This is a genomic window from Prevotella sp. RM4 (assembly GCF_000701965.1).
GTDB lineage: Bacteria > Bacteroidota > Bacteroidia > Bacteroidales > Bacteroidaceae > Prevotella > Prevotella ruminicola.
The window spans coordinates 692,057-749,727 of sequence record NZ_JNKG01000007.1 but is presented as its reverse complement, the minus strand read 5'-3'; the positions used below and the strand labels follow the sequence as shown (position 1 = coordinate 749,727).

Annotated in this window: 27 protein-coding genes (2 of these 27 running past the window's edge); 11 read left to right on the top strand and 16 right to left on the bottom strand. The window is 51.0% G+C overall.

Translation table 11 applies throughout. From position 1 onward, the window contains the following. A protein-coding gene (locus T499_RS0104235; RefSeq protein WP_232221046.1) for a SusC/RagA family TonB-linked outer membrane protein crosses the window boundary here: on the bottom strand, window positions 1-2,892 show its 5' portion. It extends 216 nt beyond the left edge of the window; only the first 2,892 of its 3,108 coding nucleotides appear in the window; its start codon is at window positions 2,890-2,892; its stop codon lies off the left edge, out of view. Window positions 2,893-3,108: 216 nt separating this feature from the next. Here T499_RS0104235 and T499_RS0104230 point away from each other — a divergent pair, with 216 nt between their 5' ends. After that, window positions 3,109-5,979 carry a helix-turn-helix domain-containing protein gene (locus T499_RS0104230; RefSeq protein ID WP_084162884.1) on the top strand — a complete coding sequence of 957 codons (2,871 nt, stop codon included), beginning with the start codon at window positions 3,109-3,111 and terminating at the stop codon, window positions 5,977-5,979. On the opposite strand, the gene T499_RS0104225 is transcribed toward T499_RS0104230, so the two are convergent. Next, window positions 5,976-7,934 carry a glycoside hydrolase family 2 protein gene (locus tag T499_RS0104225; RefSeq protein WP_033149847.1) on the bottom strand — a complete coding sequence of 653 codons (1,959 nt, stop codon included), beginning with the start codon at window positions 7,932-7,934 and terminating at the stop codon, window positions 5,976-5,978. The two genes, T499_RS0104230 and T499_RS0104225, sit on opposite strands and share 4 nt — an antisense overlap. A gap of 139 nt (window positions 7,935-8,073) precedes the next feature. Here T499_RS0104225 and T499_RS0104220 point away from each other — a divergent pair, with 139 nt between their 5' ends. Continuing rightward, window positions 8,074-8,943, top strand: a complete 870-nt coding sequence (locus T499_RS0104220) for an AraC family transcriptional regulator (protein WP_033149846.1) — start codon at window positions 8,074-8,076, stop codon at window positions 8,941-8,943. On the opposite strand, the gene T499_RS0104215 is transcribed toward T499_RS0104220, so the two are convergent. From T499_RS0104215 to T499_RS0104190, 6 genes are all read right to left on the bottom strand, one after another. Beyond that, window positions 8,934-11,582: a glycoside hydrolase family 2 protein gene (locus T499_RS0104215; protein WP_033149845.1), complete on the bottom strand. Its 2,649-nt coding sequence runs from the start codon at window positions 11,580-11,582 to the stop codon at window positions 8,934-8,936. The genes T499_RS0104220 and T499_RS0104215 overlap by 10 nt on opposite strands. After that, window positions 11,582-14,878: a DUF5107 domain-containing protein gene (locus T499_RS0104210; protein WP_033149844.1), complete on the bottom strand. Its 3,297-nt coding sequence runs from the start codon at window positions 14,876-14,878 to the stop codon at window positions 11,582-11,584. The genes T499_RS0104215 and T499_RS0104210 overlap by 1 nt, the downstream gene beginning before the upstream one ends. A 38-nt stretch (window positions 14,879-14,916) precedes the next feature. Beyond that, on the bottom strand, window positions 14,917-16,212 hold the full coding sequence (locus T499_RS0104205) for a sugar porter family MFS transporter (RefSeq protein ID WP_033149843.1): 1,296 nt from the start codon (window positions 16,210-16,212) through the stop codon (window positions 14,917-14,919). 167 nt (window positions 16,213-16,379) lie between these two features. Next, window positions 16,380-18,380, bottom strand: a complete 2,001-nt coding sequence (locus T499_RS0104200; protein ID WP_033149842.1) for a RagB/SusD family nutrient uptake outer membrane protein — start codon at window positions 18,378-18,380, stop codon at window positions 16,380-16,382. A 35-nt stretch (window positions 18,381-18,415) separates the two neighbouring features. After that, on the bottom strand, window positions 18,416-21,712 hold the full coding sequence (locus T499_RS0104195) for a SusC/RagA family TonB-linked outer membrane protein (RefSeq protein WP_033149841.1): 3,297 nt from the start codon (window positions 21,710-21,712) through the stop codon (window positions 18,416-18,418). Between the two features lie 150 nt (window positions 21,713-21,862). Next, window positions 21,863-23,821: a rhamnogalacturonan lyase gene (locus tag T499_RS0104190; protein ID WP_033149840.1), complete on the bottom strand. Its 1,959-nt coding sequence runs from the start codon at window positions 23,819-23,821 to the stop codon at window positions 21,863-21,865. 146 nt (window positions 23,822-23,967) lie between these two features. Between T499_RS0104190 and T499_RS0104185 the strand changes: the two genes are divergently transcribed. Further along, entirely contained in the window at window positions 23,968-28,182 is a 4,215-nt protein-coding gene (locus tag T499_RS0104185; protein WP_033149839.1) for a hybrid sensor histidine kinase/response regulator transcription factor, read from the top strand. A 117-nt stretch (window positions 28,183-28,299) separates the two neighbouring features. Here T499_RS0104185 and T499_RS0104180 read toward each other — a convergent pair whose 3' ends face one another. From T499_RS0104180 to T499_RS0104170, 3 genes are all read right to left on the bottom strand, one after another. Beyond that, entirely contained in the window at window positions 28,300-30,435 is a 2,136-nt protein-coding gene (locus tag T499_RS0104180) for a RagB/SusD family nutrient uptake outer membrane protein (protein ID WP_033149838.1), read from the bottom strand. Window positions 30,436-30,474: 39 nt separating this feature from the next. After that, window positions 30,475-33,612: a SusC/RagA family TonB-linked outer membrane protein gene (locus T499_RS0104175; protein WP_033149837.1), complete on the bottom strand. Its 3,138-nt coding sequence runs from the start codon at window positions 33,610-33,612 to the stop codon at window positions 30,475-30,477. A 130-nt stretch (window positions 33,613-33,742) separates the two neighbouring features. Continuing rightward, a complete protein-coding gene (locus T499_RS0104170; protein WP_033149836.1) occupies window positions 33,743-34,921 on the bottom strand; it encodes a rhamnogalacturonan acetylesterase in 1,179 nt (392 codons plus the stop codon). A gap of 175 nt (window positions 34,922-35,096) precedes the next feature. Between T499_RS0104170 and T499_RS0104165 the strand changes: the two genes are divergently transcribed. The 6 genes from T499_RS0104165 to T499_RS0104140 all read left to right on the top strand — a co-directional run bounded on the left by T499_RS0104165 (window position 35,097) and on the right by T499_RS0104140 (window position 47,908). Beyond that, window positions 35,097-37,478, top strand: coding sequence for a glycoside hydrolase family 2 TIM barrel-domain containing protein (locus T499_RS0104165; protein WP_033149835.1), 2,382 nt, complete (start codon window positions 35,097-35,099; stop codon window positions 37,476-37,478). 7 nt (window positions 37,479-37,485) lie between these two features. Further along, entirely contained in the window at window positions 37,486-38,649 is a 1,164-nt protein-coding gene (locus tag T499_RS0104160) for a glycoside hydrolase family 88/105 protein (RefSeq protein WP_033149834.1), read from the top strand. Next, window positions 38,649-41,063, top strand: a complete 2,415-nt coding sequence (locus T499_RS0104155) for a glycosyl hydrolase (protein WP_052173370.1) — start codon at window positions 38,649-38,651, stop codon at window positions 41,061-41,063. The genes T499_RS0104160 and T499_RS0104155 overlap by 1 nt, the downstream gene beginning before the upstream one ends. Window positions 41,064-41,268: 205 nt before the next feature. Next, window positions 41,269-44,484 (top strand): SusC/RagA family TonB-linked outer membrane protein, encoded by a 3,216-nt coding sequence (locus T499_RS0104150; RefSeq protein ID WP_198021236.1) that lies wholly within the window; start codon window positions 41,269-41,271, stop codon window positions 44,482-44,484. Window positions 44,485-44,503: 19 nt separating this feature from the next. After that, the gene (locus T499_RS0104145; RefSeq protein ID WP_033150191.1) at window positions 44,504-46,315 is read left to right on the top strand and encodes a RagB/SusD family nutrient uptake outer membrane protein; all 1,812 of its coding nucleotides are present in this window, start codon (window positions 44,504-44,506) and stop codon (window positions 46,313-46,315) included. A 30-nt stretch (window positions 46,316-46,345) separates the two neighbouring features. After that, on the top strand, window positions 46,346-47,908 hold the full coding sequence (locus T499_RS0104140) for a DUF4957 domain-containing protein (protein ID WP_052173366.1): 1,563 nt from the start codon (window positions 46,346-46,348) through the stop codon (window positions 47,906-47,908). 59 nt (window positions 47,909-47,967) lie between these two features. On the opposite strand, the gene T499_RS0104135 is transcribed toward T499_RS0104140, so the two are convergent. Genes T499_RS0104135 through T499_RS0104125 form a run of 3 tightly spaced genes read right to left on the bottom strand, consistent with a single transcriptional unit; the run spans window position 47,968 to window position 53,609 of the window. After that, a complete protein-coding gene (locus tag T499_RS0104135; RefSeq protein ID WP_232221044.1) occupies window positions 47,968-48,888 on the bottom strand; it encodes an endonuclease/exonuclease/phosphatase family protein in 921 nt (306 codons plus the stop codon). A gap of 39 nt (window positions 48,889-48,927) precedes the next feature. Beyond that, complete coding sequence (locus T499_RS0104130) at window positions 48,928-50,499, bottom strand: carboxylesterase/lipase family protein (protein WP_232221043.1); 1,572 nt, start codon at window positions 50,497-50,499, stop codon at window positions 48,928-48,930. A 14-nt stretch (window positions 50,500-50,513) separates the two neighbouring features. Beyond that, entirely contained in the window at window positions 50,514-53,609 is a 3,096-nt protein-coding gene (locus T499_RS0104125) for an FAD-binding and (Fe-S)-binding domain-containing protein (RefSeq protein ID WP_033150188.1), read from the bottom strand. Window positions 53,610-53,797: 188 nt separating this feature from the next. Here T499_RS0104125 and T499_RS0104120 point away from each other — a divergent pair, with 188 nt between their 5' ends. Then, window positions 53,798-55,402: an L-lactate permease gene (locus T499_RS0104120; RefSeq protein WP_013065494.1), complete on the top strand. Its 1,605-nt coding sequence runs from the start codon at window positions 53,798-53,800 to the stop codon at window positions 55,400-55,402. Here T499_RS0104120 and T499_RS0104115 read toward each other — a convergent pair. Beyond that, window positions 55,395-56,195 carry a hypothetical protein gene (locus T499_RS0104115; RefSeq protein WP_143010881.1) on the bottom strand — a complete coding sequence of 267 codons (801 nt, stop codon included), beginning with the start codon at window positions 56,193-56,195 and terminating at the stop codon, window positions 55,395-55,397. The genes T499_RS0104120 and T499_RS0104115 overlap by 8 nt on opposite strands. 126 nt (window positions 56,196-56,321) lie before the next feature. On the opposite strand from T499_RS0104115, the gene T499_RS0104110 reads away from it, so the two are divergent. Beyond that, a complete protein-coding gene (locus T499_RS0104110; RefSeq protein WP_033149830.1) occupies window positions 56,322-57,548 on the top strand; it encodes an MFS transporter in 1,227 nt (408 codons plus the stop codon). 9 nt (window positions 57,549-57,557) lie between these two features. Here T499_RS0104110 and T499_RS0104105 read toward each other — a convergent pair whose 3' ends face one another. After that, on the bottom strand, window positions 57,558-57,671 hold the final stretch of the coding sequence (locus T499_RS0104105; protein ID WP_177168138.1) for a sensor histidine kinase. The gene runs 633 nt beyond the window's last position; the window shows 114 of its 747 coding nt (coding positions 634-747); its start codon lies beyond the right edge, outside the window; the stop codon is at window positions 57,558-57,560.

Here is a 57,671-nt window from a genome sequence, read left to right as displayed (position 1 = left end):
GTTACGTACACGCAGGAAATCAGCATTCTGATAGTACACATCGGTACCGGCGCTACCTGGCAGAGCCACGTTCGACAGACGGAATGCGATTCCTGGCAACGTGCCATTAGGATTGGTCTGCGAGTTATAGGCCTGAGCAATAATGGTACTCTGGTTTGACGACTGGTTGGCCAGTTCGCGACCATCGCTCCAATCGTACGAGTAGTTATATTTCTTCAGTCCAAGCTGCGAGTAAACAAAGATGTTCAAATCCCAGTTCTTGTAATAGAAGGTGTTGCCAAGTCCCCAGTACAGCGCAGGTACCACGTTTACCATATCCACATCGGCAGTGGTAATCTCGCCATCGCCATTCAGATCCTTGATAATCGGGCAACCAGGATACTGGAAATCCTTAGGCTGATGGGCTGGCATATTACTCTTATCGCTATTGATGATACCCTCAGTACGATAGAAGTAAAGGGCATTTACAGGCTCATCCTTCTGCTGGCGATACTCCTCGAAATAGGTATTGGGGAAGTGCTCCTTCCAGATAGAGTTATAGTGCGAGAGAGTAAGCATAGACGTCCAACGGAAATCGGGTGTAACCACATTAACGGTATTCAATGTAGCATCCCAACCATAACGACGGATATGACCACCATTGATGGGGCGTGAGGCAAACATCGAGAGTCCCTCGGTAGCGGCATAACCCAGCATATCGGTTACATCGTTCCAGAAATAGTCGAACGATCCGAACACTCGGTCCTTCAGGATTGAGAAGTCAAGACCAACGTTCTTCATCACCGTCTTCTCCCACGACACATCGGGATAATCCTTCGACGACAGGTAGTAAGCCACGTACTTGGTAGCATTGTTATCAAAGGCCACCTGATTGCCCGAAGCACTATAGGCACCATAGAGGGTTGAACCAAGGTTATCGTTACCCGTTTCGCCATACGAAGCACGCAGTTTCAGCATGTTCACCCACTTAACGTTCTCCATAAACTTCTCGTTGTAGATTTTCCAGGCTACCGAAGCAGATGGGAACCAGTTGTACTTCTTATCCTTGAAGAACTTATCGGTACCATCGCGACGCAGGGTTCCGGCAATCACATACTTATCGAGAATATCGAGACTGAAACGACCGAACTGCGAGCGTTTCTCGTTTCCCCACTTGTTCGACGATGGTTTCACCTCGCCCGAAGCAGCCGAGATATTATCGTTGCCAATCACATCGTTAATCTCATTGTACGACACACCCAAAGCGCTACCGTTTGAGAAATAGCGTCCCATACCAACTACAGCATTAAACGATACAGCATTATTAAAGAAATTGTGGTCGAACGACAGCGTAGCCTCTAAGGTACTGTTATCGCGCTCGATATCATACAAACTTCCACGAGCCTTATACATCTGGTCGAAATAAACATTCGAGGGGATATACACATCACGCTTAGCATGCTCCTTGTTATAACCATACAGGGCACGGGCTGTGAGCATTTCAGGAATAATGGTAAAGTCGAATGCGAAATTGGCATTAAAGCCATCGCTGAGCGACTTATTGGTGATATCAAGCATACCTACTGCATTAGGGATGGTAGAGAAAGCTGTGTACTTACCATCATCGCCCATAAGAGGCAGATTGCTGGGATAAGACAAAGCGGCTGTAAGCGCACCCGATGCCTGGGGACCACGACCGGCTGTGGTACCACCCACTGTGCCGTTCCAGTTATTGTTCTTATTATAGTTAATGGTGGTAGTAACCTTTAACCAGTTGAATAGCTGGGCACCGATGTTGGCACGAAGCACAAAACGCTCGTAGGCCGAATTAGCTACTGTACCCTCCTGATTGTAATAGTTACCCGAGAGATAATAGGTAAGCTTGTCGGCACCACCCTGGATAGTTACATTATGCGACGAGATACTTCCGCTCTTCAGGATATAGTCGGCCCAGTCGGTATTGGGCGAACTGGCTATCTGCTGAGCCGTATAAGCATCGTCGTTACCGCCATCATAAGCATTAGGTCCGTAAGGCGCCATCTTGTTATTATAAAGGTACTGCTCTTTCTTAAAGATGTTTACATAGTTCATAAAGTCCTGAGCATTCAGCGACTTAATGTATTTATAGTTACTTACTGAAGATATGGAGCCCTCGTACGACACCTTCATCTTACCCTTCTTGCCACTCTTGGTGGTAATCAGGATAACACCATTGGCAGCGTTGATACCATAGATAGCAGCCGAAGCATCCTTCAGCACCTCGATACTCTCGATATCCTCGGGATTCAAACCAGCCAAACCAGAACGGTTAACACTTGATGGCATAACCGTGTTGTTTCCACCCGACGAACCCTCTAACGCATCGCCAGGCATCACAACGCCGTCAACTACATATAATGGTTCGCCACCACCACGGATGTTGATGCTTACACCACCGCCAGGCTGAGCACTCGACACCGTGGCCTGCAAACCTGCAGCACGTCCCATCAGCATCTGCGACATATTAGTGGTACCGGTTTTAATCACATCATCACCTTTTACTTTATCAATTGCTGTTGTCAGGTTCTTACGCGATACGGCACCGTAACCTGTGGCAATCACCTCGTTCAGCACGTTGGCGTCTTCGATCATCACCACATCCATGGTGTTCTTGCTTACCTGCTTGTGTACAGCACGATAACCAATGTAAGAGAACTGCAGGGTTTCGCCCTTGGCGGCCTCGATGGAGAAGTTACCATCTACATCGGTTACAACACCTTTCGACTGACCTTTTACAACCACACTGGCACCAATAACGGGTTCGCCTTGTGAATCAACAATACGTCCGGATACCACATTGCTCTGTGCATACGCAAAAGATGTAAAGCACAGAAACAGCATCAGAAACGAGACTCTCTGAAAAAGACTTTTCATTAGTTTTTTTTGTTTCATAAAATTGTTTTGAATTAATAGTTATAATTTGATTGTTTTGAAAATCTGGGTGCAAAATTACGATGGCTATCCTAACCTACAGGCCATATTTTGGACTTTAGCAGCCACAAACTGGACAAACGACCATTTTTTGGCCAAAAAACATGCATATACATAAAAAAATAATTGTAAATTTGCATCCAAATAAGGAATACTACAATGAGAATATTACTAAAACCAACGCTACTGATGGCCATGCTAATTTGGGCAATTACTGCCGATGGTCACTATTATAATAATGTACGCGTAAAAGATAACGCCCCTATCTACACCATCGTACAGGATGAGAACGACCTGATATGGCTTGGAACCGAAAACGGTTTATATCTTTACGACGGCTATCGCTGTGTAGCCCAGCAAACGGCCTACCCTGAGATGCGCTGCCCCATTTACTGCATAAAAAGCAAGGGCACGCAGCTGTACATGGGTACGCCAAAAGGCTTTCTGATTTACGATACGCAGAGCCGCACCCTAACCAAGCCCCAGCAAAAAATAAGCGAAGTGCGCGGCATAGTTATCGTCAACCAGCTGATTATGATTGGAGCCAAAGAGGGGCTATACCATTACAACACCCAGACTGGCGCCTTGGGCATGTCCGATAACAGCATCCAGAACATTTTCTCGTTACTGCATACAGGCGATGCACTTTATATGGGCACACTTACCGGTGCCTACAAAAGGCAGAACGGCAAGAACACGCCCATCGTATTGCGAGAGGGCAGTCAGCCATTCGTAAACACGCTGTACGAAGACCCGCAGCAACCATACATATGGATTGGAGCTGGCGACATGCTGTACCAATACAATCAGCGCACCCAAGCGGTTACAAGCTGTCCAGCATTGGCAGGTTCGTCAATCAAATCGATAACCAGAACCGACGACGGCACGCAGTTTGTGGCCACCGATAATGGTCTGTACACCTGTAAGAACAACACATGGAGTCTTGACTTGCACGATGCCCGTAACCCATATACGCTAGCCGACAACGTGGTTTGGAACACAACCATCGACAGATGGGGCAACATGCTGCTTGGTACTGATGGTGGATTATCCGTTATCCCCCACCCCTCGTATTACCAGTATCAATCCATCGACCAACTAACCGGTATTGGCGATGGCAATAAACTTACCACCTTACTGGTCGACAGTAAGGGCCGCAAATGGTTGGGTGGTAACAACGGTGTGATACTGAAAGATGCTGGAGCCCGTTGGTTCAGACAGACGTCGGCACGCTATCCCATGCCCCATAACCGCATCCGAAGGGTGTACGAAGACCTCTCGGCCAATATCTGGATAGCCACCGATAATGGTGTGGCCCTTTTTGACGAACAAACCCAACAGATGCGACAGATAGTTGTTATCGACAAAACAGAACAACATAACGCCAGATGGGCTTACGACATTATTGATGATGGCAAAGGCCGACTTTGGATTGCAGCCTTTAGCGGCGGTATTTTTATCATCGACAAAGAGCGGATGAAAAAGGCCTCGGGCTATCTGGTGGCCGAACATCACGTCTGTTCGACACTTAGCGACCAGTGGGTACGACAATTGATAAAGGACAAAAACGGTCACATCTGGGCAAGAACCGGTAAGGGCATTGACCGCATCAACATCATTACCCTGGCCGCAAAACATATAGAGCAGGGGCACACAGGCTACATGATGTGCGACCGCCAGGGCCGTGTATGGGTGGCAGGCAACGATACGCTTGCTTGTTACGTTGGCGATAAACAAACCAAGCAGTTGCCGTTAGGTTACAACCAACCTACCGAGGCTATCGGCCTGTACGAGATAAACAACCAGAAATGGGTGATTACCAATAAAGAGTGCGTGCAGATTGATGAGAACGATGAGGGTAACCGCCTGCGCATTCCTATCATCGAGGGCTATGGCACCTGCTACTCTAACCAGGAAAAGCGTTTGTACATAGGTGGCGTTGACGGACTGATTACCCTGCACCCTAACGAGGTTAACACCAACCCGATTAACCGCAAGCTCATTTTATCAAACCTATTGGTAAACGGTGTACCTCAGTTATTTAACGGTCACGATATCAGCCTGCCACATAACGAGAACAGCATCGAGCTCTGGCTGAGCGACCTGCCATACTGCGGTCAGGTATCGGTATCGTATGCCTATCAGCTATCAGGTCTCGACGATGGGTGGCACCTGATGAACTCGGTCGAGGAGCCCTTGGTTTACAGTTCTCTGCCCACTGGCGACTACACCTTAACGATACGTACCGTTGATCAGGCTGGCCTACAGGATAGCGAGGTGTTCAGGGCCAACATCAGCATTCTGCCACCCTGGTATCTATCGCGCTGGGCAAAGGCGGCATATATTATGCTGCTATTGGGATTGCTTTTCTGGCTTAACCGTTTTTATCATGTAAGAAAACAGCTGGCACGCGAACAGCGCGAAAAACAACGCATGCTTGAGCAATCAAAAGTGCGTATGGACTTTTACACCAATCTGTCAAAGAGTCTGAACGACAAACTGAAGCACATGATCCTACCACTGAAACAACTGGAGCAAGCAGGGGATAGTGTCAATACCCATCGAGCCACCACAGCCGTTAGTACCGAGATTGCACAGATGCAGCAGTTGATTCACCAGGCCTTCGACTTTGGTTTGGATTCATCCGAAAAGTCCATCATCCCTACCCCACAGGACCCCCAGCAACTTGCAGCGCCTGTGAGCGAGAAGGACGAGAAACTGCTGCACGAGATTACAGCTATCATCGAGAAAAACCTGATTGATTCCGATTTTAACGTCACCATGTTGCAGGAGTCGGTTGGTATCGGCCAAAAGTTGCTTTACCGCAAAATCAAACAGGTAACGGGTATGACGCCTGTTGAATACATCCGCCATATCCGATTAGAAAAAGCAGCCCGCCTGCTAAAGGAGGGCCGCTTCTCGGTATCCGAAGTGATGTATATGGTAGGATTTACCAAATCAGGCTATTTCTCGAAATGCTTCCAAGAGGCTTACGGTATGACGCCATCGGCCTACATCAAACAGCGTTAGTATTTGATAACGCTGAAGCCATTGGGGCGGAACACCTCGAAGCTGTACTGGGCGTTGATGTTCTTAAGTACCAGCGGATAGCTCTCGCCAGGCTGCATATCGGGCAACGAAATGGTTTGCCCCTTTCCATCTCCATCTGTATATTTCAGCTGATAGCCGCGCAGTATATAGGTGGGGATGGATTTTTTCACCTGCAGCACTACTGCGGCATCGCGATTACTGTCGTCGGTATCGTACTGGCCCGCCAATCCCTCTTTCTTGGTGGCGTTTGCCGGACTAACCTTGGTAATCTCGATAGGCGACATCAGTTGGCGCAACACATGGTAGCTGGGCTTGGGCATCAGGTCGGTTGTGGTAACACCATGACGGCGGATGCGGTACTTGCCAAGCCCCTCCTCGCCCATCTGGGTGCGATAATCCTGTACGCAGAAGTAGATATAACCACACACAAACGGCACCTTCTGCCACTCCTTAATGTGGTACAGCATGTCATCAATACGTGTGCCATCGCCGCCAGCAAAGGCGGGCTCGCACAAACCGTTTTCAGTAATAAAGAGCGGACGACCATTCAGCACCGAGTCGATACGGGCAAAGCGCAATGGCAACTCGTAACGGTTGTTGCCATGCCAAGTACCTGTATATTCGTTCCAGGTGGGCAGGTCGAGCACCAGCGATGGGTCGTCGGCTAAGTTTTTCCATATCTTGTTACAAAGCACATCTACGATGCGGGTGTTATCCAGCTTTCGCACATGGTCGGCCAGCAGTTTTACGTCTTCGTGATTGCCAGCCACCTCGTTACTCATACCCCAGCCATACAAACAGGGATGGTTATAGTGCGCCTCAATCATCTCGCTCAGCGATTCGCGAGCCACCTGGCGCAGTTCGGGGGTGAGTTTTCCCCAAGGCTGCTGCCACCACGACAGCTCCAACTGGCCCAGGATACCCATCTCGTCCATCAAGTCAAGCATATAGCCGTCGGGCACATAATGGAAGCGGGTAATCGTGGTATTCAGGTCCTTCATCACGCGCACCGTTTTCTCGATAAACACACGAGGCTCGGCCATACCAAACTCGGGATTAGAACCAGGCATATCCTCGATACCAGGTAAGCGTACCGGCTCGCCATTCAGCACAAAGCTGCGGCCCTCAATACGGAAGTCGCGAAAGCCAAAGTGGTCCTTAACCACATCGCTCACCTGACTGCCCGCTATCGTTTCGCAAATAAAGTCATAAAGGTTCGGCTGATCAAAGTGCCACAGCATAGGCTGTTTTACGGCAGCATCGATGGTAAAGTGTGGCTCGCCCTTCTTCTTCGATAGCATCAGCTGGCCCTCCCACTCTACGGCTCGGGTCTGGCGGTTCGTTACCTTCAGGCGTGCCGTCATCTTGTTGGTACGCTCATCCCACAGACGGATGTCGAATCGCACCTTGCCATCCTTCGATGGTGTGGCATGCACGTATCTGATGGTATGCTTACCACTTACATGCATCTTTACGCTGCGATAAATGCCACCATCGTTGCTCCAGTCGAAATGGCGCTCAAAAGGCAGCGCCTTATCGGTATAGGCATTCGATGTACGCACCTCAAGCGTGTTTTCGCCATTAAAATCTATCAAGCGGGTGATATCAAACGAGAACGGCGTGTAACCCTTGTTCAGGTGCTCGCCTACTTTTTGGCCATTCAGATACACGATGGCATCGTGGTACACCGCCTCGAAGTGCAAACGCACCGTGCGGCCTTTCATATCGGGCGTTATCGGCAGCACGCGCTTGTAGGTAGCCTCGCCTGCGTAATCCTCCAGTCCGTCCATCACATTATAGGTATGCGGCACGTTTACCACATAATCCTTGCCAGCAATGTTCAGCTGCCACTCGCCGTTAAGCATTACATCCTGTTGCGCCTTAACCGTTAACACCAACGATATCAAGGCCGTAAAAAGCATTAGTTTCTTCATAACTTGTTATATTATCAATTTTTCTACTGCAAAGATACAGCATTTTTTAATAGGCTGTAATGGATTAAGCAACGATAAATTATGGACTTTTTTGCGATATTATTTGGATTATTCGTGGCTTTTACGTATTTTTGCGGCGATGATTAAGAAGAAAGACGGTTTCCAGGGCGAACAGATGGTGGTGCTGCCACCGATGTTGATCGAGATGGAAGAGCACGATGAGCTCTGCCAGAGTTTGTATATCACCGATATCGGCTACTATCCCAAGGCCGAACATCATCATCGCACACGCGAGAAAGCCATCCCCCAGTATGTGCTGATATACTGCGTGGAGGGCGATGGTTGGTACGAGGTGGACGGCAAGCGGCATCAGGTAACCAAGAACCAGTACTTTATACTGCCTGCCCATAAACCGCATGCTTACGGCACCCAACAAAGCTGGACCATCTACTGGGTACACTTTGCAGGTACGGCAGCCCATGTGTATGCTCAAGGTGCCGCTACGCCCCGGAGCATCAACGTAGCCATCAACTCGCGCATTGGCGAACGCTTGAATATCTTCGAGGAGATATTGGCCACACTCTGTGCCGGCAAGGAGCTCGAGGATATGCGCTACGCCAGCAGTCTGCTGCACCACTTCCTGGCATCTATGCGCTATTTAGGTCAGTTCCGCCGCGCCAAGGCCGAGGCACCTACCGACATTGTTGATCAGGCCATACACTACATGCGCGAGAATATCGAGAACCGCATGATGATGGACGACGTGCTGCGCTACGTGGGCTACTCACAAAGCCACTTCAACACCCTCTTTAAGAAGAAAACGGGTGTTAGTCCTATCACCTATTTCAACCGTCTGAAAATAGAACATGCCTGTAGGCTGTTACGCACTACAGACATGAAAATAAATATGATTTGCTATAAAGTAGGCATCGAAGATCCGCTCTATTTTTCGCGATTGTTCTCCAAACTCATGGGCATGAGTCCTACCGATTACCGCAATCAGTTGTAGATCGAGTTGGCATCCGTCTTGCTATCGATAGCCTTCTCCAGTATCAAGCTACGCACATCAGCCTCTGAGAGCTGCATGGCAGGCTTAAAGGCATCGCTCAGCATGTACTGCACCAAGCTGTACTGCATCTGTCGCAGCTCTGGCAGGTGGGTATCGGTCAGCAGGTCGATGCTCGAGAATATCAAGCTGCCCTTGCCCACCTTAGTCTCGAATACCTGAGCCAAACGGCGGTTGTTCACAAAGTTATCTATACTCTCAACGATAGGCTGAACGGGTGCGATACTGTCGAGCACCATCACGCGGCTGCGCTTCACCAGATTCCACCATTGCCAGTTGCTGTGCATCTCGGTGGGGAAGTTAGCCAATGCCGGGTGCTGCGGGTTGCACAGCAAGCCCATGGTGCCAGCCTGTTTGGGGAAGTGAACCGGGCTCCAGAATACAGGCAGGAACTTACCTTCCAATCCCCTGATGGCAGCAGTCTTTGGCGATAGCAGCACCTTCTTGCCCTTCTTCAAAGCCTTTAAAGCCACGTTAACATCAGCTGTAACCACCAACTTTTCACTATTCACTTTTAGTTTTTCACTTATATCGGGATATACCCAGATGTTCCAGCGATTTTTCCAAGGCGTATCTTTGATAGATACCTCCAACTCCATGCGCTCAGCCTTTTCTATCTTGTCTAAGGCTATGGCAATCTCGCTGCCAGTCCCCTCGGCATAGGTATCGCCAGCCTCGTCGTTCAGCTGCCAGCTGATGGTTTTATCGGCCATACTCTCAAAGCTGTAGTTGGCAATATCTACCTTGGCCGTAAACGTCTCGTCGGCCTTCCACACAGCCTTATCAAACTGGGCCAGAGGCACTACGGGCGCACAAGCCTCGCGGAATCGCTGTGGTTCTACCAAACCCTTGCTATCCCAGAAAGCATCCAGCAGTCCTACCAAAGCCGTTCCCTGCCCAGGAAAATCATGCAGGTCCAGCAGTTGGAAACCACTCTGCTGTGGGGTCTTTAAGGCACGTTCAATCTCCTCCTTATAAAGGATGGCAGCCAGCTTTCCCGATGCCTTCAGATAGTCGTCGGCACGGTTCAGCAAGCCCTTCTGCTGCAGGTCGTTGCGTATCGCCTTAAAGTTCAGCGGGTTCAGCACACCCGTGTACTTATCTATCTCCTTGATGTTTGGATACACGCTGTACTGCCCTATCTCGTGACTTACCAATGGCACCGTAATGTTTTTGGCGGCCTCATGATAGTCGCTCTTGAAGTCGGGCACACGCTCATCAAACACGCCCTGCCCGCGCACCCATCCGTTGTCCGTCCACTGGGTAATAAAAATATCATCCTCGGGCTCCTGCTTTACGCCGTGTCCTTTCTCAAAGGTAAAGGTCGATGTTACGTAAAGGTGTCGTGGGTCCTGCTGCTTCATGTAATGCGTCAGTTGGTTCAGGAAGTCGAAGTCAGGCTGCAGCTCGTTACCACAGCTGATGATGCACAGCGATGGATGGTTGCCGTAGTTGCGGACGATGTTGTCGAACTCCTGATACAGGAACTTGGCGGTTGCTGTATCCTTGTTCACCGTGAGCGACCAGTTGGGCAGCTCCACCTGACAGTAGAATCCCATCTTATCCGCCACGCGGAAGGCTGCCTCGGGTGGACACCATGAGTGGAAACGCAGGTGGTTCAGGCCGTACTCGCGGGCGGTGGTAAACACCTTCATCCAGCCGCGCTCGTCGGTTGGTGGTGTGCCTGTTAGTGGGAAGATGCAGCACTCTAATGTTCCTCTTAGGAAAGTGGGATACCCATTAATCAGCAGTCGGTTCCCCTCTGCTTTAAAGCTGCGCATACCAAAGCTAACGGTTTTGGTTTGTCCGCCCGCCATCACACTCAGGGTGTAGAGCTGCGGATTAAACTCGCTCCACAACTGTGCCTCGACCATCGGCAGTACATACTCGTCAGCAGCCACCTTGGTAGGTTTCACCGCCTGTCCGTCAAGCATAAACTGCGGTTCTTTCTTCGCAGCCAGCAGCGATACTTTTATGCGTGCCTGCTGCTTGTCAACCTCAGGATACACCTGCACATCGCCTATCTCAGGCGCCACGCTCAGCTCCATACGGCCCAGCACGCCGTTCCACATTATCTGCGTGTCGTTGGTGTAGGCATGCGCCAGGTTATCCACTGTTATATCGTGTAGTTTGTTGTTGTCGATGGTTATGGTTAGCGTGTGCTTGCCAGGGGTCAGCCCGTCCATTATATTAAATAGGTGCGGTGTGGTTAGGCTCTCCTGCATCTGGCCCAAGTCCACGCCATCTATCATCACCCTACTGCGCCACATCACGCGCTCCAGCAGCAGCTGCAAGGGTTTGCCAGCCATCTCCTGGGGGATGATGATTTCGCGCTCGTAAGTAGCCGTACCAATGTACTGGTGGTTACGTGTCAGTCGCGACAGCTGCGGCTTTTGTAGCGCAGGCTGCAGCGTGTTAGGCGTGCCAATGCCAGCCCCGTCAAGTGTGCCAGGCAGGGCGATAGGCTGCATCTTACCGGTGCCAAGCCTAACCTGCCACTTGCCACTTAAACTCATGGTTTGCTGTGCCGACGCCGTCAGCATCATCAAACACGACAGAAAACATGCTATACCTTTTTTCATCATAAATTCTGAGATATTGTTGTACGGAACTGGCGGGCGCCTAGGTGATTGTTGTCCATTTCCTCTACCTGACGCAGGTAGAGCTCGGCTTTTGCTTTGTCGCCCATGCCGTAATAGCCCAGGGCGAGCATGTACAGGCAGTGGATGCGGTTAAGCTCGTCGAGGTCGCCCTCCCAAACCAGCAGGTCGGGCAGCGATACGGCAAAGTAGTCCATCACCACATGGTCGAAGATGTGCTGCTTGCCGTAGTTAATGAGCTTATGGAACAGCGAGCGGGCCTTATCTTCCTGACCGAGTTTGCGGTAGCACAGGGCGGCATAGAAGATTTTATCGGGCTTGGCATCGTTGTAGTACATGGCGGCTGCGGGCTCGGTTGGGCCTGCGGTACCTTCCTGGTAGCGGCCCAGGAAGTAGAGAAAATCGTTATCCTGCGAGCCATAGAGCTTGCCCTCGCCCAAGTGGTGTGGGAACACCAGGCACTCCTCCAGCAGCTGCTTGGCGCGCGCATCGTTGGCATCCTTCTGCAGCAGCTGTTTGGCAATCTCCAGACGGCACATCTGATACTGACCGCTCACCTTGCCTTCGCCACCCTCCCATGGATGGAAGATGCGGTTATCAATCAACGCCTTAGCCTCTTCGTAGCGGCCCAGCATATTGAGCAGAGTGGCATGTTCGAGCACGAGGTCGTCGCGGCGCTCTATCAGCTCGGCATGCTGCTCGTAGAAGGCCAGGCGCTCGGCATGCGGACGGTGCAGGCGCTTGTAAAGCTGGTCGAGCTCCATGAAGATGCGCTCATCGTTCTCATCCAGATGGAAGGCGCGCTCCATATATTCGAGTGCCTGCTCATGATTGCCCTGCTTGTTGAAGCGTGCGAGAGCCAGGTTGCGCCATACGGTTGGAAAGTTAGGGTCGAGCTTGGCCGAGAGTTCCCAATTCTCGATAGCCAAATCGTACTGGCGCTTGTCGTAATACAGGCAGCCCAGATAGTAAGGTGCCTTGGGATCGTTAATTAGCTTAAAGGCCTCGAGCATACGTGCATCTTCCAATCGATTAGGGAAGCAATAATCGGGAGACGCCGTTATAGCCTTGTTGACATACTCCTTAACATCGGCCAAACTCATAACATTTGCCAGATAATAATAGGTGAGTGGCGACTCCTCTACCCCACGCTTGATGGCGGCTTGCAGCACCAGCGCAGCCTCGTTGTTCAAACCGGCCTGCATATAATCGAGGGCTGTTTCGTGGTAGTTATAGATGTTGCCGTGCATGAGTTCTACCATGCGATTGAGCGGTGCATCATCGCCTGTAAGCAGGTGCTCCTCGACCATGCACACATAGCTGAATGGATCAATGGTGTACGACTCCGTAATCCAAGCCAAAGCCTCATCTTTTCGACCTAATTTGCGCAGCACGGCAGCCTTCATGGCACGTGCCTTGTGGTTATGACTGTTGCTAATGAGGGCGCGTTCGAGTTCGTCGAGCGCATCCTCCCATTTTTCAGCAGCGATGCTGATGCAGGCGGCCTCGAAATAGCCGGCATCAGCCCAACCCTTGTTCCAGGTAGATTTCCAGAAGCAATTGTAGGCCACACCATATTGCCCCAGCAGCTTATTAACAACACCCAGATAAAACAGAGCCTCGCCATCATAGGGGTTGGGATTGCGCTTTTTCTGAACCTTTACGGCTGTTTCGAGATAGGTTATAGCCTTATCGAAACGAGCGCGGCGCAGGTACCATAAGCCCATCTGCATGTTACAGCGGTAATCCATAGGATCGCGGCGCAGAGCCTCCTCGTAATAATCGAGTGCGCTCCATGTGGCATGTCGATACTGCTCGAGGTGCAAACCTGTAAGGTAAAGCTGATCGACAGTCTTGGTATCCTGTGGCGAGAGCGCAGCCTCGGCGGCATCGGGGATAGGACGGATTTTATCATCCTCGGCATGCCACTCTAACAATGGAAGCATGCGGGGATTCTCTGGACGATCGACGGTCAAAAACATATCGCTTAACTGCGCATCCTGGGTATCCACCGTCTCTATGAGCACCTCCTCGGGAGAGAGGGTTACTACCTGATTATAATACTCATGGCTGAATTTATCCTCGAGTACAATGCGTACCTCTTTCTTCGAAGTAGCCAGAATCTTAAAGGTTGTATGGGTGGCATCAGCCTGCTCGATATTCATCACGAAATCCTTTGAGGCCTGCTTGACGATGCCCACCTCGCGATAAGGCATGAAGTACTGCACAAACTGTTTCTCCTCGTAAGGCATCAGCCAGGTAAAGTCGGGCTGGTTCTCGGTATATACGCCTGCCATCAGCTCGATATAGGGACGGAAGCCCTCGCGATCGATATGCCACTGAGCCATCTCCTCGGGTGTAGCCTCGTCGGTGAGGTTGCGGTCCCAAGCGCGACCAAAGTCGCCGTTACCCCAAGTCCATTGCTTCTTGCCTGGCGAGTAGTGGTGACTGGCCACATGCAGCATGCCACCCTTGGTATCGTTCTCGTAACCACCCTCGAAGTCAAAGCGCGAGTTTACACCCATATAGCTGGTGGGTACGAAGATATTTTTATAGTTAGAGATATCGACACCAGCCGAATAGTCCATCTTATAATAGGTGCCTGTGGCGATGGGGAAGCTGCTTACGGCACGCTTTCCATGATCGAACACGGCATTGATATCGGGTGGGAACACACTCTGGTAGGCATCGTTAACCTCAACGGCTGGGTTGGCCCACCACAGGAATGTCTGCGGCAGATTGGTGCGATTGCTGACGCGACCCTGAATTTCGAGATAAGCACAACCAGGGCGCAGGGTAAAGCCTGCCATACCCTTTTGGTGGAACATGCGCTCCATCTCGTTTACCCATACGGTGATAGAGCCATCCTCGTTCTCAACAATGGTGCTATCAACGGGCATGTAGGTGGATGGACGATGGTGCTGGGGCCAGTTAAACTCGATACCACCGCTAATCCAAGGACCAGCTAAGCCTACCAATGCGGGCTTAATAACATGATTATAATACACAAAGTGGCGCTGCTTAATCTTATCGTAAGCCATCTGCACACGTCCGCCCAGTTCGGGCAGTATCATCACCTTGATATACTCGTTCTCGATATAAACGGCCTTATACTCTTTATCCACCTTCTCGTCGCTCATCGACTCGATAACGGGATAAGGATATACCACGCCACTAGAACCCTGATAAACACGTTTTTCCAGGAACATCGGGTTCTTCTCGGGCTTTCCTACTTCGTAGGTAGGAATAGTCACGATTTCTCTCCAAGCTTTTACCATCTCTATATTTACAATTTTACTATTTACAATTTATTTGGTTATTTTACCAATTCTTTTTCCAAATCCTCCAGACTCTTGCCTTTGGTTTCGGGGCAGTTGCGCAGCAGATAGATAAAGGCACACACGCAGATGCCGCTATAAATCCAGAACGTACCGCTACTGCCTAAAGCCGCATTCATGGATGGGAACGAGAAGGTAAGCGTGCAACAGCCCACCCAAAGGGCAAAGGTACACGTAGCCATGGCGATGCCACGCACGCGGTGTGGGAATATCTCGGCCAACAGTGTCCACGTAACAGGGCCTAACGTCATAGCATACACAGAGATAGCAGCCACTACCAGGGCTACCATCAGCATGCCCGTCATACCCATAAAGTAACAGGTGCCAAGCGTAAGGTAAATCAGTCCCAGTCCGCCAGCGCCAATCAGAATGAGCGTACGGCGGCCCCACTTCTCGATGGTATAGAGTGCCACAAAGGTAAACACCACGTTGGCGATACCTGTGATGACGATATTGATAAACATACCATCCACATCGAAGCCTGCACCCACAAAAATCTCCTGAGCGTAGTTGAAAATCACGTTGGTGCCGCACCACTGCTGGAATACGGCTATAACCAAACCCAACAGCAAAACCTTGCCATATTTCTGCTGGAACAGTTCGCCCAAACCAGCCTCGCGCTTCAGCGAGCCATCAGTTTTGCCCTGCTTTAATGCCAAATACACTGGGCTCTCGGGTATGAAGAAACTCATCAGTAGGAACAGCGCTGCAGGAACGGTTTCGGCCCAGAACATCCAGCGCCAGCCCCACTCTACATTCCACGCCTGACTCTCGGCTACAGCCGTATCGCGCGCCAACAGCATGTTTACGATTTGCGCACCAAGTATACCAAGCACAATGGTCATCTGGTTCAGACTCACCATGCGACCGCGAATCTCAGCCGGACTCACCTCGGCTATATACATAGGTGCCAAGGCCGAAGCCACACCGATGCCTATACCACCCACAAAACGGGCGATATTAAATAAGGTGAAATCATTGAACAAGCCCGTGGCGATGGCCGACACCGTAAACAGTACTGCCGATGTCATCAACAGCGGTTTGCGACCGTACTTATCGGCAGCGGCACCTGCCACCATAGCGCCTACCAGACAACCAATCAAGGCAGTAGTCATAGCTACACCTTGCATCAAAGGCGAATGGCTAATGTCAAAAAACAACTCATAAAAGGGTTTGGCACCGCCTATCACCACCCAGTCGTAACCAAAAAGCAGTCCGCCCATGGCCGACACGGCGCAGATGAAATACAGAAAACCTTTGTTATAGCTTTGCATATCTTTAAACGTTTTTAATTTTCACGGTGCAAAGGTAATGTATTTCCCGTACAACACACATAGAAAAAACAACGATAAAGCATGGATTATTTTACGGAATAAGAAAAAAACAAAAAAGGTCCCCCGCCAAATGGCGAGAGACCCTTGAATGGATATCTGATATCAGATTACTGCTGTGCAGGGGCATCGGTCTCGGTGGGCCAGTATGGGTTCTGGTACATCGGACTCTGATCGATGCTGGCGTGGTCGGCTGCTGTGAGCAGGAACTGACGCAGAGGCAGTGGCTGCAGATAGTAGGCCATACGCCATGTCAATCCCTTAGCATAGCTATTGTTGGTCATGTTAACCACGTGTGGGCAGTGGTACTCGCTGATGCTCTTCTGTGATACGTTAGAGCTGCTTGAACCATCGGCAACCAGGTCGTTGTACCACTTCTCCATAGGTGTATTCCACAGGTGGATACCCTCAGCATATACAGGCTTCTTTATCAACTGCTCGTATGAGCGCCAACGCTTCAGATCCATATCGCGCAAGCCCTCGGCCAGGAACTCACAGCTACGCTCACGACGGATGTTGTAGAGTGTAGCATCGGTGAGCAGCTCGCCTGCGGTGTAAGCACCCCAGTCGAGTGTTTCCTTGGTCATGTCGGTAGCAGCGATGGTTACCTGAGGATCAACGGCAGCACCGGTGAATCCGGCAGCCTCGCGCACCTTCTTCCAGTACTCCAGAATCTTGCCCGAATTGATGTTCTTGGTGAGCATATACTCAGCCTCGATGTAGTTGAGCAGTGCCTCGGTGGCACGGAAGATAACGCAAGCGTTGTAGCTACCGCCATTGGCAGTGAGCGAACGGTCGAAAGTCATACCCTTGCGGATAGCGTAACCAGTGATGTAACCATCCTCGGCATTAGCGTTGGTGATGTTTGGTGTAGGCTCTGTCTGAGTCCAGTGTGTACCGGCATCGTCGGTCACGTTCTTAAAGCAGTTCACCTGTCCGGGCACCTTCAGCATCACCTGCAGGCGTGGGTCGCGGTTCTCAACCACCTTGGCAATCTCTGAATCGTCGTAGGTATAGGCCGAAGCGTAGATAGGCTTACCATCAGCCATCACATAGCGCTCCACCAGCGAACGGGTCACGCCTGTACCGATGTTTCCTTTCTCAACAGCCACCTCGATATCGTTGTTCAGGCCCAGCGACTTGCTGTACTCGCGCCACAGTAGAATCTCGCTCTTGCCAGCGCAGTTGGTAGTGCCCCACAACTCGAGGTAAGGATTGCTCTCGCCCTCGGCCTGAGGAACCACGCCGTTGTTGATAGTCAGGCTGTTCTTATACTTCTCGGCCACCTCCTCGGCTGCTGCAGCAGCAGTCTCGAAGAAATACTTAGCCTCGTTCTCGATCGAACCAGTGGGGAACTGGTAGCCAGGATTCTTGGCAGCACCGGGCCATCCTGTACCATTGGGCACGAATGGAGTGCCTGCAAAGTTGGTAAGCCATGAACCCATGTAGAGGGCCACGCGGCTCTTGAACAGCTTGGCAGCATCGGCCGAGATGCGGGTGTGGCGCTTCTCAAAGTCGGGCTTCATGTAAGTGATGGCTGTATCCAGGTTGTTCACGATGAAACGAGCCACCTCGTTACAAGGCTGACGATGGCTAGCTGCTACGAGCACTGCCTCGTTATCGGGCAGAGCCTCGGTCAGGATAGGCAGGTCGCCATACTTCTTCAGCATGTCGAAGTAAGCATAGGCACGGAAGAAATAAATCTCGCCCACATACTGACGGATGTTGGTCTCGTTGCCGCTGATGGCGTTCTTGGCCAGCTTAGCCTTGAGCTCGGCCAGCTGATAGTTCACGTTGCGGATGTTACCCCACGACCAATCGCCCTCGCTCTGGGCGGTGTGCCACAGATTGGCCGAGAACTTGGCGCTTGGTGTGCGGGCTGCCTGCACGTCGGTATTGTTATCGTTAGTGTAGGTTCCGTAGTCCCAACCGCCATGACCAGGCATGATGTCCTGATAGAAACGGTTTGCTACAGCCTGCACCTGATCCTCGCTGGTGTAGAAATTCTCTGGTGTCAGCGATGATGGTGGCTCCTGCTCCAGATAGTCGGTACATGAAGTAACGCCAGCTGCGAGAGCCAATGCTATGAATGATGATTTATAGAGTTTCATAATTTCCTAATCTTTTTTTACGTGAATGTTTACCATTAGAATGATACGTTAAGACCGAATGCAAATGTCTTCTGCAAAGGATAGCCGTTGTTCTGATCAACCGAGTTCGACATCAGCTCAGGATCGAACTGGTGAGGCATCTTTGTGATAGTAAACAGGTTCTCGGCCGAAACAAATACACGCAGGTTACTGATGCCCCAAGGCTGTGTAATCTGGCGTGGCAGGGTGTAACCCAGCTGCAGGTTCTTCAGGCGAACATAAGCACCATTCATCAGGTAACGTGTCTGGGCCTGCTCGTTCTTATCGCTGAACTGTACGCGGGGCAACCAGGCATCCTGATTAGCCTGCTGGTAACCGTTCTGTACCGACCAGGTGTTGGCATCGCGATAGTAGTCCTGAACGTCGGTGATACCTACGCTCCACCACTCCCATGAGTTGGTGGTACCGAACAGATACTCCAGACCGCCACCCCATGAGCCGCCAATCCACCAGTCGCGCTTCATCACGCCCTGGAAGAAGGCACTGATATCAAAGCCCTTGTAAGCTGCATTCAGGTTCAAACCTACCAGGTAACGAGGTGTTGAGTTACCAATCACCTTCAGGTCGCCGTGGTCGTCGAGTGTCTGAGCACCACGTGAAATCTTACCATCACCGTTCAGGTCGCGGTACATGATATCACCGGCAGCCCAGTTGCTACCCAGCGAGCTCTGATCGGCTGTAGCCAGGTGAGCGTTCATCTCCTCGTCGCTCTTAGCAATACCGATGGTCTCGAAGCCCCAGATCTCGTTCATGTAACGACCCTCGATGTAGTTGTTGATCGAACCGGTGGGGTTGTTAGGATAACGGGTAATCTTGGTGCGGGCATCAGAGATGTTGAATGTTACACCGTAAGAAAGACCGTTCTTAAGAACGTCGCGCCAGCTAATCTGCAACTCCCAACCAGCAGTACGCAAGTCGGTATTGTTAGTTACAGGCACGCTTGTACCCAGGATGGCGGGCAGCTCAGGAGCGTTACCAACCATATCCTTAGTGTTACGGATATAGTAATCGAAAGTACCAGTCAGTCGGTTGTTGAAAGCACCGAAGTCGAGACCCAGGTCGTAGCTCTCCACCTTCTCCCATGTCAGCAGGGCCGAAACCAGTCCAGGAGCGCTGGTGGTGTTAGGCTTAGCGCCATTCTGCAACCATGAACCAGCCACCGAGTTGTAGGCGATAGTCTGGTAGGTCTGATACCAGTTATTGATGTTCTGGTTACCCAGCGAACCGTACGAAGCACGCAGCTTCAGGGTGTTGACAGTACCGGCCAGATTCTCCCAGAACTGCTCGCGGGCGATGTTCCAACCCAGTGATACTGATGGGAACAACTTCCACATCTTGTCGCTACGGAAACGTGAGGTACCATCGTAACGCAGGTTAGCCTCGAACAGGTACTTCTCGTCGTAGTTGTAGTTCACACGACCGAAGAAACCGGCTGTCTGCCACTGGTTGCGCGAACCGTTCACATCAGGAACGATAGCCTCGCCCGAGTAGCTCAGACCGTTGGTCAGGTCAACCTCCGACTTGGTAGGATCCAGGATACCGTTGCGCTGCAGGCCGAACTGAGTGCGCTTGAGCTGCTCGGTCTGGAAACCGCCCATCACGTGGAAGTTGTGCTTCTCGGCCAGCGACCAAGTGTATTCGGTGTAGGCCTGGAAGTTCAGGTAGTTATCCTTATACTCATCCTCGTGAACATTCGAGTTCTGGTTGTAGATGATAGCCTCGCCAGCCACGTTGTGGTTGTAGGTGCGCTGGCTATCCCAGTGGCGGATAGCGTTATCTATTTTGTAGTTGAAATCGATATGGGTGATCCAGTTCTTGATAGGCTCGATCACGAAACCAAGTTGGTGGTTGAGCACGTCGCGCTCCTTACGATCCACACCACCTGTTGCCAAACCCAGAGCTGGTGATGGTGATGAGTACAGATAGCCGTTGCGATCGTAGAGAGGCAGCATAGGCCAACCCTGACGGGCCATATCGTTATACAGGCTGCTGGTGAGGGCAGCAGGACGATGATAGTTGGTGCGGGCAAAACGCATGTTGTAGTTCATGCGAATCCACTTGGCCAGCTCGATGTTCATCTTGGCGGTACCGTTGTAGCGCTTGTAACCATCGCTACCCATGTTCATGAAACCGCCCTGATCCAAATAACCGATTGATGCATAGAAATTAAGCTTATCGGTACCACCGTTTACGCTGGCATTGTGTTCCTGCGAGAAAGCAGAATTCTTATAAACCACATCGTACCAGTCGACATCGTCGATACCGTAGCCATAACCATCGTCCCAGGTTACACCGTTCTGCGAACCGATAGCGTAAACCAGCTTACCATCGGCAGTACGACGTGTGCCAGGACCTACTGGTGTGGCCTCGTGATACTCCTTGATGGCTGCCATGCGCTCGGCATCGAAGAATACCGACTGACCCTGATTGGTCTTGGCATCGTTCAACCACGAAGCGTAGTCAACCGAGTTCATCATGTGCTTACCACGAATCAGGTTGCTGAAACGGAAACTGTTGTTATAGTTCACCTTCACCTTGCTGTCCTTGCTACCGTTCTTAGTGGTAATCAGGATAACACCGAAAGGTGCACGGCTACCATAGATTGATGATGCTGCAGCATCCTTCAGAACAGAAATGCTCTGGATATCCTGTGGGTTGATAGTGTTCAGGTCGCCCTCCATACCGTCGATCAGGATCAGAGGCGAACCGCTTGAACCCTCACCGATAGTGGCAGTACCACGAACATTGATGCTGGGCGAAGCGTCGAGCGAACCGCTGGTTGATGCAATCTGCAGTCCGGGAACAACACCCTGCAAAGCCTGAGCGGCATTAGCAACAGGGCGCTGAGCCAGCTCGTCGCCATCTACAACAGAAACGGCACCCGTCAGATTCACCTTCTTCTGAGTACCGAAACCTACTACTACCACCTCCTGGAGAGCCTTTGAATCCTCCAAAAGGGTTACCTTTACATGCTGACCAGCGACCTTGATGACCTGAGTCTTGTAGCCGATGTAGCTAATCTCGAGTTCATCACCACGCTGGGCATCGATGGTAAAGTTACCCTCAAAATCGCTAATGGCGCCTTTCTGGCTGCCCTTAACTTTGATGGTGGCACCAATAATGGCTTCGCCAGTCTGGTCAACCACAACACCATTAACACTTGCAGTTTGCTGAATACCAGTCACTCCACCATACGCCATAGCATAGTTTACTGGCGCATTAGCAAGGAGCAACGCAGCCAAGGCCGATGTTATACACACGCGCCTTGTTGACAATTGATTCATCTTGTACATTTTTAATTTTTGATGAGTTAGTTAATTATTATTGTTAGTAAAACAATCCGTCCAAAATCTTTTCTGGGCACAAAATTAAGTAATTTTTCTGATATAATGCAAAATTACACCAGAAAAATTACTCAAATTGTTATAATATGTAAAATAGCTTTATTTCAGGAATGGCTGGACGGTCTCATCGGGTCCGAGATAGAATCCGGGCTCCGATGGCTGGTTGTAGCCCACGTTCTGGGCTGCGGTTGAAAGGCGGTACGGGATATCCTCCATCAGGCAGTTGATACGATAGGCTGTGGGGATGGGCGACACAAAGATGCGCAGCTCGCTGCTGTCGGGAGTGCGGGCTATGACCTCCTCGCGCCAATCGCCTAAGATATCGGCTGCCAAACATGGATTCGACTTGGTCCAGTTGTTGAACACCACGCCTTCGAACTTGGTTACGTCTGCAATAGTATGGTTCTGCCAATCGTACTTGCTCACGGTTTCGTGGTCGAGCAGTTCGCGCAGCAGGTCGCCATCCCACCAGATGCCGAAGTTTACCGACAGGTGGCGGCCACCCAGCTTCAGGTGCTGCTTGTGCTGCGGGTCGTCAGGATCTTCGGCGGTGTAAAGCACCTCGCCCTTCATGTTACGGATGCCATGACTATCGGTACTCCACATCTCCAAGCCAGGATTGGTGGGGTCGATATCAGCCGCCATGCAGCGACCCACATCATTGGCTGATGGTATCTTAAAAATCACCTCGCCTGTACGGGCATTACGGAAATCGCTGCCATCGCTGCGGTTCTCGTGGCAGTCCCACACCTGCAGTTCGGTGCTCTTCGGGTCGAAAGCCATCAGGTGCAGCGCATCGCCATGGCCCATGCCGGTATTATACAATCCACGGCCATCGTGATCTACCGCCATCGAGCCGTAGGTAATCTCGTCGCAACCGTCGCCATCCACAACAGCCACACGCAGGTTGTGGTTACCCTGTCCGGCATAGCTGTGCAGGGGTTTACCATCCTTGCCAACACCCTCGTTATTGGTGTCGAACACCCAGTGCTGCTTCAGTTCGTGGCCGTCCCAATCCCAGGCAGCCAGCACGGTACGGGTGTAATAACCGCGACAGAAGATGGCCGAGGCATGCTTGCCATCCAGATAGCCCACGGCAGCCAGCATACGGTCGGAACGGTTGGCATAGTTATCACCCCAGTCGCTCAGGTTACCACGTGCAGGCACGTAGGGTTTGGTAGCCAAAGCCTTACCCGTTAAACCATCAAACACGGTGATATATTCGTTGCCGGTTAATATACGCCCTGTTTTAGGGCGCCCCTGCTTATTATACTTAACCCACTCGCCTTCGGGCTTGGGATTCTCGGCATCGGCAGGCGCACGGTGGCGGTAGTCGGCATTGGCATCGCCAATCACACGCCCCACTCCATCGCGGGTACCATCACTGGTACGCACCATCAGCTCGGCACGTCCGTCGCCATCCAAATCATAAAATATAAAAGGTGTATAGTGGGCGCCGCTACGGATGTTGATACCCAAATCGATACGCCACAGCAGCGTACCATCCAGTCGGTAGCAGTCCAACAGCGTGGAGCCGGTATAGCCATCGTGGGCATTATCGTGGGCATTGGTTGGGTCCCACTTCAGCAGTATCTCGTATTGTCCGTCGGCATCCACATCGCCCACACTGGCATCGTTGGCCGTATAGCCGAACGTACGTCCGTCGAGTGTTACGCCATCGGCAGGCTTCTGCAGTTTGATGGGCAGATAGCCATCAGGGGCATCGGCACGCAACTGATAGCAGCCGTTCTTGCCGCCACCACGCACCTCGTAGGTAGCATCGGCAGTCAACGGTGCCTCGTCAACAAAAAAAGTACCACCCTGTCGCAAGGGCTTAGAATTCAGCTTTTGTCCGTTGCGGTACACATCAAAGGGTTGACCTACGGCATCGCTGGTAAGGGTGCGCCAGCTTACCATCACCTGATTTCCACTACGGATGGCTACCACGCCACGGTCTAATTGTTCGCGGTTGATATGCTGCATGTCATAACGCGGCTGGGCCTGCAGCATGGTGGCGCCCAACAGCATGAGTACGGTTGTTAGTGTATTCCTTTTCATCGTTAAATCATGTTTTTGCTGCAAATTTACACCATATTTATAATATGCGCTCGACTTTTTATCCGAAAAACTATAGATTTGTACGTTTTACATGCACGTATCTCGGAAATAATCGTTAATTTTGCGCCAAATAACGACTAACAACGATGAACTTCAAACAAACCCTCATACTGTGCCTGCTCGGCATCAGCAGCATGCTCTCGGCACAAAACAAGATTCTAACCAACAGCCGCCATATCAGTTCGGCCGATGGCCTGCCAAGCAATCAGATATTCGACATGACACAGGATGCCGACGGCTATATCTGGATGGCCGCCGCCAACGGCTTGTGCCGATACGATGGCTACCACTTCTACAACATCTACAACCTGGGGCCCGAAAGCGACCCTATCCATGGCGTGGTGGGCTACGTGTTCCCCGACGACGATAAGCGCCACCTGTGGATGCGCACCAGTACCTACGTGTATTGCTGTTACGATCTGCATGCAGGCTGCTTTATCGACTTTACCAACAAAGGCGACCATGCCCGCACCTATCGCAGATTTATACGTGGCAAGCAGGGTGTGGTATGGATGTTCGACGATGAGAGCGGTGTGCGCCGCGTAAAGGGCAATACCGACGGTCCCGTGAACTGTACCGACTACACCAAGGCAAATGGCGGACTGCCCATCAACCACGTGAACGACGCTTTCGAAGATACACAGGCCCGTCTGTGGGCCATGACCTCATCGGGCATCACCATCATCGACGCACAAGGCAAGGCACGCACCATTGCCAAGGGCATCTTCTTCCGCCGTGGCATACAGATAGGCAAGCAGATGCTGGCACTTACCAACACCGGGCTGGTTTACGCCTTTGATGAGAACGGACGTGAACTGCGTCGCATACCCATAGCTGCCGATGTGAACAACATCAAAATGGTTTCGGCCAGTTTCCAGTGGCATGGCTGCTGGATGATTATGACCAACAACCAGACGATTATGGTTAACCCCAAACTGGGCACGGCGGCTGCCACCGAGCAGTATCACGTGCGTAGCGGTGCCGTGATGGAAGGATTGACCAACGACGACAACTACTTTGTGAGCAACAGCACAGGTATACTGTACGTGTTCCCCGCCCAGGGCGACATGCGCGTGCTGAACCTGATGCAGGGCGTGAAATCAACCGTTGAACGTTTCCGTCGTTATAATATTAAGAAAGGTGCCGACGGCCAGTACTACATTGCCAGCTATGGTAACGGTCTGTTTGTGTACGACATCCAAAACGACCGCCTGCAGCACTATTCGGCCACATCGCCATGGGCTATCGTAGGCAACAGCTATCTGAACAACATCCTCATCGACCGTAGCGGCTGCATCTGGCTGAGCGAGGAGTCAACAGGACTCACCTGTATTCTGCCTCCCGACAAGACCAACGCCGACTATTTCTACCCGCAACCCAACCGTAAGGGCGATTGGAGTAATTTTGTGCGTATGGTAACCTACACGGGTGGCAACCGCGTACTGCTGAGCACGCGCGACAACATGCTGTACGAGCTGAACCCCACCTCATGGCAAAGCGCCACAGCCACCACGCTGCCTGCTGCCGTTTACGCCTATTACAAGGACAGTCATGGCCACCAGTGGATGGGCACTCGCGGTGGCGGATTGTACATCGACGGTAAACCCATCGAATTCCCATCCAGTCAGATATACGATATTACCGAAGACCCATTAGGCCGATTGTGGATTGCCACCTGGGGCGACGGACTGTTTGTGGTGCGCCTGGAGGCCGACGGACTGCTGAACATCACACACCTGATGAAGCGTTCGTACAACGAGAGTCTGATACGTATCATACGCGCCGACAACCGTCACCACTACTGGCTGGCCACCAACAACGGCGTGTATCATATCGATATGCTGAAGAAAACGCTAACCGACGACGATTTCATCAGTCATAACATCCAGCACGGCGACTTCCCCTTCGACGAGATCTCATGTCTGATGCCCGACTCGGCTGGCAACATCTGGGTAGGCGGTCGTGGTGGTGGCTTGCAGAAGTGCCGCTACCAGGATGGCAAGTTCAGTATCCAGCAGGGCTACACCACCCACGATGGTTTGATTACCAACAATATCCTGAGCGTAACCTCCGACCGTCAAGGCAACGTGTGGGCAGGTACCGACAACGGCATTACCTGTATCCGCAAGGATGGCAAGGTAAACTCGTATCAGTTCGGACATACGCTCGAAAGCAACATCTACAGCGAGAACAGTACTGCTATGCTGCCCGATGGACGACTGCTGTTTGGTACAGCCTACGGTATGATGATTCTGGAACCAGAGCGACTGAATGCCGACACACCCGAGAAGGCTGGTCGACCCATCATCACCATGGTGAGCATTAATGGTGTGGCACGCTACCTTACTACCAGCGACCGCCGATTGGTACTGAGTCACGACCAGAACTCTATCGAATTAGGATTCTCGAACCTCGACTATGCCGGCATCGCCTCAACCCAATACCGCTATTATATGGAGGGATTGGAACACGACTGGCGACAGCTTACCAGCGATAACAGCGCCCGCTACAACGGACTGCCACCTGGCACCTACCAGTTCCACCTGAGTTCGCTGAACAAGAACAACCAGTGGAGCGAGGAGTATGTGTTTACGGTGATTATCCGTCAGCCTTGGTACAACACCTGGTGGGCTTGGCTCATCTACCTGTTTATTATTGGCATATTGTGCTGGTACTTCTACCGCTCATGGCGACGCAACTTCGAACTCGACCAGCAGATACGTGTGGAGAAGGAGCTTACCACCTTCCGTTTGAACTTCTTTACCCATATCGCCCACGAGTTCCGCACACCATTGGCCATCATCAGCGGTGCCGCCGACAAGCTCACCCAGAAGGGTAACGATACACAGGTATCGCGTTCGGCCGTGCAGACGGTGCGCCGAGGCACGCTGCGACTTACCAAACTAGTTAACCAGCTGATGGAGTTCCGACGTATCAACACAGGTAACCAGCGTTTGGCTGTGGTTGAGGACGACATCATCAAACTGGCACGTACTACCTGCGACGAGTTCCGCGAGGTGGCAGCCCGCAAGGATCAGTCGCTCACCTTTACCCCATTCGCCCATCAGCACCGACTGACGTTCGACCCACACTTGATCGAGACCATTCTCTACAACCTACTCTCGAACGCTATCAAATACACCCCACAGGGTGGCAGCATCAGTCTGAAGGCCAAGCTTTCCGACGATCAGCAACAACTGCAACTGATTGTAGAGGATAGCGGTCCTGGCATCAGCGAGCTGCAGATACCACAGCTCTACCAGCCCTTTATGCACGGCTACGTATCGCAAGGTGGTATGGGCATCGGATTGTACACCGCCTATCAGTCGGCTCTGCTCCACAAGGGACGTTTAGCCTACGAGCGCATTGCTGCCGAGGGCGGCTCGCGTTTCATCGTTACCATCCCCGCCACCGCCGATGTTTACAGTGCCGACGACTATGCCGGCAGTACCGCCGTGAACACCCAGTACGAGCCCGAGCCTACGCCCGACCATATCCGTGAGCTGGCACCCGTGGCCTTTAACGAGAACTATACCGTGGCTATCATCGAGGACGATCCCGACATGCTCGACCAGATTCGTGAGAGTGTGGGGCGCTATTTCCGTACCATCAGTTACACCGAAGGAAAGAAGGCGCTGAGCAATATCGGCGAGCAGCAGCCAAGTCTGATTCTGTGCGATGTGATGCTGCCCGATGTAAACGGCTTTGAGATTGTACGCCAGCTGCGTGCCAATGAGGCTACACGCAACACACCGATGATTATGCTTACCGCGCTGGATGGCGACGACCAGTTGCTGCGTGGATACAAGGCCGGCGCCGACGACTATATGGTAAAGCCATGCAACTTTGAACTGCTGGTACTGCGCATTACCCAGCTGATTCAGTGGTACGGCCGCTTACATCAGAATGCACAATCGCCAATGGTCAATGGTCAATCTTCAATGGTCAATGTCAATGCCCCCATCATCACCGACGAGGCCGACCAGCGTTTCCGTGAAAAGATGGAAACCATCGTGGCTCAGCGCTTAGGCGATGCCGACTTTAACGTAGATACCCTTGCCTCGCTACTTAAAATGGGTCGCACCAAGTTCTATGGTAAGATGAAGGAGTTTACAGGCATGTCGCCCAACAGCTATCTGCAGAACGAGCGATTGAAGCGTGCCGCTGAACTGCTTATCGAGGGCGATCTGAACGTTACCGAAGTAAGCTACAAAGTAGGTTTCCAATCGCCCACCTACTTCTACAAGTGCTTCAAAGAAAAGTACGGTGTTCCCCCCAGCAAATTCGGAAAGAGTAAATAAAAAAAGAAACCGCCCCGATGAGTCGCTACTCATGGGGCGGTTTTCAAAAAACAACTAACCTTAATTAATCTGCTAACATTTAATATGTATGAACCAAATTATGTCTAGTTGGTAGAATTAATAACCAGGGTTCTGCCAAGCCTTCTTGTCGGCATCGCTCAGGTTGGTACCATCCTCGTTCTGCAGAGTATCAATGAACTTCTGAGGAATAGGACGATACATGTGACGGTCCTGTACGTTAGGTGCAGCCTCGGGGTTGAAAGCCTTGGCACGCTTAACCAGCAGTCCGGTACGAGCCAGCTCATCCCAACGGTTCCACTCACCTAACAGTTCACGAGTACGCTCGTTGAATACGAAGTTGAGCATACGATCGTAATCGCTGGTTGCACCAATCTCCTTCAGGATAGCCTCATCCTCGGCAGGCAACTGAGTGTAGCTCTTGATCTGCAGATCAGAAGCATCGGTAGTCTCGGCAATACCTGTTGAGAGGTAATAAGTATTGGTGTGAGTCATTGAGTAAGCGTAAGCCTCGGCATTAGTGAGTTGCTTACCACTCTTATCCTTGTTCTTCTTAGGAGTGATGCTGGCAGCTGTAGAGTTATCGGTGATACCACCATCGCTCTTCAGGAATGCCATCGAACCATCGGTGTAGTAGCTACGGTTCTCGCCCTTCTTCCACTGACCACGGGCACGGAGCACGTTAACAGTGTTGATAGCCTCCTGGTAGTTACCCATACGAACCTGGCACTCGGCCTTAACCAAATAGGTCTCACCACTACGAGCCATGATTACATCGCGGTGGGCATCGCCCTTCTCACCGGTACGGCTACCGTCGGCAGTCTTGTTGATACCGCAGAATACGTTTGAGGTTGAGGGGTTACCAGTATAGGTGTTCAGCACGTACTTGCCATCCTGGAAAGTAACGAAGGCATTGGGCACCCACTTACCTGTAAGAGGATTAACAAAGCTGTGTACATCGCCACCACGACCGAATGTTCCGTAAGGATTGCCATCGAAACGGGCGTCGCTCTTCTTGTTCAGGATGAAGATGATACCCTCGTCGCCCAGATCGGGCACCTGATCGGCTGTGATACCGTTCTGTGAAATCACGTCGGCATCCTTCTTAGCAGCATGGTTCAAACCGTAAACGGTCTTGAAGGTCTTCCACATACGGGCATCGTTCACATTATCGTAAACCGAGTAAGCATACTCAGTAGGACGGCAGCGCTGGAAGTCCATACCACCGATATACTGACCACGCTGAACCCAACCACCTGAGAAGTTAGAGAACTGAGGATCGAAGTAGTTATAGGTACGGTTACCGAAACGACCCTGAGTGGTCTTATCCTCATTGTGCTCGGCAGCCATCAGGATTTCTGACAGGCCCTCGTTAGGACAGTCGATACCAGTCCACTTAGCATACAGATCCCAGTAGTCGGGAGCCAGAGGACATGCTGCGATCACCTCGTCGCAAAGAGAGATGGCACGATTCAGGTCGGTAGCCTTATCGTACTTAGATGCCCAAGAGGCGCAACGCTCACTCTGACGATACAGCAGGGCCTTAGCCAGGAAATGGGCTGCAGTGTACTTGGTCCAAGTACCATTACCACGCCACTTATCCTTTGGCAGCATCTTATAAGCATTCTCGAAATCGTCGATAATCAGGTTCAAAGTCTCCTCCTCGCTGGCACGGGTAAAGCTCTTCTTAACAGTACCATTGGCAGGCTCGGTCTCGAGTACCACGCCACCATACTGGCAGAACAGGCGATAGTAGTTGTAACCACGCAGGAAGTGAGCCTCGCCAAGTGCCTTGTTACGCGATTCTTCCTTAGTAACGTTATCGGCCTTGCTGATAATCAGGTTGGCGGTAGAGATACCGTAGTACATCTGATCCCAGAGAGCTGATACAGCAGGACAGTTCTTGTTAGCAGCACCCAGAGCAGGTGTACAGTCCTGAGGATTCAAACGGTTATCGTATGTGTTCCAAGGCTCGGCGGTCAGGTCGGCGCCATTGGTAAACTCATCGCAACCATAAAGGGTAATACCGTAAGCCCACTCGTAACCGAAGTGCCAGCGGATGTTACCATAGAGTCCGGCAGCCATCTTCAAAGCACCAGCCTCGTCTTCCAGCAGTGCATCCGAATAAAGATGTCCAGCATCCTCCTTCAGGAAATCGTTGCCACATGAGGTTGCACCCAGCAGGGTAACCATCGACAGCGCACCGCAAACTATTTTATTGCTGATATATTTCATAATTATCTCATTTTTACATTTTATAATTGTTGCATTTTCTTAGAAGTCAACCTGCACACCAGCAGTTACACCACGATTGAAGTAAGTACGGCCGGTATCGAGATCCATAAAGTCGATTGAAGAATAGAGCATACCCAGGTTGCGGCCCTGAACATAGAGCTTCAAACCATTCAGACCGATGCTCTTGAGCACCTTTTTATCGAAGTTGTAACCCAGAGACAGGTTACGGATCTTGATGAACGATGCATTCTTGAATCCAAGCAGACCAGAATAGGGGTCACCACCAGCCTGGCTGTAAACAGGCTTCTGCCACTCGGCGCCAGTATTGCTTGGTGTCCAGTAGCTGATTTCGCGCTGCTGATACATACCCAGCTGGCCCTCGCCTCCGGTACTAACCATGTACTTGAAACGACCCTGCAGATCGAGTGTGAGCTCGAAGCCCTTCCAGCTGATGGTATTGCTCCAACCAGCGGTGAGGCGTGGGTTCTTGTTACCCAGAATCACACGGTCGTCGGCATTAATCTTGTAGTCGCCATTCTGGTCAACAGGACGAACGCTACCTGGAGTAAACTTCTCACCGTTCTCGTTGAACTTAGCCATCTCGGCAGCGTCGCTCTCCTGCCAGAGACCATTAGCAGCATAACCGTAGTAAACAGCGATTGACTGACCGATGAACCAAGCATTGTTTACATCATCCTCCTTACCATTTGCCAGCTCAACAATCTCGTCCTTCTGCCAAGCCAGGTTCAGGTTAGAGTTCCAGGTAAAGTCCTTAGTCAATACAGGGATAGTGTTCAGAGTAAGCTCGATACCCTTGTTCTTGGTCTTACCCACGTTGGTCTTCATTGAAGGATAACCAGAGAGTGAAGGAATGCTCATATCAAGAATCAGATCGCTGGTGCGAGAGGTGTACATATCAATAGTACCACCGATGCGGCCCTTCAGGAAGCTGAAGTCGATACCAAGGTTCCACTGTGTGGTTTTCTCCCAACCCAGGTTCTTGTTAGGCATCTGCACCTGACTGTTAGAATAGTAAGGCTCGTTGGTAACCAGAATCTGTGAGTTACCAGTGCTGAATGGCATCCAGTAAGAGTTGATGAGACCGAGTGTTCCGTAAGGAGATACGGCAGCGTTACCAGTAACACCCACACCCAGACGAAGCTTCAACTGATCAAGCCATGATACGTTCTTCAGGAACTCCTCCTGCTCCATGCGCCATCCAAGGGCCATTGATGGGAAGAAATCCCACTTCTTACCCTCGGCCAGTACCGAAGCACCATCCCAACGGGCTGAAGCTGTGAGCAGATAACGATCCATGTACGAGTAGTTAACGCGAGCCATGTAAGAAGCCAGCTGACTGCCAGAAGTACCTGAACCGATACCTACCTTATACTTGGTGTCGGTTACATCTACAGCACCCAGGTTGTTCCACAGGAACGAAGGAATGGGCACATTCTCCTCGCTGATGCTGCTGCTCTCCGACTTAGTCTTCGAAGCACTCTGCAACAGGGTTACACCTACAGTATGCTCGCCGAATGTACGGTTGTACATCAGCATGTTATCCAGTGTCCAAGCCAGCTGATGACCATCGCCACGGCTAACGGTGTTGTTACCACCGGCACGGCTAATAGAGCTGGCATCCAAGAAGTTACCATTACGATAGTAACGGAACTCAGGACCGAACTGTGTCTTCCACATCAAACCCTGCAGAGGCTCGTAGATCTGACCGAGGTCGATCTGAGCATAGAAGCTACCCAACAAGCGGAAGTTCTGACGCTCATCGGTACTCTTGGTCCACTCATCAATAATAGAATAGGTGTTAGTGGTTGAACCACCAGGCTGTGTAATCAGGTCGCCATTCTCGTCGTAAGGCAAGGTGTAACGCAGGATAGCCTTGGCAGCACCGTACAGATCGGTAGGACCTGAGCTGGTACCATAAGCCTTAGAGTAACCATACTGCTGGATGCCATACGAAGCATTGAACGAACCACCGGTCTTGAACCACTTGTTACCCTTTACATCGGCACTGGCCGAGAAGTTGTAACGCTCAAAGGTCTGACCCTTCTGAGTACCCTCGTTACGCAGATAACCGAAAGATACGAAACCGGCAATATTCTTGGTACCACCACGGGCACTGAGAGTGTGCTCCTGTGTAAGACCAGTCTGTGTTACATAGTCGGTCCAGTCGGTATCAGTAACCTTCGAACCATCCCATGTTCCACCGGCCCAACCCTTCATCACGTTGGCCAGAGCTGTATCATCACCACCAAAGAAGTTCTTATCCTGCTCCATGGTTGGCTGATCGCCAGGAGTGTACTTATCGGGGCTCATGTTGTAGTAAGCCCAACGGCGCCATGTGATATAATCGCTGGCACTCATAGCAGGACTCTTATCTACAATCTTCTCGAAAGTGAGCGATCCGCTATAACTTACCTGCATCTTGCCTTCCTGTCCACGTTTGGTTGTTACCAGAACAACACCGTTGGCACCACGGCTACCATAGATAGCGGTTGAAGAGGCATCCTTCAGAATGTCGATGCTCTCGATATCACGAGGGTTCAGAGCGTCGAGACTGGTGGCCTGAAGGGGCACACCATCAACAACGTAGAGAGGACCCTTACCTGCAGAGATTGAACGCTGACCACGGATAGCAATGCTACCTACGGTACCTGGGCGCTCGCTGGTGGTGATATCCACACCGGCAGCCTTACCCTGCAAAGCCTCGAATGCATTGTTTACTGGACGGGCGTTCAGTTCTTTCTCGCCTACACGTGTGAGCGCACCTGTTACATCGCTCTTACGCTGAACACCATAACCTACTACTACCACTTCGTCGAGCAACTGCTTATCCTCCTCGAGGGTAATCTTAATGTCGCTCTTACCACCAAGGGCAATAGTCTGTGAACGATAACCTACATAACTAATAACGAGGTTACCTTTTGCGGGAGCGTTAGCAACAGTGAACTTACCGTCGAAATCGGTAACGGTACCATTGCTGGTTCCCTTAACAACGACACTTGCGCCGATGATGGGCTCGCCCTGTACATCGACGACAGTACCGGTTACTTTGTTCTGAGCGAATGCGCCAATAGCAAACACTGCGAACAGAACCGTAAACATCAACCTCTGGAGCATGCCCCAGCTGTTGTTCAGACTTGATTTACCAATGTCCTTCATACTGTGTTAATTTTTTGAATTTATAGTTTTGAAATAAAATTTGGTTTTGCTGCAAAAGTAGGTGTTTTTACCTATTTTATATATTACAAAATCGTTCGTTTACTATGATTATCGTACAAACTGTACATTTTTAATTGCCATCGGGCTTGGTTAGATTGGTATTTCCCGAAGGATACCATACAAACGCATCGGGATCATCAGGCTGATTAGGATTGTAATCCTGCCAATCTGTACGCAAGTGCTCTACCAATGGCGAGTGCATCTGTTTCAGCCCCATCACGATACACTTGGCCACCTGCCACGCACCGTAAGGATTAAAATGGGTGTTATCGGCCAGTGCTTCGGGCTGATTAGCAAAGGTGTTAGCAGGATAGTGTACCAGCGCCTTCTTTGAGCCCTCGTAACCTAAAGTTTCGTACAGGGTGGTAGTCATACCGTTCAGTTCAATCACAGGCACATTCTCTCTGCGAGCCACGGTACGCATAGCCTCAGGATAGTCGCCATGGGTGTTACGCAGTGTTTTCTGGTCGGCCTCGAAGAACCTGCGTGCTGTAGGTGTCACAAAGATGATGTTACCACCTTTGGCACGTACGCGGTCCACAAATATCTTCAGATTGCGTGAGTAGCTGTACCAGGCACCATCGCCAGCTTTCTTCTCCTTCTCGTCGTTATGACCGAACTCACAAATCACATAGTCGCCCTTTCGCAGTTGGGTAAGAATCTTATCCAAACGCAGCTGTGCCAAGAAGGTAGTTGCCGAGAGTCCGCTTTCGGCATAGTTGGCTATCACCACCCTATCGTCGAACCAACGTGTAATCATCTGTCCCCACGAAGCCCAAGGCTCCTGCTCCTGATCCACCACCGTGCTGTTGCCACACAGAAATACCGTAGTGGCAGTTGTATCAGGCGTAATGGTAATACGCTGAACGGCTGGAGCCGGACCGCAGAACTGCAGGTTCAGGGCATCATCCCAGTTCTTGTAACCCAGTTCACGTGACTTCAACTTCACGCTGATAGCAGCATCAATCTTAGGCTCGTGCTTGTTTACCACAAAACTCACGGTTTGGAATTTACCTTTCCTGGTGCTGATAACATCGGTGTAATGCCGACGGCTCTCAGCACGCACCACTGTCTGAGCTGCACGTTTCTTCGAACCGAGCGTAACGGTGACACGATAATTGCCATCGGGCACACGGACAGAAAAATTGATTGGAGCGGCACCCTTTTTATATAATAAGGTGTCGATGGTCTGTGCCTTGACACACAGACTGGCAACTACAGCCACAGTCAAAATGATTAGTCTTTTCATCAGAGTTATTAATTAGTTGGTGCAAAAGTACAGCCTTTATCACTATCATACGACCGATTATTGTCCGTAAACTATCAAACTTGTACAAAATTGCTAATTTCAGAACGAACGTATATGTATCATCACCGCATATTTGCCTACTTTTGCAGCAGAAAACTAAAAACGTACGAAAGAGATGAATACAAATCGTATCACCGCATTGGTTTTACCGCTATGCATGGCAACGAGCATGTGGGCACAACCTAGAACAGTGCAATCGCTGAACCTGGGTTGGGAGTTTGCACACGACTCGTTGTTTACTAACGCGCACCAGGTTGACGTGCCTCACGACTTTCAGATAGAACAGCCATGGGTTGCTCCAAGTGCCGACGAACGTGGCGACAACACCGATGTGGCTGCCAACATAAAAAGCCGTCTGTCGGCCAGAGGTTTTAAAGAGATGGGTGCAGGCTGGTACAGGAAGAATGTAAAAATTGAAGAATGTAAAAATGTAGAAATTGGTCGCCGCCTGCTGCTCGACTTCGAAGGCATTATGTACGTAGGCGATGTATGGTTGAACGGTGTGCATATCGGTGGCACCGATTATGGCTACGTGGGTTTTGAAATCGATGTAACCAAACTATGGCGCTATGGCGAGGACAATGAGATTATCGTCAAGGCACATACCATGACCGAAAAGAACTCACGCTGGTACACAGGTGGCGGTTTGTTCCGCAACGTATCGCTCATCGACACACCTGCCGATTTGTATTTCGAGCGCCATCCGCTCTACATCACTACGCGCGATAATAAATATGTAAATATAGCAGCCGATTTTACAAATCGCACCAAGAACCGTCAAACAGTTATGAAGGTAAGTATTTACGACCCTCAGGGAAAACTGGTAACAGAACAGACGGCTAAACGTGGCGGCAACCCACAAACACGTACACTCACGATACAGGCACCCGAGATGGAGATACCCAATGCGCAGCTTTGGGACACAGAGCACCCCGCCTTATATAAAGTGGTGTGCCAGTTGCTGTATGCTGATGGTACCGTGGCCGATGAAGTAAGCGAGCAATTCGGTATCCGCACCATCGAGTACGGTCCCGACTTCGGCTTGAAACTCAACGGTAAGAAAGTGCTGCTCAAAGGTTATGCCAACCACCACACCTTAGGCGCCTTAGGTGCAGCTGCCTATCCCCGCGCCATCGAGAAGCGTCTGCTACTCATGAAGCAGTTCGGCATCAACCACATACGTACCTCGCACAATCCATACAGTCGCGATTTTATCCGCCTATGCGATAAATACGGCATACTGGTTGTTGATGAGCTTTACGATAAGTGGACCCAGCAGCACACTGGCGGACGCGTGCCGTTTATGAACCACTGGGCACAGGATGTTACCGAGTGGATTAAGCGCGACCGCAACTCACCATCGGTGATTATGTGGAGCTTAGGCAACGAGCTACAGCAAGATCCAAACCTGCCGTTTAACGACTTTGGTGTTACCTGCTACCAGATGATGCGCCCCGTAGTGAACCGCTACGACTCTACCCGCAAGGTTACCGTAGCCATGCACCCGCGCTACCGCAACTGGGAGACCGACTCGCTGCCCTGCGACTTGGCCATGCACACCGATATACAGGCCTATAATTATAGGTACATGTACTTCCCTGGCGATGGTCGCCGTTTTCCATGGATGACTTTCTACCAGAGCGAGGCCAGCATCAACAAGATGGGACCGAACTGGTTTGAGATGGACCTGAACAAGGTTATCGGTCTGGCCTACTGGGGTGCTATCGATTACTTAGGCGAGAGTCAGGGCTGGCCAGCCAAAGGTTGGGCACAGGGTGTGTTCGACATCGCGTTAGAGCCCAAGCCCAAAGCCTACTTTATGAAGAGTTATCTGACCGACACCCCCATGGTACATATAGCCATTATCGAGGATACTGATGCCGACATAGAGTGGAACGGCATACAGACAGGTAACGATATCCAATCGGAAAACTGGAACCGCATCGCTGGCACAAAAGTAAATCTGTTTACTTACACCAATGGCGATGAGGTAGAACTGCTACTGAATGGCAAAAGCCTTGGTAAGCAGGCCAACTCTACCGATGCCGAAAAGCGCAACCGCATTTTGTGGAAAGCCATCCCCTATCAGGCAGGCAAGTTAGAAGCCGTGGCCTACAAAAACGGTAAGGTGATAGCCCGCCATGCTATCGAAACCACTGGTAAGGCTGTTAAGCTGCAGGCCATTCCCGATAACACCAACTGGCTGGCAGATGGCGAGGATCTGCAGCATGTGCGCATCGTCGCCGTAGATAGCAGAGGTCGCCGTGTACCCGATGCCAGCAACGAACTGCAGTTCGAGGTTGAAGGCGATGCCCGTATTGTGGCTGTAACCAATGGCGATATTGAGAGCGACGAACTGAACGTAACCAATCACCGTCGCCTGTGGCATGGTTCGGCTATGGTTATCCTGCGTGCAGGCAGCAAGCCATCAAAAGTAACGCTAAAGACTACATCCGACAACTTTAAAACCGTTGTCAACAAGTTTGAAACTAAATAAACTACATATGAAGAAAACTATTATCGCACTCGTAGCACTCGTGGGACTCACCACCACAGCTACCGCACAGAACAATGTGTTAGAATCAGCACAGAAAACAAACAACTACTTCATGATGAAGTATAGTGACCCTACCCTTCCCACCAACGTGAAGAAGGTGCGCCCCTCGTCGCTTTGGACACGTGCCGTGTACTACGAGGGACTGATGGCCCTGAATGCCATCGACCCACAGCAGCGTTACATCGATTACGCCATGACCTGGGCCGACTTCCACAAGTGGACACCACGCAACGGCGTGAACACCCTTGATGCCGACGACCAGTGCTGCGGACAGACCTACGTGGAACTGGCAGCTTTGAAAGGTGGCGACCAGAAAGCACTCTTAGCTAACGTCATAGCCAATCTGGATCACCAGATGGGTACCCCAAACTCAAAGAAGCAAACCTCTACGCCCAAGGCCAAGACCAACGTGAACTCATTGTACGGCTGGTGGACCTGGATTGATGCCATACAGATGGCTATGCCACTCTACATGCAGATTGCAAACGTTACTGGCGAACAGAAATATCGCGACCACGCCATGCAGATGTACCGCTGGACTCGTAACGAGTGTGGTGGTGGTTTGTTCAACACCAAAGACGGTTTGTGGTGGCGCGATGCCGACTACGTACCACCTTACAAGGAAAAGGATGGTAAGGACTGCTACTGGAGCCGTGGTAACGGTTGGGTGTATGCCGCCATCGTACGCTGCATGAACCAGTTGAGTCCTAAGAGTAAAGAATATAAGGAACTGAAGAAGGACTTCCTGCTGATGAGCAAGGGCTTGCTCAGCTGTCAGCACGAAGATGGTTTCTGGCATGCCAGCTTGGTAAGCGATGCCGACTACCCTACCCCCGAGATGACTGGTACCGCCCTGTTTCTCTATGGTATGGCATGGGGTATTCAGCAGGGGTTGCTCAAAGCCAAGACCTATCGCCCTGCATGCGACAAAGCCTGGCAGGCACTCGCATCATGCGTACATAACGATGGATTCTTAGGATGGAACCAGGGCACAGGAAAGGAACCCTCAGCCGGACAACCTGTTACCTTCGACAGCGTACCCGACTTTGAAGACTATGGCACAGGCTGTTTCCTGCTTGGCGCTTCTGAGTATTACAAACTTACCAGATAATGAGGAAATTCTTAACCATAATATGTGTGGCGTGCTGCTATGCCTCGGCAACCTTTGCCCAGGCATGGCCGCAGCCCAAACCAGAAGCTAAACCCGGCACCCGTTGGTGGTGGCTGGGTTCTGCTGTTAATCAGCGCGACCTGCAGTGGAACCTCCAGGAGTATGCCCGTGCAGGCATAGGCGCTGTGGAGATAACGCCTATCTATGGCGTAAAAGGTAACGATGCCAACAACATCGCTTACCTATCGCCCCAATGGATGCAGGCCCTGCAATCGGTTCAAGACATCGCACGTCCGTTAGGCATCGAGGTGGATATGAACTGCGGTACCGGTTGGCCCTTTGGCGGTCCGCACATCTCGTTAGATCAGGCTGCTTGTCGGGCGATTATCAAGGATACCATTATTAATGGCAAGCACCAGTATGAGGTTGAGATTGGACGCACCAAGCAGAAGGTAAAACGTGCCGCTCCTGGTGGCGAAGGCTGGGTGGTGGATCATTTCGACCGCAACGCCGTAGCGCACTACCTGGATCGTTTTGAACAGGCATTTGCAACATCGGGCGTACCTTACCCTCACACGTTCTTTAACGACAGCTACGAGGTGTACAAGGCCGATTGGACACCCACCCTGTTCGATGAGTTCCAGAAACGTCGTGGATACGACCTGCGTACTAAACTGCCCGAACTGTTAGGCAAGGTAGATGATGGCAACCAGACGTTGGCCGATTATCGCGAAACACTCAGCGATATGCTGCTCGAGAACTTCACCCAGCAGTGGGTGACTTGGGCACACAAGCATGGTGTAAAGGTGCGCAACCAGGCTCATGGCTCACCTGCCAACCTGCTCGATCTTTATGCCGCTGTAGATATTCCAGAGATCGAAGGGTTCGGTCTTTCAGAGTTCGGCATTAAGGGCTTGCGCACCGATCCTGGCAAAACCCGTAAGAATGATAGCGACGTGTCGATGCTCAAGTATGCATCGTCGGCTGCTCATGTCATGGGCAAGCCCTTCACATCCAGCGAAACGTTTACCTGGCTCACCGAGCATTTCCGTACCTCGCTCTCACAGATGAAGCCCGATCTCGACCTGATGTTCACCTGTGGTGTAAACCACGTGTACTTCCATGGTTCGTGCTACACCCCACAGAACGCTGCCTGGCCAGGTTGGAAGTTCTATGCATCGGTTGATATGAGTCCTACCAACTCTATCTGGCGCGATGCCCCTTACCTGATGAAGTACATCGAGCGTTGCCAGAGTTTCCTGCAGTTGGGCGAGCCTGACAACGATTTTCTGGTATATCTGCCCGTACGCGACATGTGGCACCAGCGTGATAACAACAACACGCTACTCATGCAGTTCGACATCCACTCGATGGCCAAGAAAGCGCCTCAGTTTATCCGCAGCATCCTGACGATTGACAGCTTAGGTTACGACTGCGATTACATCAGCGATCGTCAGTTGGCTAAGGTACGCATTCAGGATGGCATGCTTGTAACCGAGGGTGGCACCCGCTACAAGGCGCTTATCATCCCCAGCGGCACCACCATCGATGCGTCGCTGCAAGCACAGATCAACCGCTTGAACGCCTATGTGATTCGTGGCGAACAGGCTGCCGACATGGCCAAGTTTGCCAAAGCCGAACAGATGAAGACCACCTACGGCTTGCGCGCCATCCGTCGCCATACAGCCGATGGCTGGCACTACTTCATCGTAAACCTCACACCGAAGGATATTGCAGGCGATGTAACCCTGGCAGTACCTTTCGAGAGTGCTACCTGGTTCAACCCCATGAACGGTGATATTCAGCCTGCCGAAGTACATAACGGACAGCTGCACATCGCCCTCAAATCAGGCGAGAGCCGCATCCTGCAGACGTCAAATCAACCTTCAACAAATATTGCTACAACTGCATCCGGGACCGAGGAGATAACCCTCCAAGGTCCATGGGTGCTTTCATTCACCGACGAAAGTCCACGTGTTGAAGGCACGTTCAAACTGAACAAACTCCAGACGTGGGAGACACTGAGCGACAGTGCTGCCGTTACCATGGGTACAGGTGTTTATACCACCAGCATCAAGCTTTCGGCCCAACAAGCTAAGCAGCACTGGAAGATTGACTTAGGCGACGTACGCGAGAGTGCCCGTGTGTATATCAACAGTCAGTTTGTAGGTTGTGCCTGGGCCGTACCATTCATTCTGGATTGCGGCAACACTCTGCACAAGGGCAAGAACGAGATACGTATCGAGGTTACCAACCTGCCTGCCAACCGCATTGCCGAGCTTGACAGAAAAGGCGTACAATGGCGCAAATTCAACGAGATTAACGTGGTGGATATCAACTATAAGAACACCACCTACGCCGATTGGAAACCCGTTCCAAGTGGACTGAATACAACCGTTAAACTGGTTCGTTAAGTCGCACGTTACTTATTAAAATAATGTACGTAAACGTTTCGTATTCGAAAACGTTTACGTGCTTTTTTACGCACTTTTTTACCATCGAATAGCCGATTTTTAAATTTTTTATACTATATTTGCACCAATTTAAGGACTAATCTCTGAGAAGTAATTGACTTACTATTATAATTAATAACTTAAACATCAAAGTATGAATCAAGCAATGAGAAGATTGTGCAAACTGTGTCTCTTAGCAGCATTCTTTGTACTGGCTCCCCCTGAGGTGCTGGCTCAAACGATTGCGAAAGGACAGGTGTTTGACTCAACTAACGAGCCCGTTATTGGCGCTACAGTTGTAGAAAAAGGTAGTCCTAAAAACGCTACGATTACCGACTACGACGGTAACTTTAACCTCACGCTGCAGAACAGTAAGCAGGTTGTAATTACCTACATCGGTATGAAATCCAAGACCGTTACCATCAGCGGTGCCCCCGTTAAGGTAACCATGGAAGACGACAACACCACCCTGAACGATGTGGTAGTAATTGGTTACGGTTCGGTTAAGAAGAAAGATCTTACCGGATCGGTAGCAACCGTTAACAGCGAAACCTTGCAGGCTGTACCTGTAGCCAATGCCTCAGAGGCCCTCACCGGTAAGATGGTGGGTGTACAGGTAACTACCACCGAAGGTTCGCCCGATGCCGAAGTAAAGATTCGTGTTCGTGGTGGTGGTTCTATCACCCAGAGCAACGATCCCCTTTACATCGTTGATGGATTCCCCGTTGAGACCATCAGCGACATTCCCGCAAATGATATCGAGGACATCACCGTACTGAAGGATGCATCATCTACCGCCATCTATGGTAGCCGTGGTGCTAATGGTGTTATCCTGGTAACCACCAAGAGCGGTAAGGAGGGTAAGACCAAGGTAAGCTACAATGCTTACTACAGCTGGAAGAAGATTGCCAAGAAGCAGGATGTGCTGAGCGCACGCGACTATGCTACCTGGCAGTACGAGCTGGCCTTGCTGAAGAACAATAACGATCCTGAGAAGATCTCGTCGTACACCGATTATTTCGGCAACTATCAGGATCTGGATATGTACGACAATATTGCCACCAACGATTGGCAGGATTTGGTTTACGGCCGTACCGGTCACACCTTTAATCACAACATCAACATCAATGGTGGTACCGAGAATATCAAGTATGCATTCAGCTATGCACACATGAACGATAAGGCCATCCAGATTGGTTCAAGCTTCAAGCGTGACAACTTCAGTCTGAAGCTGAACACCAAGCCCACCAAGACCACAACACTCGATTTCCAGGCACGTTATGCCGATACCGATATCCGTGGTGGTGGTGCACAGGATGCTACTGGTGTATACGATTCTGACCACCGTCTGCGTTATGCTGTTATCTACAGCCCATTCCCCATCAAGAACCTTGATCCATCAGCCGGTTCTGCCGATGACGACTTAGGTAACCTCTACAATCCTATCCAGGCTCAGTGGGATAACGACCAGAAGAAGGAACGTAAGAACCTGAACATTGCAGGTGCTTTTGGATGGGAGATTTACAAGGACCTGAAGCTGCGTACCGAGTTTGGTTACGACGACTACAACAACTACGACCAGCGTTACTGGGGTCTTACCACCTATTATATTAAGAACGTACCAGCAGTTGACAACCAGAACATGCCAGCCATCCGACTGACATCAACTAACCGTCACCGCTTCCGCAATACCAACACCATCAACTACGACTTCAAGAATCTGATTAAGAACGAGGATCACAAGTTGAACCTGATGGTAGGTCATGAGTACGTGATTACCAAGCAGCGCGTTAATACCGACGAGGTACACGGTTTCCCCACCGACTTTGATGCCGAGACCGCTTGGAAGCTCACCTCACAGGGTGTGCCCTACTCTATCGACGATGCTTACAGTGCTGATGATAAGCTGCTCTCTTTCTTCGGTCGTTTGAACTACAACCTGAAGGACCGCTACCTGCTCAGCGCTACATTCCGTGCCGATGCTTCGTCAAAGTTCAACAAGAGCAACCGCTGGGGTTACTTCCCATCAGCAGCTCTGGCTTGGCGTATCTCTTCAGAGCCATTCATGGCCAGCACAGCCTCTTGGCTCGACGATTTGAAACTGCGTGTAAGCTACGGTACTGCTGGTAACAACAATATTCCTGTTGGTCAGCTTGTACAGACTTATAGCGCCAGCTCTACCGCTTGGGTAAACGGTATCTCTTCATACTGGGCACCATCAAAGACGATGGCTAACCCCGACCTGAAGTGGGAGACTACCATCACACGTAACGTGGGTATCGACTTCACCCTGTTCGGTGGTAAGCTGAACGGTACTATCGAAGCCTATCTGAACACCACAAAAGATCTGCTCATCCAGTTCCCTGTTGGAGGTACAGGTTACGACAACCAGTATCGCAACATGGGTAAGACCGAGAATAAGGGTCTTGAGTTCAGCTTCACCTACCACATCGTTAACCAGAAGAACTGGGGTATCGACGTGAGCGGTAACATCGGCTTCAACAAGAATAAGGTGAAGAGCCTTGGTGTGATGAACGACTTTGGTTGGAACACCAACTGGGCTTCTACCGAAATCGGTAACGACTACTGGATTTCTGTAGGCGATCCTCTCGGACAGGTAATGGGATTCCGCATGGATGGCGCTGGTCGCTACGAGGTAACCGACTTTGCCGGCTACGATGCTAAGCAGGGCTGGATCCTGAAGGAGGGTGTTGCTGATGCTACAGCCGTAGTAGGCACTATCCGCCCAGGTTCACTCAAACTGAAGGATCTGGATGGTGATGGATTCGTTACTTACGAGAACGATGTTGAGGTTTTGGGCGATGTAAACCCAACTGCATTCGGTGGATTCACCCTGAGCGGTCACGCTTACGGCTTCGACCTGAGCGCTGCCTTCAACTACAGCATTGGCAACAAGGTTTATAATGCTAATAAGATTGAGTACACCTCAACCTCAAAGTACCAGTATCGCAGTATGAGCACCGAGATGGCTGCTGGCAAGCGCTGGACCAACCTCGATCCTGAGACCGGTCTGCTCAGCAACGACCCAACCCGTCTGGCCGAGCTGAACGCCAACACCACTATGTGGAGCCCTTACATGAGCCGTATGGTACTTACCGACTGGGCTCTTGAGGATGCTTCATTCCTGCGTCTCAACACCCTGTCGCTGGGTTACACTATTCCTGCTGCCCTCACCAAGCGTGCTGGCATTCAGAGCCTGCGCTTCTATGCAACAGCTTACAACGTATTCACCATTACTGGTTACAGCGGTTTCGATCCTGAGAGCGACTGCTACCGTCGTACTGCTCTTACACCAAGTGTTGACCACTCTGGTTATCCACGTAGCCGCCAGTTCGTTGTAGGACTCAATTTGAATTTCTAAAATGAAGGAGGACATGAAAATGAAGAATAATATCAAATTAGCTATACTGTCAATGTCGCTGATGGGTCTGGCCTCGTGCGACATGGATGCCCCCAGCATCTCAACCCTCGACGAATCATCGGTATTCGCCACCTACTCGCTGGCCGAATCAGAGGTGATGTCGATCCACGTATCATTTGGCGAGACCAACTCATACCGTGGCCGTTTCCTGCCCTACTACGGTGTTAACACCGATGTAGAATGGGGTAACGCACCATCGTATGCCGACCGCGTAAGCGATAAGCAGAGTCTGTGGAACTACAGCACTCAGGCTGCTAACGGACAGATGAACACCGCCAACAATGCCTACGCAAAGTTCTACGAGGGTATCGAGCGTGCCAATCTGGCCATCAAGGGTATCCGCCAATATGGTAACATCGAGAACAACGCCGATATGCGCCACCTGTTAGGCGAGGCCCTCACCCTGCGTGCCGTTATCTATAACGACCTGCTGAAGGCTTGGGGCGACGTGCCTGCACGTTTCGAGCCTAACAACTCAGATAATATGTACCTGCCCCGTACCAACCGCGACGTGATTTACAAGCAGTTGCTGGCCGATCTGTTAGAGGCTGAGGACTATTGCTACTGGGCTAAGGAGAATGCTATCACCAAGACTACCGAGCGTGTAAACAAGGACTTTGTTAAGGCCCTGCGTGCCCGTCTGGCTCTCTATGCAGGTGGTTACGGTCTGCGTGGCGATGGCTATCGCCTGTCGAAGGATCCCGAGTTGGCTCCTGAGAAGATGTACCAGATTGCCAAGCAGGAGTGCGAAGAGGTGATTGCCCATGGCAGCAGCAAACTGGGTTCGTTTAAGGAGAACTTCGTTAAGCTCTGTCAGGATAATGTAACAGCTGGTGGCGAAAGCCTTTGGGAGATTCCATTCTCTGCCGGTCGTGGCCGTGTGCTCTACACATGGGGTTTGAAGCATAACGCTAAGGACCAGTACACCCAGCAGTCGCAGGGTGGTATCAACCGCGCAGTTTCTACTCTGTACTACGATTATGATCCCGAGGACATCCGTCGCGACATCACCGTGGTACCTTACGAGTGGAGTAAGGACCTGAAGGATGGCAATGCGCACGTTGTGCTGAGCGGCTTGAACAAGATGTGCTTCGGTAAGCTGCGCTACGAGTGGATGAGCCGCATTGTTACCAGTACCAACGACGATGGTGTGAACTGGCAGTATATGCGCTTGGCCGATGTTTACCTGATGGCTGCCGAGGCCGAGAACGAACTGGGTAACACCGCCGCTGCATGGAACTACATGAAGCCAGTATTGGATCGCGCACTGCCCGCTGCTAAGGTAGCTGCCCTGCAGACCAAGTACACCGCTAATCAGCAGGCTTTCCGTGAGGGTATCTACGATCAGCGCGCCCTCGAATTTGCTGGCGAGGCTCTGCGTAAGGCCGACCTCGTACGCTGGGGTATCATCGACCAGAAGATGGCTGAGGCCAAGGCTAAGCTCCAGGCTCTGCAGACACGTACTGGCGCATACGCAGGACTGCCTGATAAGGTTTATCTGAAGACCGTTGAAAACGAGAGCGACATCCAGATTTACGGTATGAACAAGGGTGAGGACGATCCCGCCGTTATCAACGCCCTCGAGGGTGATTGGGAGAACAAGAACTGGTTCGGTACTGCCGATAAGCCAACTCTTACCGACGATATCATCGACGGTCTCTACGTAGCCACCCCAAGTCTCAACTGCCTGTGGCCTATCTGGCAGAACTTTATCGACTCAAGCAACAACATGCTGAACAACGATGGTAACTACGGTCAGTTGTCTGATTGAAAATTGAACATTGAAAATTGAAGATTTTTTATGAAAAAAATATATTTAAAATCTATCGTATTTGGTCTGGCTACTGTGGCTTTAGCTTCATGTAGCGACGTTGCCGACGAGATTACGAGCATTGTGTATAACCGTAATTTCTCGCCCACCAGCGTAGAGGCCAAGGTGCGCAACCGCACCAATATCGAACTGAGCTGGAACCTTGGCGATGGCGTAACCAACTATAATGTTGAGGTTTATGCCAACGACAGCTTAACCTTTGCCGGTTCTCCCGTACAGAGTTTCTCTGTAACACCCGATCAGGTGCCCGTGCTTATAACAGGTCTGGATGGCGAAACCCAGTACTCATTCCGTGTTCAGGCCACCGATGGCGATGCCACACGCGACTCAAAGTGGAGCGGTGTGTATGCCAAGACCGAGGCCGAGCAGCTGTTCAAGAACGTGAAGGAAGAGGATATCAAGGCAAAGGAAGTGACTCTGCGCTGGACAGCCGGCGAAGAGGCTGCCACCATCACCCTGACTCCTGGCAACATTGTGTATAACATCACAGCTGCCGATATCGCAGCTGGTGCTGCTACCGTTACAGGTCTTACACCTGAGACCGAGTACACCGCTGTAATGGCACGTGCAAACGGTAAAACCCGTGGTAAGATTAGCTTCACCACAGGCGTATATCTCGAAGAGACCGACATCCTGGTTAAGGCCGGTTCTAATATCGCACAGGCCATCACCGACGCTCCTGAAGGCTATCGCCTCATTGTGGAGCCTGGCACATACGGTATCGCTACCGACGAGGCTGCATTTGGCGGTTCAGTAACGGTTAGCAAGAATCTCACCATCAAGGGTCTGCGCCAGAACGATCATCCTGTTATCCAGGGCCGTTTCAAGGTAGAAGCTTCGCTCACTATCGATCAGGTAACACTCGATGGTAAGGGCACCGATGGCGGTCAGGCATTCGATTTCACAGCTGCCAACACCATCGACCACTTCACTGTTAACAATAGCGAGGTGGCCAACTACACCAAGGGATTCTACTATGTGAATAAGGCTGCTAAGATTAACAGCTTGGTTATTAACAACTGTCTCATCAGCAACATCGAGTGTGATGGTGGTGATATGTTCGACTGCCGTGCAGGTGCTATCCTGATGCTCAACATCACCAACAACACTATTTGGAACTCTTGTAAGGGTCGTGACCTGGTACGCTACGACGACAAGTCAAGCAACTTTGCCGGTGTAGCTCCTGTCATCACCATCGATCACAACACCATCGTAGGTGCTTGTAACGATGCAGGAAAGCGCATCCTCTATGTTCGCTTCAAGGGCAACAGTATCACATTCACCAACAACATCGTAACCGCCTCTGCCGGTAACTTCTCTAACCAGAAGAATACCGCCGTGCCTACATTCGAGAACAACTTCTACTCAGGAGCTGATGGTTACGTAACCGAAGGTGCCAACGCCAATGCCCTCTTCGTAGATAAGAGCGGAACCATTGCCGATCCTCAGTTCAAGGATGCCGCTAATGGCGACTTCACTGTAGGCAACGATGCCGTGAAGGATAACAAGGCTGGTGACCCACGCTGGTTCTAATCCACAAGTGATTACATAAAAAAAAGAGAGCTGTGCATGATGCACAGCTCTTTCTTTGTTTAGAACGTAAGACGTACAAATACGGGATAATGATCAGAAGGAAGGCGCTTTTGATGCTTCTGGAAATTAATCTCCTGAGGAGCATCGGCGCCTTTTACTGTATCTGTTTGTTGGGGTGCTTCCGACCAGTAGGTATTGGTCAGCACGCCGTAACGCTGTACGGTAAAGGCTGGCGATACAAACACGTGGTCGATACGACTGGCGGTCTTCAATTCAGGATCCCAGCTGTTAAAGGTACCGTTCTCGGCAAAGCGGAACTGAGCCTTCTCAAAGCTGTCGTCCAATACACCCGACTGTGTAAAGATACCATAAATCTCGTTAGTCTGATCAACATTGAAATCACCTGTCAGCACCACGGGCTTACCCTTAGCAATCTCTTTGATACGCTGCACCACCAGTTTGGCACCCTCGCGGCGTGCCACAGTACCTACGTGGTCCATGTGCAGATTAAAGTAATAGAACTTCAGGCTGGTACCCTTGAGTTTAAAATAACCCCACGAACAGATACGCACACATGCGGCATCCCAACCCAAACCAGGCTTCTCAGGGGTTTCCGACAACCAGAAGTCGCCATGATCCAACAGTTTGATTTTGTTACGGTCGTAGAAGATGTTTGAGTGCTCGCCGGCATGCTTACCATCATCGCGACCTAAACCGATACAGTCGTAATCGGTCAGTTGCTTTAATAAGTCCTGACGCTGCGACTCCAATACCTCTTGAGCACCAAAGATGTCCGGATGCTCAAACAGTATCTGACCGCACAATACCGGCATGCGCTGCTGCCAGGCATTACCTGCTTTGGCATCGCCGTCGTTCTGGTAACGAATGTTGTAACTGCCCACGTAAAGTTCCTGGGCCTGTGTAGCAATGCTGGCTGCCATCATCATGGCAACCAGCATAAGTTTACTGAATACTTTCATTAGTAGCGTTTAATTATTTGTGTAAATGAATTGAATAAATTATCTGTTCGATTCTACTTCGGCACGCTTTGCACGATAGTAACGATCCACGAAATCAATCTGCTCACGGTTAGGCACATTAATCAGCGATGCACCATTGCTGAACTGCATAGTGGTTGGCTTGCTCTCGTCGAAGGTTGGCCAGTAAGGCAGCCCCTTACCGTTAGGATTACCCGTCTTGGCGAAGTTTATCCAGTACTGCTGAATGATTTCGGCCACTGCACTCTCGGCAGGATATTTTTCGCTCTGCAGCAGGAAGTGACCGTTCAGGTACATGATATCATCGGCATGAGCCACACCCTTACGACGTGGATCACGTGAAAAACTCATCTCCGAAGGCTGAGCCAGATAAGCCGCATAAGCCGCACTCTTACCAGTCTTGGCCTGCAAGCTAACCCATGCATACGATGGCCATGCAAAGCCCATATCACGGAAGGCATCGCCAAAGCCGTGCCAAGCCTCGTCGTTGGTAGCACCAGGATAGAACTTCAATGCCTCGTCGGCCCAAGCACCAAAAATGCTCTTCAGCGTTTTCTGATAGTCCTCGGCAGTAATGTTACCTGGGGCAAACAGCGCACCCTCGTCACTGTTGGTCATCACGATTACAGGCACATCGTTATACTCGCCGCGCTCATACATACGATACTGGTCGTCGCAAATCACGTAACCATCCACGCAAGGCCAGAAACCAGCAAAGCCCACGTTACCATCGCACAGTGCCATGGCATCCATGGCACGCAGCTGCTTCAGATTCTTTTTCTTCAGATGCTTCATAAAGGCCACACCCTGCTGCTCGGCACCCTTCTGCGAGGCATCAAGTCCTAACGAACGTGGCGCATCGCTCCAAGGCGCAAACGAGCCACCGCTATGACTGATACAACGATGGAACAAACCACGTGCCAAAGGCGATGCACACAGCATGCTACAGCTGATGGCACCAGCACTCTCACCAAAGATGGTTACCTGATCAGGATCGCCACCAAACTGGGCAATGTTACGCTGTACCCACTGCAGGGCATAAATCTGGTCTAACAATCCGTAGTTACCCGAATGGCCGTCTTTGCTTTCCTTAGTCAGTTCGGGATGGGCCATAAAGCCTAAGGCACCTGTACGGTACTCGATGCTCACGATCACTACACCACGCAGTGCCAGGTGCTTCCACAGGTCGCCACCATACCACTCGGTCTGGAAACCGCCACCGTGAATCCATACCATCACAGGCAGTTTGTCGTTTACGGTCTTAGCTGGTGTGGCAATACCCAGATACAGGCAGTCCTCGCTCATCATATCGGCCGTACGACCAGGACGTGTGGGCTGTGGAGGCATTTTCCCAAACTCATCGCACACGCGTACACCCTCCCAGGCCTTGGCAGGCTGTGGAGCGCGCCAACGCAGATTACCAACAGGAGGTGCTGCGTATGGGATGGCCTTATACACGGCCAGTCCATCGTCCAGTACACCTTGTACATCACCAGTCTCTACATGTGTAGTCAGGAGCGCTTGCGCCTGCACAGCAGTGCTGGCTGCCATCACAATGACAACCAGCAACAGTTTTCTAAGTAACACTTTCATCACTTGTTTAATTATTATTTTTTAGTTGTTGTACATTCATTTACCAGATACACAATACTCATATAAGGTATGCCTGTGTTCGATTCGAGACCGATCTCACAGGTACGACTGTTAGAGTAGCCCACCTCGATATGGTTAGCCTCAATCTGTGGGCGCAGCTTGCGCAATCCGTACTTATTCAGCTCTGGGAAAGTAAAGCCTCTGTCGCCAGCAAAGCCGCAACAGCCCACACCCTCGGGTAGGAACACGTTGTTAGAGCACAGCTTAGCCAAAGCTATCATATCCTTATCTACACCCATCTGTCGCGTAGAACACGTCAGGTGCAGTGCTATATGACGGTCGATAGGATGGAAATCCAATCGAGGTACCAGGAACTTCATAATAAACTCGGCAGGCTCGTAGAGGTGCATCTTATGCATCACCTTCTTCATACGGTGCAGACACGGACTCTGGGCGCACAGCACAGGATACTTACCCTCCTCGCTGGCTTTCCACAGGGCTGCCTCCAGTTCGGCACTCTTACGGTCGGCAATATCCAGCATACCCTTACTCTCCCATATCTGGCCACAGCACATACGCTCCATGCCCTCTGGGAAGATTACCTCGTAGCCAGCCTTAGCCATCAACTGTATCACCTCATCCACCAGGTCGTGAATCTTGCCACCACTCTTCGACTGTCCCATGGTCTGATTGATACAGCTGGGGAAGTAAACCACCTTTGAACATTGAACATTCTTGCCTTGCAAGCCAGCAGAGCTGGAGCGGAACATTGAACATTGAACATTTTTATCTTCTGTTTGCGCAGCAGAATGGTCAATGGTCAACGGTGAATGGTCAATGGAATTAATGATAAACTGCGTCAGGTCGCTCTTCTTGGGCTGGCGATGCTTCTTAGGCATAGCGGTAGTCCAGAGTGGCAGGCCCATCTTGTTCATCGTACGACATACGGTAGTCATCAGTGTCGGACCGAGTGTGACGTGTGCGGCATGTGCCACGTCGAGCACTACGCGCAGTCCGCTCTTAATGCCCGCCATGTGCTTGGATGCATAATCGCCCACCCAGTAGCCCAACGGACGTGTGTTCATATCCAGTTGTCGTATCAGGTGCGTCAGCTCACCTGTGTTTATCTTCATGGGGCATGACGTTGAACACAGACCATCGGTAGCACAGGTCTGATCGCCATAGTACTTATACTGTTTCTGCAGGCGCTCCAGGCGCTCGTCGTCCTCACCGGTCTTAATCAGATGACGAATCTCGCGCTGTACGGCGATACGCATACGAGAAGATAGTGTGAGTCCGCACGACATACAGTTAACCTCGCAGAATCCGCACTCAATACACTTGTTGGCACGCTTCACCTGCTCGATGGTTTCCTTGGCTGTACTCAGCTTGGGATCCATCAGATAATGGCCGCCATCAGGCACACTCTTGAAATCGTAATCCAACTCAGGCAGCGGCTTCAGGCACTTGATAAAGCAGTCGGGATCGTCGTTGAATATCACACCCTGGTTCAGTAGTCCGTTCGGGTCGAAGATAGCCTTCAGCTCCTTCATCACCTCGTAGGCCTTCTCGCCCCACTCGTACTTCACAAACGGTGCCATGTTGCGACCTGTACCGTGCTCGGCCTTCAAACTGCCGTCGTAGCCCTCTACCACCAGCTTGGCCACATCGCGCATCATCTCGGCATAACGGGCCACCTCGTGCTCATCGGCAAAGCTCTGATTCAAGATAAAGTGGTAGTTACCCTCAAAGGCATGACCGTAGATACATGCATCGTCGTAGCCATGATCGGCTATCAGCTTCTGCAACTTCACGGTAGCCTCAGGCAGACTCTCGATGGGGAATGCCACATCCTCAATCAGGCACGAGGTGCCTACCGGACGTGTACCGCCTACCGATGGGAATATACCGCTACGGATGGCCCAGTACTTACCGTACACAGCCGGATCCTCGGTAAACTCGGCAGGAATATAGAGTTTGAATGGACCTAAGCACTCCTTAATCTTCTCGATCTTCAACAGCAGCTGATCGTGGGTAATACCCTTGGTCTCGGTCAGTATAGCCGTTAAGTTATGGTAATCGCCAGGCTGCACGCCCTCAATCTTACCGGCATCCACATCCTGCTTATACTGCAGATAAACGGGATCATCAACCGATGATAGCGACTTATAGTCGAGCATCTCGGCACTCTTCACCATCAGGTTCTCGGCGCTCATCTCCAGGTCTTCGTCGCCAGCCTTCAGCTTCTTCATAGCCACCACAGCCTCGCAACTCTCCTTCATGGTCATAAAGTAAACCATGGCCGATGCCTTGAACGGATAGTCCTTCAGTGTTTTCATCGTTACCTCCGACAGGAAGGCCAGTGTACCCTCGCTACCTACGATAGAGTGTGCGATGATATCAAACGGGTCGTCGTAAGCCACCAGTGGGCGCAGATTCAAACCCGTTACATTCTTAATACTGTATTTCTTGGTAATGCGATTAGTCAGCTCCTGGTCGGCACGTACCTTGTCACGCAGTGCCTCGATCTTAGAGATAAAATCAGGATGTTGTTTCTTGAATGCTTCGCGACTCACCGGGTCGCCAGTATCCAGTACCGTACCATCCGTCAGGATGATACGCGCCGATAGCAGCATACGGTCGCTATTGGCATGCACGCCGCAGTTCATACCCGAGGCATTGTTTACCACGATACCACCTACCATGGCAGCACCGATAGATGCCGGATCGGGTGGGAACACACGTCCGTATGGCTTCAGTATCTGATTAACCCTCGCCCCCACTATACCAGGTTGCAGCTTGATGCTCTCGGCTGTATCCGAAAGCATATACTTCTCCCAATGCTTGCCAGCCACAATGAGCACGCTGTCGGTACAGCTCTGTCCCGAGAGCGATGTGCCAGCAGCACGGAAGGTAAAGGGCAGTTTATACTTGTCGCACAACTGTACAATCTTTGATATCTCGGCCTCACCATCACTACGAAGCACTACCTTCGGAATCTGGCGATAAAAACTGGCGTCGGTACCCCAACCTAAGGTACGTAGCTCGTCGGTGTAAATGCGCTCGGCAGGCATGAATCGCCGAAGTTCTGATAAGAATTCGTTTAGCATAGGGCGCTTGGGTTTAGTTATACTTCGATTTTTGTGAGCAAATATACAAAATTTTTCGATATCACCACACTTTTTCAACGTTTTTTTGACTCTTTTGATTTTTTCACAAAAAAATCGTGGTACGTATCAAAAGTTTTCGTATATTTGTCGGCAGAACTTATATAAATATTCACTAACACTAAAATCCTATGTCAGCATTAGTATCTGCTATCCCTATTCTGTTACTCATTGTATTAATGATGGGTTTCAAGGTATCTGGCTACAAGAGCGCTATCGTTACGCTGATTGTAACCGTTGTATTGGCACTGTTCGCAGCACCAGCCTTAGGCATTGTGCCCGAGAAGTATGCACAGGCAAGCATTGTTGGCATCACGCTATGGTCGGTAGTCGAGGGACTGCTCAAGGCCTGCTTCCCTATCATACTTATTATTATATGTGCGATATTCAGTTATAACATCCTTTGCGAAACCAAGGAGATCGAGACGATTAAAACGCAGTTTATCCAGATGACCTCGGATAAAGGTCTGCTGGTACTGCTGCTTACATGGGGTCTTGGTGGTGTGCTCGAAGGTATGGCAGGCTTTGGTACGGCTGTGGCCATCCCGGCAGCCATCCTGATTGGCTTAGGTTTCAAGCCCATGTTCTCGGCTGTAATCTGTTTGATTGCCAACACCGTAGCTGTAGGCTTTGGTGCTGTGGGATTGCCCGCCACCACACTGGCCAACCAGGTTGCTGCCAGCGGTACCGCTACCCCCGAGGAGCTTTGCGAGGTAGCCACCTTTATTATCCTGCAGCTGTCGCTCATGTTCTTTATCACCCCGTTCCTTATCCTGATGCTTACCGATAAGACCAAGGTTGTCAAGAACATCTGCATTGCATTGTTTGTGGGTTCGTTCTCTATTATCGTGCAGTTCTGCTGTGCCCACTTTATCGGTCCTGAGACACCAGCCATTCTGGGTTCGGTAGCCGCCATCGCCGCCATGCTGATTTACAACAAGCTGTTTATACACGATGAGAATCCTAATGACGAGGTGAAGGTTGAGAAGAAGAACTTCGGTCTGGTTAAAACGCTCAAGGCCTGGAGTGTTTACGGTTTGATTATCTTCTTCATCCTGATCAGTAGTAAGATTGTGCCTCCTGTTAACGAGCTGTTGGGTAGTACACTGGTTACCAAGTTCGAACTGCCCGTTATTGGCAACACCTTTAAGTTTGGCTGGCTGTCGAATGCCGGACTGATGATTTTCCTGGGTGCTGTGATTGGCGGATTGATTCAGGGCATGAGTATCGGTGCCTTGCTGAAACTGCTGGCCAAGACCACACTGAACCTGCAGAAGACGGTGGTTACCATCTGCTGTCTGGTGGCCATGGCTATGCTCATGAACAATGTAGGTATGACTAACGATATCGCTAAGGGTCTGGTAATGCTTACCGGCGTGGCCTTCCCATTCTTTGCACCGCTCATCGGTTCTATCGGTACGTTTGTTACAGGTAGTGCCACCAACGCCAACATTCTGTTTGGTAAGCTGCAGGCCACTGCCGCTACCGACTTAGGATTGGTTAACCAGGGCACTTTCTTTGGTGTGAGTGGTAGCGAGACCAACTGGCTTGCTGCAGCCAACTGTGCCGGTTCCGAAGGTGGTAAGCTGCTGTCGCCACAAAGTATCGCCATCGCAACCGCAGCATGTGATATGGAGGGTCAGGATGGCGATATTATGCGTAAGACCATGCCGTTCGCTATCTTCTGGATACTGATGAACGGCCTGATGGTATTCTTAGGCTTGCACGTTATTTAGCAGGCTGCAGGTACCAGCGTACCGTCCAGCTTAGCTCAGCACCGGGAGCCAGGGTTGTATAAGCACCTTGGCTCTCGAGTTCTATATAGGTCTTGCCACGGTTCACGTACACCTGAATCTCGGCCTCACCAGGAGCAGGCTCATCAGCCTTCAGGTCGGCAAACTTCTTGGTCAGCACCAGTCCGTTGTTCTCGTAGCTCAGCCAGCCCTTACCGTCGGCATTCACCTTACGGTTCTGCTGGGCCTCGTCGGCAGCATAGCAAGCCACTCCGTCTTTCTGCTCAAAGTTCATCAAGCCAGCAGGCCAGATGCTCTCCACAGGGGCATCAAACTTAATCACACCGGCATTAGGCACACGGGTAATCTCCCAAGGAGCCACTTTACGTTCCTCACCACTCTCGTTTATGATCGAATAGGTAATCACAATGGCACCATCCTTCTTGTCGGTACTGAAGTCCTTGCGCACACGGTACTTCAGCTTCTCCGATACCGGACTGGTCATCACCAGATGCCCGTCTTTCTCTACCACCTCGTACACGCCCTTGTCGAGTTCGAATACGGGAGGCCAGTTCCACTCCTTCTGCGGACTTGTCCAGAAGGTGCTACCGAAGCTTTCGGGCCACCTGAGCTGCGAAATAACTTCCTGATCCTGATACTTGAGCGACGTGATTTTAGCGCCCTTTTCGGGGGTGATGGTCATGGTTACATCACCAATCTTCACCTCTTTGGTCTGAGCCATAGCAGCCGATGACATGAGCAGGGCTACAGCCGAAAGCATTACAATTCGTTTCATACTTATAGTTGATAATGATTTTTTTGATGTTAGACGCACGCCAAGGGCAAAAGTTAAGCCTCATTATAGTTCGTTAACGTTAGTTGTTTTGTTTTGTGCGCGCTTAATCGTACCTTTGCACCCGAAATGGATAAACTTTGGAATAGGAACTACTGCAAGGTAATGGCAGCCAACTTTACGTTGTTTTTTGCCTTTTACGTGCTTACACCACTGTTGCCGCTCTACCTGAGCGAGCACTTCGGAGCCACTAAGGACGTGATCGGACTGGTGCTTTCGGGCTATACCATCACCGCCCTGCTGTTTCGTCCGTTCAGCGGCTATGTAGTAGATTCGTTTCCCCGCAAAATGGTGCTCATGGTGTCGTTTAGCGTGTTTGCCATCTTCTTTGCCGGCTACCTGGCCGCCTCTACCCTGTTGCTGTTCACCATTGTGCGCACGCTGCATGGCGGTCCGTTCGGCGCCCTCACCGTGGCCAATTCTACCGTGGCCATCGATGTGCTGCCCAGCAGCCGTCGTACCGAGGGTATCGGCTATTACGGCTTGAGCAACAATCTGGCCATGGCCATCGCCCCCACCATCGGCATTTTCATCTACCAGCTTACCAACAGCTTCGAGTTTCTGTTCTGGTTAGCGCTCATCGTAGCCACCACAGGCTGGCTGATCGATAGTACTGTAAAGCTTAAGCCTAGAGATTCTAGCCAGGCTAGAAGCTCAAGGCTCTCACTCGACCGCTTCTTCCTTACACGTGGCTGGCTGTTGGGCCTGAACATGGTGGCTTTTGGCTTTAGTTTTGGTGTGCTTAGCAACTATCTGGCCATTTATGGTAAGGAGGTAATGGGTATTACCGGTGGCACAGGCACCTATTTCATGCTGTGCTCAGTAGGTCTTATCCTCAGTCGCCTGCAGGGTAGCAAAGCCCTCCGCGACGGTCGTGTAACCCATAACGCCGCTACCGGTATGGTCATCTCCCTGGTAGGCTACACATTGTTCATTTTAATGCCAACGCTAACTCAATGTTCAATGGTCAATGTTCAATGGTCAATGTTCATCGGCTACTACGGTTCCGCATTGTTGATTGGCTTAGGCAACGGTCATATGTGGCCTGCGTTCCAGAACATGACCATCAATGTGGCCACCAACAAACAGCGTGGCACTGCCAACAGTACCATCCTTATCTCGTGGGATATCGGTATGGGATTAGGTATTCTGGCTGGTGGTATCGTAGCCGAGCTCATTAGCTATAGCGCAGCCTTCTGGACGGTAGTACTCGTTAACGGTACGGGTGTAGCCACGTATTTCCTGGCTACGCGCGCCTTCTTCCTGCGCCGTAACCTCAATCCTACCGTACGATAAAATCAATGATTAGCGTACCAGCCCCTTCTTCATGTCGCGCATCTTACAAGGTATCCAAACCGTAACATGGGTACCCTTGCCTTTCTCCGACTTCAGGTCGATGGTGCCATGCAGCCCCTCAAC

Excerpts from the sequence above, each read along its gene's own strand:
- T499_RS0104230 (WP_084162884.1), top strand. The coding sequence starts at position 3,109 with ATGAGAATATTACTAAAACCAACGCTACTGATGGCCATGCTAATTTGG.
- T499_RS0104225 (WP_033149847.1), bottom strand. The coding sequence starts at position 7,934 with ATGAAGAAACTAATGCTTTTTACGGCCTTGATATCGTTGGTGTTAACG.
- T499_RS0104220 (WP_033149846.1), top strand. The coding sequence starts at position 8,074 with ATGATTAAGAAGAAAGACGGTTTCCAGGGCGAACAGATGGTGGTGCTG.
- T499_RS0104215 (WP_033149845.1), bottom strand. The coding sequence starts at position 11,582 with ATGAAAAAAGGTATAGCATGTTTTCTGTCGTGTTTGATGATGCTGACG.
- T499_RS0104210 (WP_033149844.1), bottom strand. The coding sequence starts at position 14,878 with ATGGTAAAAGCTTGGAGAGAAATCGTGACTATTCCTACCTACGAAGTA.
- T499_RS0104205 (WP_033149843.1), bottom strand. The coding sequence starts at position 16,212 with ATGCAAAGCTATAACAAAGGTTTTCTGTATTTCATCTGCGCCGTGTCG.
- T499_RS0104200 (WP_033149842.1), bottom strand. The coding sequence starts at position 18,380 with ATGAAACTCTATAAATCATCATTCATAGCATTGGCTCTCGCAGCTGGC.
- T499_RS0104195 (WP_033149841.1), bottom strand. The coding sequence starts at position 21,712 with ATGTACAAGATGAATCAATTGTCAACAAGGCGCGTGTGTATAACATCG.
- T499_RS0104190 (WP_033149840.1), bottom strand. The coding sequence starts at position 23,821 with ATGAAAAGGAATACACTAACAACCGTACTCATGCTGTTGGGCGCCACC.
- T499_RS0104185 (WP_033149839.1), top strand. The coding sequence starts at position 23,968 with ATGAACTTCAAACAAACCCTCATACTGTGCCTGCTCGGCATCAGCAGC.
- T499_RS0104180 (WP_033149838.1), bottom strand. The coding sequence starts at position 30,435 with ATGAAATATATCAGCAATAAAATAGTTTGCGGTGCGCTGTCGATGGTT.
- T499_RS0104175 (WP_033149837.1), bottom strand. The coding sequence starts at position 33,612 with ATGAAGGACATTGGTAAATCAAGTCTGAACAACAGCTGGGGCATGCTC.
- T499_RS0104170 (WP_033149836.1), bottom strand. The coding sequence starts at position 34,921 with ATGAAAAGACTAATCATTTTGACTGTGGCTGTAGTTGCCAGTCTGTGT.
- T499_RS0104165 (WP_033149835.1), top strand. The coding sequence starts at position 35,097 with ATGAATACAAATCGTATCACCGCATTGGTTTTACCGCTATGCATGGCA.
- T499_RS0104160 (WP_033149834.1), top strand. The coding sequence starts at position 37,486 with ATGAAGAAAACTATTATCGCACTCGTAGCACTCGTGGGACTCACCACC.
- T499_RS0104155 (WP_052173370.1), top strand. The coding sequence starts at position 38,649 with ATGAGGAAATTCTTAACCATAATATGTGTGGCGTGCTGCTATGCCTCG.
- T499_RS0104150 (WP_198021236.1), top strand. The coding sequence starts at position 41,269 with ATGAGAAGATTGTGCAAACTGTGTCTCTTAGCAGCATTCTTTGTACTG.
- T499_RS0104145 (WP_033150191.1), top strand. The coding sequence starts at position 44,504 with ATGAAGAATAATATCAAATTAGCTATACTGTCAATGTCGCTGATGGGT.
- T499_RS0104140 (WP_052173366.1), top strand. The coding sequence starts at position 46,346 with ATGAAAAAAATATATTTAAAATCTATCGTATTTGGTCTGGCTACTGTG.
- T499_RS0104135 (WP_232221044.1), bottom strand. The coding sequence starts at position 48,888 with ATGAAAGTATTCAGTAAACTTATGCTGGTTGCCATGATGATGGCAGCC.
- T499_RS0104130 (WP_232221043.1), bottom strand. The coding sequence starts at position 50,499 with ATGAAAGTGTTACTTAGAAAACTGTTGCTGGTTGTCATTGTGATGGCA.
- T499_RS0104125 (WP_033150188.1), bottom strand. The coding sequence starts at position 53,609 with ATGCTAAACGAATTCTTATCAGAACTTCGGCGATTCATGCCTGCCGAG.
- T499_RS0104120 (WP_013065494.1), top strand. The coding sequence starts at position 53,798 with ATGTCAGCATTAGTATCTGCTATCCCTATTCTGTTACTCATTGTATTA.
- T499_RS0104115 (WP_143010881.1), bottom strand. The coding sequence starts at position 56,195 with ATGAAACGAATTGTAATGCTTTCGGCTGTAGCCCTGCTCATGTCATCG.
- T499_RS0104110 (WP_033149830.1), top strand. The coding sequence starts at position 56,322 with ATGGATAAACTTTGGAATAGGAACTACTGCAAGGTAATGGCAGCCAAC.